Source organism: Aeromonas sp. s4, from assembly GCF_040907855.1.
In the GTDB taxonomy this organism is placed as follows: domain Bacteria; phylum Pseudomonadota; class Gammaproteobacteria; order Enterobacterales; family Aeromonadaceae; genus Aeromonas; species Aeromonas caviae.
The window spans coordinates 56,950-112,483 of sequence record NZ_JBFOCP010000026.1; the positions used below are offsets into that span (position 1 = coordinate 56,950).

Below are 55,534 nucleotides of genomic sequence, written 5' to 3' on the forward strand. Positions count from 1 at the left end.
CGCCACAACCCAGGCCGTCGGTGTCCACCTGCTTCGGCGTGAAGATACCGATGCGATCCACACCCCACACCTGACCGGTGCTCATCACCTTGATCTTGTCGTTCTTCTTCAGGGAACCGTTCTTGATCCGCACGAGCGACACGACCCCGAGGTAGGAGTCGAACCAGGAGTCGATGATCAGCGCCTGCAGCGGCGCCTCCGGATCCCCTTCCGGGGACGGGATCTTGGCGACGATCTCTTCCAGCACCAGATCGACACCGAGGCCGGTCTTGGCGGAGCAGCGCACCGCGTCCACCGCGTCGATGCCGACGATGTCCTCGATCTCCTCGGCAACCCGCTCGGGCTCTGCGGCCGGCAGGTCAATCTTGTTCAGCACCGGCACCACTTCCAGCTCCATTTCCATGGCGGTGTAGCAGTTGGCCAGAGTCTGTGCCTCAACCCCCTGACCGGCATCCACCACCAGCAGTGCCCCTTCACAGGCAGCCAGGGAGCGAGAAACCTCGTAGGAGAAATCCACGTGGCCCGGGGTGTCGATAAAGTTCAGCTGATAGGTGTTACCGTCTTGTGCCTGGTAGTTCAGGGTCACACTCTGTGCCTTGATGGTAATGCCGCGCTCGCGCTCCAGATCCATGGAGTCCAGCACCTGGGCCTGCATCTCGCGATCGGACAGGCCGCCGCAAGTCTGGATCAGACGGTCCGACAGGGTCGACTTACCGTGGTCGATGTGCGCAATAATCGAAAAGTTACGAATGTGTTTCATCGAGCAAGAATCACTCAAAATTAAGTTAGGGTCGGATATGAGGGCAGGATTTTACTGGATAACCCGGTCGACGGCCAATCTTTAGTCGGCGGGCCCCACAAATAGCGCCTTGTCTGGCGGGCGTTGGGCACCTGGATGCCCTCCGCCAGACCAGGCCCCTCAAGAGAGATGACGGGTATTGAGCACCACCCCGAGCATGCGGGGACCGTATTCCCCCTGTTCGAGCCGGTCAGAAAAGTAACGAACCAGTAAAAATCCGATGGCGCCGCCCAGCAGACAGCAGAGGATGGTCACCCCCTCTCCCGCCGACAAGAGCGGCACCAGCCAGAGCTGGCCGAGCAGGGCGCCCAGCAGCAGACAGAAGAGCGGCAGCACGTACACCAGAGCCGCACCGCGCAGGATGCTGGCCTGAGGGATGCCCAGGCGGATCTGCTGGCCCACCGCCACATCGCAGGTGAGGGCGACCCGCAGCCGCTGCGCCTTCATGGGAAAGGCCTTGGCGACGGTGCCGGTCCCGCAGCTGGATTGTTGGTGGCAACCGCTGCAGGCGGATCGCCGCTCGCACTCCACCCAGGCGTGATTGCCGTCGATGGCCACTACTGTGGCCAGCTCTTCACTCATGTTACTCACCTGATGACTCCTCACAGGGGGCGGTGGATGCTCCGGATCTCAACACGGCGGCACCCTCAGGGCAAGTCTCACGGCAAAGACTCACTGCACCGCCTCGTTGCGGGCCAGGGGCTGCACTGCCTCGGCGATGCGCTTGGCGGTTTCGGCGGGCACCTCGCCCACCACGGTGATCTCCACCCCGACCTCGTTGACGAAACTCACCAGCGAGGTAGCCCCCTGGCGAATCAACTGCTGGCGCACCGCCTGCTTGGGATCGACCCGGGAGACGTAGACGGAGAGATCCACCAGCCCGTCGGAGAGCATCATGTAATCCACCGGCAGACTGGTGCTGACCAGCTGATGCCGATCCTGAGAGAGCACCTTGAAGCCATCGGGCAACCAGGTCAGGTGCCAGTTGAGGGTCTGCTGGGGAGCGGGATAGGCATCTTCCAGCGCCAGCGCATCCGGCAGCTTGCTGCGTGCCAGGGTCACCAGCCAGGGGGCCGGCGCAGATTGCCTGTCCAGATCCACCCCCAGCACCTGCTCCACCAGATTGCCCTCTCGATCCACCATGTCCACCCGCAGCAGCAGATGGCTCTGTTCGTCAATCCAGAGCACGAAGCCGTACTTGTCCGCCTCCTTGGGCACCAGCCGTACCACTTGTGCCACCAGGCCGGCCACCCGACTGCGGCCCGCCAGCACGGGGTCATAGCTCTCCATCACCCGGGGCAGCGGCATCCTCACCAGGCTCGACCAGACCCCGGGGAAACGCGCCCCCTTGAGGGTGTAGGGTTCATGGGTGTTTTCGAAGAAGGTGTATTCGTTCTGGCGTTGCAGGAACTCCACGGCCTTGCCGTCGAGATAGCTCAAGTGAGCCACCTCCTTGCCATCGATGATCCCGTGGCTGAAACGGATAGGCTCGAGGCGCCCCTGGCGGGCCTTGACCATGGACAATTCGAAGTTTTGTTGCGAAACGGCACTCTGCATCTGCTGCAACAAGGCCTCGGCCGACAGATCGTCGGCCGAGGCCTTGGCACAAATCAACAGGAGAGAGGCCAGCAGGATACGGCTGGACTGGCGCACGATCTGATCCCTAAAAATGCGTTATTCCTGAATCTGCTTGTCTTGCAGCAGACGCTGTTGCAGTTGATGGTCGCGCAGGAAGGCATTGATGCGCTCGCGCTGCTCCTGCATCTGCTGCTCGCTCAGACCTTGCTGACGCACACCGGTCCGGCTGCCATCCTGGGGATAGTGCACGCTCACCGGCGCAGCACTGCCACCCACGGGTATGGTATTGAGCACCGGACTGGTCGGAACACCATCCTTGCCCTGGTACTGCTGCACGCCGAAGATGACGGCGGCAGCCACGGAGGCGGCAATGGCATACTGCCCCACTTGCTGGCCAAAGCGGCGAACGAAGGGGATCACCTTGCCGGCGGGCTGCACCTGGGGCGCAGCAGGCTGTGCCGGCTTGGGCGCCAGTATGGCGGGTTCATCCTCCAGCGCCAGCATGATGCTGTCGCTGAGATCCAGTTGCAGATTGACCGGCAGGTCACCCCGCATGGCATCACCGATCAGATGGTAACGCGACCAGGTATCCTGCAGAGCGGGATCCGTTCCCAGCTCGTTCAGTACCTCGATTTCGCTAAGGTCGCCATCCATCAGGGCTGAAAGTTGCTCTTTATTTGCCATAAGTTTGCCTGTCTTTCCCCAGTTAATGCTCGATCAGAGGTTGCAGCTTTTTATCGATTGCTTCCCTCGCCCGGAAGATGCGGGATCTCACCGTACCCACCGGACAATCCATGATCTCCGCAATCTCCTCGTAGCTCAGCCCTTCCATTTCACGAAGGGTGATCGCCGTTCTCAAATCTTCTGGCAAGGCTTCTATGGCGGTAAACACGGTACGCTTGATCTCGTCGGTCAGCGCCAGGTTTTCCGGGGTGGCCACCTCTTGCAGGGCTTCACCACCACCATAATATTCAGCCTCGTCCGCTTCGACATCACTGCTGGGCGGTCTACGCCCCTGTGACGTCAGGTAGTTTTTGGCCGTGTTGACGGCGATCCGGTACAACCAGGTGTAAAACGCGCTCTCGCCACGGAATGTCGGCAACGCACGGTAGGCCTTGATGAATGCCTCCTGCGCCACATCCGGTACATCGCCCGGATTGTTGACATACCTGGCCACCAGGTTGACCACCTTGTGCTGGTACTTGCGTACCAACAGGTTGAATGCATTTTTATCGCCACGCTGGACCCGTTCAACCAGCTGTTCGTCCAGTAGATTCTGGTCGCTCATCAGAGCCGTAAAACCCCCATCAGGTTATCGTTTTTCTTTTCCGGCCCCTTCTAAGCGCACAAGTTCAGACAGGAGGAATCAGGGAAAGTTCGCTTGCATTGAAAAAAATGTGATGCGGGCTGCATCACAACCCCCCTTGGGCTACCATGGGGCCAGTTCTTAATCCAGGCCAATGATACTTATGAAAGCAAGTGTTGAATACCTTTGCGACGTACTCATCATTGGCAGCGGTGCCGCCGGTCTGTCCCTCGCGTTGCGATTGGCAGACCAGGCCAAAGTCCTGGTTCTGAGCAAGGGGCCCATCAGTGAGGGGGCCACTCTCTATGCGCAAGGAGGCATCGCTGCCGTGTTCGACGAGACCGACAGCATCGAATCCCACGTGAGCGACACGCTCAACGCCGGCGCCGGGTTGTGCGACCCGGCGGTGGTGGAGTTCACCGCCCGCAACGCCCGCGACTCCATCCAGTGGCTCATTCAGCAAGGGGTCCCCTTCGATCAGGAAGAGGATGCCGAGGGGGAATCGCACTATCACCTGACCCGGGAAGGGGGCCACAGCCATCGCCGCATCTTCCACGCGGCCGACGCCACCGGCAAGGCGGTGCAGCTCACCCTGATCGACCAGGTGCGCGCCCACCCCAACATCCAGCTGATGGAGCGCTTCAACGCGGTCGATCTCATCACCACCCGCAAGCTGGGTCTGCCGGGCAACAAGGTACTGGGAGCCTATGTCTGGAATCGCAACGCCGAGCAGGTCGAGGTGATCCGCGCCCGCTTCGTGGCGCTGGCCACCGGCGGGGCCTCCAAGGTATACCAGTACACCTCCAACCCCGATGTGAGCTCTGGCGACGGCATCGCCATGGCATGGCGCGCCGGCTGCCGGGTGGCGAACCTGGAGTTCAACCAGTTCCACCCCACCAGCCTGTTCCACCCGGACGACCCCAACTTCCTGCTGACCGAAGCGCTGCGTGGCGAGGGGGCCTACCTGCGCCGTCCCGACGGCAGCCGCTTCATGCCGGAGTTTGACGAGCGGGCCGAGCTGGCCCCGCGGGACATCGTCGCCCGCGCCATCGACCATGAGATGAAGCGCCTCGGGGCGGATTGCATGTATCTGGATATCAGCCACAAGCCGGCGGATTTCATCATCAAGCACTTCCCGACCATTTATGAGCGCTGCCTCGCGGTCGGTATCGACATCACCAGGGAGGCGATGCCCATCGTCCCGGCAGCCCACTACACCTGTGGCGGCGTGATGATCGACAACAACGGCCAGACCGACATCCCCGGCCTCTATGCCATCGGCGAGGTGACCTATACCGGGTTGCACGGCGCCAATCGCATGGCCTCCAACTCCCTGCTCGAATGCGTGGTCTATGCCCACCAGGCGGGAGCCGACATCCTGGCCAAGCTGCCCACCAGCGTGGCGCCCCCCAGCCTGCCGGCCTGGGACGAGAGCCAGGTGGATGACTCGGACGAGCAGGTGGTGATCCAGCACAACTGGCACGAGCTGCGGCTGATGATGTGGGACTACGTGGGCATAGTGCGCACCAACAAGCGCCTGGCCCGGGCCAAGCGTCGCATCGATCTGCTCAAGCAGGAGGTGCAGGAGTACTACGCCAACTTCCGGGTCTCCAACAACCTGCTGGAGCTGCGCAACCTGTTGCAGGTGGCCGAGCTCATCGTCAACTGCGCCCTGGAGCGCAAGGAGTCTCGCGGTTTGCACTACAACCTGGATTATCCGGACATGCAGCCGGACTCCAAGCCAACCGTGCTGACCCCGGATCGGGAATGACGCCGGATCTGGAATAAGGCCGTTGCGTTCGATTCGGGCGTATGCCCTCCCCCAGATGACCCCGCCCAGGCGGGGTCATCTGCTATGAGCGGCAGATGTAGCAGGTAGAGAGACGCTCCTAGCGGACAGCGAGGTGAATGGCGCGGGCCAGGGCGCGGTAGTGTGCAGGGGCCAGGGCATCGGAGAAGAGCCAGAGCTGCCCCTCGGAGCCCTCCACCGTCTTCAGCCGCAACCAGAGCACCCCGGGCAGGATGCGGCTGCGGGGATCCAGCCGATGGCGCGCCCCTTGCCACTCGAGCCACTCCCCATCCCAGACGAGCACGCCGCTCGCCGCCGGATGGCGGCGCAACGCGCGCCACAGACTCAGCCCCCAGACAGGGAGGAGCAGCCCCCATTGCCAGCCCTGGATCAGGCTGGCGACGGGCAAGAGCAGCAACAGAAACAGGATGCACAGCAGCAGACGCTGCTGGCGGGAGGCGATCACGGGCATCACTACCCGCTGGGAAGACGCGAGGCTGGCCATGAGGGGTGGCGGTCGCGAGTCGGGCTCAGCGCAGGCTGTCGTGGCGGGCCTGGTTGCGCTCGAGGATCAGGGGGATCATGGCGGCAAAAGCGGGATCCTCGGGCACGCCGTGACCCATGCACCAGCGGAACAGCTCGGGATCCTCGCACTCCAGCAGGCGGATGAAGGTGCGCTGTTCGGCCTCGCCGAGGCCATCGAACTCGTGCTCAAAGAAGGGCATAAAGATCACATCCAGCTCGAGCATGCCGCGACGGCAGGCCCACTTCAGGCGGGACTTCTCACTTGGGTTCAACATGGAACTCTCCTTACAAAGACCGGGGAATGGTAGCAGCAGGATTTTCCGGCTGACAAACATTCCTTACGTCTTTACCATGCAGGTCACATACTTTCTGTCTCTGGAATCCCATCGTGAGCCTGCCGACCCCTCTTCTTCCTGCCGAGCCGACCCTGTTTTCCCTGACCAATCTAGCCATCACCCGCCTCGGCGGCCCGGATCGCGCCAAGTATCTGCAAGGTCAGGTCACCTGCGACGTCAACGCCCTGCAACCGGGCCAGAGCACCCTCGGCGGCCACTGCGATCCCAAGGGCAAGCTGTGGAGCGATTTTCGCCTGCTCTGCCTGGAAGACAGCCTGCTGATGCTGACCAAGCCCTCGGTGCTGGCCCGCCAGCTGCCGGAGCTCAAGAAGTTTGCGATCTTTGCCAAGGTCGAGATCGGCGAGTTTCAGGGCAGCCTGACCGGACTGGCCGGTCAGGGGACGGACGACTGGATGGCACAGCACTTCGCGCTGACCGGCACCGGCCTGGTGGAGGGCGGCATGGCAGTCAGGGTGGAGGCGGACCGCTGGCTGCTGGCGAGCACATCCCCGCTGGCCCTGAACCTGCCGGTGGGCGACGAAGGACTCTGGTGGGGGCTGGAAATCAAAGCCGGTCTCCCTCATCTGGAAGCGGTCCATCAGGGGGAATACATCCCCCAGATGCTGAACCTGCAAGCCCTTGATGGCATCAGCTTCAACAAGGGCTGCTACATGGGGCAGGAGACGGTGGCGCGCGCCAAGTATCGCGGCGCCAACAACCGCGCCCTCTTCGTGCTGAGCGGCACTGCCGCAACGCAGGTAGCCAGCGGTGACACCCTGGAGATCCAGCTCGGTGACAACTGGCGCCGCAGCGGTCTGGTGCTCAACGCCTGGCAGCAGCAGGGTCAGGTGTGGATCACCGCCGTGCTGCCCAAGGACACCGAGGCCGACGCCCGCTTCCGCCTCAAGCTGGAAGAAGGCTCCAGCCTCGGTCTGCAACCCCTGCCCTATGCGTTGATCGACTGAATCCCCCTAGCGAGGCACCCGCGCCAGCAGTGCCTCCTGCAACCAGCGCCCCGCCTGCCCGAGCGGGCGGGCGCGATACCACTGCAACTCCAGCGCCAGTTCCGCCTCGGCGATGAAGTCCGGCTTGAGCACCACCAGCTCCCCCCGCGCCAGGGGCCGGTGCAGCAGAAACTCGGGCACCGCCGCCCATCCCAGCCCCAGTTTCACCAGCTCCAGGATCCCGAGATCCCCCTCCACCCACCACACTTGCGCCGAGAGGCGGAAGCGATGGCGCTCCGTCCCCTCCCGCCGTCCGGTCACCATCAACTGGCGAGCCCCTTGCAGGTCGCTCTCCTTCAACGGCGTCTTGTGAGCCAGGGGGTGATCCGGAGAGACCACCAGGGGCATGGTGACCGCCCCCAGGGAGCGGGAGACCAGCTCCCGCTCGGGGTGCGCCTTTTGATAGCTGATGCCGAGCTGGGCACGGCCGCTCTTGAGCAGCTCGGTCACGTCCTCCATCAGCGGGAACAGCAGCTCCAGCTCCACCGCCGGGTAACGGCTGGCGAACTCCTCCAGCAGGGAGCCAAGCCAGGGCAGGTGGGAGTCATCGTCGATGGCCAGGGTGAGGCGCGACTCGACGCCGTTGGCCAGCTCGCCGGCGATGGCCTGCAGTCGCTCGCTCTGGGCCAGCAGCACCCCTGCCTCCTGACAGATGCGGGCACCCGCCTCGGTCAGCACGGGATAGCGGCCGCTGCGATCGAACAACGCAAGGCCGAGATCGATCTCCAGGTTGGCGATGGCGGCACTCACCACCGACTGGGCCTTGCCCAGCCTGCGCGCAGCCGCCGAGAACGACCCGGTCTCGGCCGTCGCCAGCAATGCCTTGAAGTGTTCCAGTGAAGGGGTCATGAGCCTGCTCCGCCGTGCTGTTGTGTCGTCACATCTATCTATTTTAGCGATAGATACCAACGTGAATCTATCTGGTTTTGGCGATACATTGCCGCCATTCCCTGACCAAAGAGAGAGACAGACCATGCGTACGACCCGTGACCGCCTGCGCCACGCCATCGGCTTCGAATTGATTGGCCTGCTGATCGCCGCCCCGCTGGCCAGCTGGGTGACCGGCGCCGGGCTCAACCACATGGGCCCCCTGGCCCTGTTCTTCTCGGTGGTCGCCACCGTCTGGAACTATGTCTACAACATCGGGGTGGACAAGCTGCTGCTGCGCTATCAGGGCCACACCCACAAGGCGCTGTGGCAGCGGGTGCTGCACACCCTGGGGTTCGAGGGGGGCCTGCTGATCGTGGCTCTGCCGGTGATGTCCTGGTGGCTCGACATCGGCCTGCTGGAGGCGCTGGTACTGGATATGGGCTTCGTGCTCTTCTACCTGGTCTATGCCTTCGTCTACAACTGGAGTTACGACAAGGTGTTCCCCATTCCCATGGGACAGGTGCAGAAGGCACTGGGATAAGCGATTCGAGGGGTAAGGGCGAGGCACCATCATGCGATGGCATGATGGTGCTGAAGAGGGCCTCGTGGGGTCAGGCCTGGGCCTTGACCTCTTCCGGCGGGGTATCGTCCTGCCTGGTTTCCTGGCGCATCATGGCTTCGAGGTCGCTCTGGTACTGGTTCAGCATGCGCTGGGCCGCCACCATGTCCCCCTTGTGCAGGCGCTCGAACAGATGATGCTGCACCACGCCGTTGAGGTACTCCACCGTGATGGGTTGCTCCAACGCCGACAACAGCTCCTCTTTTTCCAGCTCCGCATTGATCTCGTCGACACTGGTACGCAGCAGACCGGCCAGTTGCACCAGCATGCGGCGCTCCCCTTCACGCAACAGGCTCAACATGCGGTTTCTCTGCTGCTCATTCTGTTGGGTCATACATTTCCTTACGTAGAATTGGAACAAGCCCGCTCATTCTGCCCTGTCCTTTTCACAGCGTCCATCTCGGGCGCATGACTTATTCCGGGTGCGGGGGGCCGGGTGCTATTTGCCCCCCGGCCCGGTATAGTAACGGCTGATCCAGGGGGCCCGTGCGCCCCGTTGCCGAGACCGTCCATCCCTATGACCGATGCCATTCTGGTGCTCTGCACCTGCCCCGACGAGACCAGTGCAGACCGCCTCTGCGAGCAGCTGCTCGACCAGCGCCTCGCCGCCTGCATCAACCAGCTGCCCGGGGTCACCTCCGTCTATCGCTGGCAGGGCAAGACGGAGCGAACCCGGGAGATCCAGCTCGTCATCAAGAGTCGGGCCGCTCTGTTCGAACCCCTGCGCCAGTGCATTCTCGCCCACCATCCCTACGAGGTACCGGAGATCCTGGCGCTTCCGGCAAGCCAGGGCCACCCTGCCTATCTCGACTGGTTGACACAGGAGACCTCATGACCGCCTCTCGCCCCCTCTCCTTCCTGCTGATGCTGCTGGGCCTGCTCTGCGTCCTGACGACGGCCCCCGCCCGGGCCAGCAGCCAGGATCTGCTCGGCAGCCTCGGCATCGAGACCCAGCCCAGATTCCTCAAGGTGGATCAGGCCTTCGCCCTCGAGAGCGAACAACAGGGTGATCGGCTGCTGCTCCGGATACGCATCGCCGACGGCTACTACCTCTATCGCCACAGCATCCGTGTGAAGGGAGAGAACCTCGCCTTTGACGAGCCCGTCCTGCCCCCCGGTACCGAGCACGAGGATGACTTCTTCGGCAAGAGCCGAATCTATTACCAGGAGGTGCAGATCCCCGTGGCGCTGACCCGGGTCGGGGACGCGGCCAGCCTCACCCTGAGTTACCAGGGCTGCACCGAGGGACTCTGCTACCCACCGACCGACAAGCGGATCGCCGTCGAGCCCCTCGCCGCCCCCGCCCGGGCGGAAGCGGCGGCCAGCCTTCAGGGCACAGACGTGCCGGGCAGCCAGCAGGACAGGCTGGCGGCCGCCCTCGGCAGACAGGGGTTCTGGATCAGCGTCGCCGCCTTCTTCGCCCTGGGTCTCGGCCTCGCCTTCACCCCCTGCGTCTTCCCCATGTATCCCATCCTGACCGGGATCATCGCCGGGGCCGGGCATCGCCTCTCCACCCGTCGCGCCTTCCTGCTCTCCTTCGTCTATGTGCAGGGGATGGCGGTCACCTATACCCTGCTCGGGCTCGTCGTCGCCTCGGCGGGCCTGCAATTCCAGGCGGCCCTTCAGCACCCCTATGTGCTCATCGGCCTCTCGGTGATGTTCGTGCTGCTCGCCCTCTCCATGTTCGGGCTCTACACCCTGCAACTCCCGAGCAGCCTGCAAACCCGTCTCTCGGGCTTCTCCAACCGCCAGCAGGGCGGATCCGTGGCCGGCGTCACCATCATGGGCATGATCTCGGGACTGGTCTGCTCCCCCTGCACCACGGCGCCGCTCTCGGGGGCGCTTATCTACGTGGCCCAGAGTGGCGATCTCTGGCTCGGCGGTGCGGCCCTCTATGCCCTCTCCCTGGGCATGGGGCTGCCGCTGCTCTTGCTCGGCACCTCTGGCGGCAAGCTGCTGCCCAGGGCCGGCGCCTGGATGGATGTGATCAAGCAACTCTTTGGCTTTGCGCTGCTGGCGGTACCCATCCTGCTGCTCTCAAGGCTCCTGAGCGACCAGATGTCCACCCTGCTCTGGCTCGGCTGGGGGCTGGTGCTGTGCGGTTATCTCTATCACCACAACCAGCATCGCGCCCATTCGGTGGGCAAGAGCCTCGGCGGCTTCGTCCTGCTGCTGGGGATGATGGGCCTTGTGGTGGTGGGCAAGGATCTGCTGCTGCCACCCGAGAGGGCCAATGCCGCCTCCCAGACCCAGGCCCCCCGCTTCATCCGCATCAAGACCCTGGACGATCTCAAGGTGCAGCTTGCCGCCGCCCGCGGGAAGCCGGTGCTGCTGGATCTCTACGCCGACTGGTGCGTGGCCTGCAAGGAGTTCGAGCACAAGACCTTCAGCGACCCCGATGTGCAGGCGCGCTTCAGCGAGATGGTGCTGCTGCAGGCGGACGTCACCGCCAACGACGACGCCGACGTGGATCTGCTCAACGGCCTCAACGTGCTGGGATTGCCGACCCTCATCTTCTTCGATCGCGATGGCAACGAGGTGCACGGCCAGCGGGTGACCGGCTTCATGGGGCCTGTCGAATTTCTCGGCCAGCTGGACAAGCTGCGCTGATACCGGGTGGCCCGTGCAACCGTGTGGGCCCCCGGTTTGACCGCCATTTTTCAGGCAATCCCTTGTATATGACCGACGCCGTGGCAGAATTTGCCCTTTCCCGTCTCGTTCGTCCGGAGTTTTGATGAAAAAGTGGTTCATCCCCCTGCTGGCCCTCTGGCTTTATGGCTGCAACGCAGGTCCCGGTGAAGAGACCATCCAGAGCCAGGTCACCGCCAGGTTGCAGGCGGGCACAGATGCTGACCTGTTCGACATCCGCGACTTCGCCGTGCTCGGCAAGGAGGAGCGGATGGAGGGGGTCTATCTGGTCAAGGTGAGCTACCAGCTCCACTTCAAGCAGGGACTGGATCAGTTGCAGGTGCTGCACGACGAGGATCTTGTCTATGACAGGGTCGGCCCCTTCCAGCAGGAGATGGGGCTGATGGAGCTCGAGCGCAAATATGGCGACTTCGAGGCAGGCCAGGCCCTGGCGCAGGAGACCCAGGTCTGGATGATGAAGACGGAGCAGGGCTGGCGCCTGGCCGAGCCAGACGCGACGCAGCAGGGATAATCCCGAGCCCCCCTCCCCCTAGAGCAGATCCTTCAGCCGATACCAGAGCATCCCGAGCGCCAGCAACGGAGAGCGCAGCGCCGGGCCACCCGGGAAGGTCATGTGGGGGACGCGGCTGAAGAGATCGAAGCCCCGGCTCTCCCCCTTGATCGCCTCCGCCACCAGCTTGCCCGCCATGTGGGTGGCATTGAGGCCATGGCCCGAATAGGCCTGGGCATAGAAGACGTTGGGATGCTGCTCGAGGCGGCCTATCTGGGGCAGCCGGTTGGCGCCTATGCCTATCATGCCCCCCCACTGGAACTCGATGGCGGTACCCGCGAGCTCGGGGAAGACCCGCAGCAGCTTGGGCAGCATGAAGGCCTTGATGTCGCGGGGGTCACGGCCCGAGTAGTTGCAGGCCCCGCCAAACAGCAGGCGACCGTCCGCCGACAACCGATAGTAGTCGAGCGCCACGTTCTGATCGCACACCGCCATGTTCTGTGGCAGCAAGCGCTGGCGCAGGCGCTTCTCCAGCACCTGGGTGGCGAGAATGTAGGAGCCCGCCGGCAGCACCTTGCCCCCGAGATCGGGCTGGAGGTCGCCCAGGTAAGCGTTGCAGCCGATTACCAGGTAGTCCGCGCTGACCCGGCCGTGAGCCGTGGTCACCTCGACACGCTCGCCGTAATCGATGTGGGTCACCCTTGAGTGTTCGAACAGGGAGACCCCGAGACTGGCTGCCGCACGCGCTTCGCCGAGGGCAAGGTTGAGAGGATGCAGGTGACCGGAGCCCATGTCGATCATCCCGCCGATATAGCGATCCGACCCGACCACGGTGTGCATCTCCTCCCGCGCCACCATTTTCAGTGCGTGCCGATAACCCAGGCTCGCCAGGTGCTCGGCATCCTCCTCGAACCCCTTCAGGTGACGCGCCTTGGTGGCGAGATCGCAATAGCCCCAGGTCAGATCGCACTCGATATTGAAACGCTCGACCCGCTCGCGCACCAGCTGCACCGCTTCGATCCCCATCAGATCCAGCTCCCGCACGCCCGCCTCGCCAATCCAGCGGGCGAACTGGCTGGTATCGTGACCGATGCCGCGGATCAGCTGGCCGCCGTTGCGCCCCGACGCCCCCCAGCCGATGCGGTTGGCCTCCAGCAGCACCACCTTGTAACCGGCATCGGCCAGATTGATGGCGGTGTTGAGGCCGGTGAAACCGCCACCGATGACGCAGACGTCCGCATCCAGCTCACCACTGAGCTCGGGCCACTGCCGATGGTCGTTGCGAGTGGCCGCGTAATAGGAGGCCGTGTGTTCCTGATGTCCCTGTCTTCCTGTCTGCATGCTCAGCATCCTGCCTGGTTGCATTCGTTTACTAAATTAAACGGGTGTCATCGATAATACCCAGCCCCCCATCCCCAATCCAGCCCGTCAGGATCACAGAAATGCAAAAAGCGCCCCGAAGGGCGCCTTTTCATGCAATCAAGGTGCTGCGAATTACAGTACGTCGATGGCGTTCAGGTCGGAGAAGGCCTTCTCCAGACGCGCGATCATGGAAGTCTGACCGGCACGCAGCCATACGCGCGGATCGTAGAACTTCTTGTTCGGCTTGTCGGCACCTTCCGGGTTGCCCAGCTGGCCTTGCAGGTAGGCTTCGTTGGATTTGTAGAAGTTCAGCACGCCTTCCCAGGTCGCCCACTGGGTGTCGGTGTCGATGTTCATCTTCACCACGCCGTAGGAGATGGATTCGCGGATCTCTTCCAGGGTAGAGCCGGAACCACCGTGGAACACGAAGTCCAGGGACTTGGCAGGCAGACCGAACTTCTCGGAGACGTACTTCTGGGAGTTGTCCAGGATCTTCGGAGTCAGCTTGACGTTACCCGGCTTGTACACACCGTGCACGTTGCCGAAGGAGGCAGCGATGGTGAAGCGCGGGCTGATCTTGGACAGACGCTCGTAGGCGTAGGCCACGTCTTCCGGCTGGGTGTACAGGGAGGATTGGTCCAGGTGGCTGTTGTCCACGCCGTCTTCTTCACCGCCGGTGCAGCCCAGTTCCAGCTCCAGAGTCATGTTCATCTTGGCCATGCGGGTCAGGTACTCGCAGCAGATGTCGATGTTCTCTTCCAGAGACTCTTCGGACAGATCCAGCATGTGGGAGGAGAACAGCGGCTTGCCGGTTTCGGCAAAGTGCTTCTCACCGGCATCCAGCAGACCGTCGATCCACGGCAGCAGCTTCTTGGCGGCGTGGTCGGTGTGCAGGATCACAGGAACACCGTAGGCTTCGGCAACGGCGTGCACGTGCTTGGCACCGGAGATGGCACCCAGGATGGCAGCTTGCTGGCCTTCCAGCTTCAGACCCTTGCCGGCGGTGAACACGGCACCACCGTTGGAGAACTGTACGATAACCGGGGCTTTGACTTTGGCAGCAGCTTCCAGCACGGCGTTCACGGAGTCGGTACCGACGCAGTTGACGGCCGGCAGAGCGAAGCCGTTTTCCTTGGCGATGGCGAACACTTTCTGAACGTCATCACCAGTGATCACGCCGGGTTTTACGAAGTCGAAAATTTTCTTAGACATGTTTAATCGTCCTGTCTCGTATGCCGTTAATAAAAAGTGGGGGGTTCATCATGAACCGGCACAGCGGCCACATGATAAACGAAACGGGAGGCTTTTGCCCCCCGTCCCGGGTCAATTAGGCTTTGGCGCGCTCTTCGAGAATCGCGACAGCCGGCAGTACCTTGCCTTCTACGAACTCCAGGAAGGCGCCGCCGCCGGTGGAGATGTAGGAGACCTTGTCGGCGATGCCGAACTTGTCGATGGCAGCCAGGGTGTCACCACCGCCAGCGATGGAGAAGGCCGGGGATTCAGCGATGGCGCGAGCGATCACTTCGGTACCCTTGGCGAACTGGTCGAACTCGAACACGCCGACCGGGCCGTTCCACAGGATGGTCTTGGCGTTCATGATGATGTCGGCCAGGGCCTTGGCGGAATCCGGACCGATGTCGAAGATCATGTCGCCGTCAGTCACGTCGGACACGGACTTGATGGTGGCCGGGGTGGATTCGGAGAATTCGCTACCCACAACCACGTCGGTGGTCACCGGAATGTTGGTTTCGGCAGCCAGTTTCTTGGCGGTGTCGATCAGATCGTGCTCGCACAGGGACTTGCCGACGTTGTGACCGGCAGCAGCGATGAAGGTGTTGGCGATGCCACCACCGACCACCAGCTGGTCAGCGATCTTGGAGAGGGATTCGAGTACGGTCAGCTTGGTGGAGACCTTGGAGCCGCCCACGATGGCAACCATGGGGCGCTCGGGCTTCAACATGGCTTTGCCCAGGGCTTCCAGTTCACCGGCCAGCAGGGGGCCTGCACAGGCAACCGGCGCGAACTGGGCCACACCGTAGGTAGAACCTTCGGCGCGGTGAGCAGTACCGAACGCATCCATTACAAAGACGTCACACAGGGCGGCGTATTTTTTGGCCAGCTCTTCGGTGTTCTTCTTCTCGCCTTTGTTGAAGCGGCAGTTTTCCAGCACAACCAGCTCACCGGCGGCGACGTCTACGCCATCCAGGTAGTCTTTGGCCAGACGAACCGGGCAGGACAGTGCGTCTTTCAGATAGTTGACAACCGGAGCCAGGGAGAATTCTTCGTTGTATTCACCCTCGGTCGGACGACCCAGGTGGGAGGTGATCATCAGCTTGGCGCCCTTTTCCAGAGCCAGCTTGATGGTCGGCAGAGTCGCAACGATACGTGCATCGGAAGTGACCTTGCCGTCTTTTACCGGCACGTTCAGGTCAGCACGGATCAGAACGCGTTTGCCCGCCAGATCCAGGTCGGTCATCTTGATAACAGACATATTCAGTCCTCTATATATTTTCAGGTAATGTTAAAAAAACAGTAACCTTGCGCCCGGTGCAGACTTTCAGCCTGCGGCCATCATGGCCCGGGTGGTATCCAGCATGCGGTTGGCGAAGCCCCATTCGTTATCGCACCACATCAACATCTTGACGAGGTTGGCATCGCTGACCCGGGTCTGGGTACCATCAATGATGCAGGAGTGTGCATCATGATTAAAGTCTACGGAGACCAGTGGCTCTTCCGTGTAGTCCAGAATACCGTGTAATGTACCTCTGGATGCCCGTTGCAGGGCTTGATTTACGTCACTAACTGTCACTTTTTTACGAACAGTAATACTCAGATCCATGGCGGTTACATTGATGGTGGGTACCCGCACCGCGATCGCCTCGAACTTGCCGGCAAAGTGGGGAAGGATACGTTCCAACCCCTTTGCCAGCTTGGTATCCACCGGGATGATGGACTGGCTGGCCGCCCGGGTTCTGCGCAAGTCGCCGTGATAGGCATCGATGACTTGCTGATCGTGCATGGCCGAATGAATTGTCGTAATAGTACCACAATTTATCTCGAATTCTCGATGCAATGTTTCGATGACGGGGACCACGCAGTTGGTGGTGCAGGAGGCGTTGGAGACGATCCGCTCCCGCCCGGTCAGCACCTGGTGGTTGACCCCGTAGACGATGGTGGCGTCCACGTCCGCGTCCGCCGGATGGGAGAAGAGCACCTTGCCCGCTCCCGCCCCCAGATGCAGCTCGGCATCGGCCCGGGAGCCGAACACCCCGGTGCAGTCCAGCACCACGTCCACCCCCAGCGCCCGCCAGGGCAAGTTCGACGGATCCCGCTCGGCAAACAGGGCAATGAGATCCTCCCCCACCTGCATGCTGTTGCCCGCCAGTTGCACCGGATAGCGGAACCGGCCGTGGCTGGTGTCGAAGCGGGTCAGGTGCACCATGGCCTCGGGGGCCGCCAGCTCGTTGATGGCCACTATCTTGATGGTCTTGTCGCGGCCGCTCTCGTAGAGGGCCCGCAGCACGTTGCGGCCGATGCGGCCATAGCCGTTGATGGCAATCTTGATCATGGAAACGTTGTGTCCTTAGCTGCGACAAAGGGATGAGAGGAAGGGGCGACTCACGAGAGCAGTGCCTCGCGAAAGACGCCGCGGGCCAGCAGTGCGGCACCGAATACCCCGGCGCTGTCCCCCAGAGCCGGCGCTACCATGGGGGTGGCGAAGCGGGGGTTGAACAGGAAGGGCAATACCGTTTCGCGCCCGGCGCGATAGAGGCTCTGCACATTGCCCACGCCGCCACCGATGACGATGACGTCCGGATCGAGAATATTGATCACGTTGGCGAGGGCCTGGCCGAACAGCAGGTGCAACCTGTCCATGGTGAGCCTGGCGACATGATCATGGGCACTGGCCGCAGCAATCTGGGCGAGCGAGAGACGGCGTTTGGTCCTGGCCTCGTACCAGGCCTCCAGCGCCGGGCCGCTGATGAGGGTTTCGACGCAGCCGCGCTTGCCGCAGTAGCACTCTGGCCCCTCCGGCAACAGGACGTTGTGCCCCCACTCCCCGGCGATGCCGTGGTGACCGTTGAGGATCTGGCCGTTGATGACGATGCCGGCCCCGACCCCGGTGCCCATGATGATGCCGAACACCACTTTTGCATCGGGATGATGCTGGCGCACCGCCCCCAGATGGGTTTCCGCCAGGGCGAAACAGTTGGCGTCGTTGGCGATGAGCACGGGGACGCCCAGCCTGCGCTCCAGATCTTCCTTGAGCGGCTTGCCGTTGAACTCGGTGGTGTTGCTGTTTTTCAGCAGCCCGGTCTGGGGGTCCCGGGCCCCCGGCGTCCCCATGCCGATGAGTGCAGGACGCTGACCGAGTTTGGCGGCACACTCGTCCACCAGTTTGGCGATCTGGCCCAGCATGTGCTGGTAGCCGCCGTGCCGTTCAGTGGGAATGCGGTGGCGCAGCAACACCTCGTCGCCATCGAGCACCACGCACTCGCACTTGGTCCCGCCAAGGTCGATCCCCCAATCCCACGCCTGCTTCTCCATCCAGCCTCCTGCCCCTCAACGACCCCATCCCGGCCACGACTGCCAACATGGGGGTGCAGTGTAACCCGAGCCGCAACCAGGATGCAGCCCCCTGTGTCACGGACAGCAAAACGGGGCCCGCAGGCCCCGTTCATCACGCTGTTTGCCGCGCTCAGCGACCGTGGTACCGGGCGGAGAGCTCATGCACCGCGTTGACGAATACGCCGGCATGTTCCGGGTCCACATCCTGATGGATGCCGTGCCCCAGGTTGAAGACATGACCGTTGCCATGACCGAAACCGGCCAGAATGGTGGCGACCTCTTCGCGGATCCGCTCCGGGGTGGCGTAGAGCATGGAGGGGTCCATGTTGCCTTGCAGCGCCACCTTGTCGCCGACCCGGCGTTTGGCGTCCGCGATGTCGGTGGTCCAGTCCAGCCCCAGGGCATCACAGCCGGTGGCGGCGATCTGCTCCAGCCACTGGCCGCCGTTCTTGGTGAACAGGGTGACCGGCACACGGCGGCCCTCATGTTCACGGATCAGGCCATCGACGATCTTGTGCATGTACTGCAGGGAGAAGTCGCGGTAATCGCGCGGGGTGAGCACGCCGCCCCAGGTGTCGAATACCATGACCGCCTGGGCACCCGCCCTGATCTGGGCGTTGAGATAGCTGATCACGCTGTCCGCCAGCTTGTCGAGCAGCAGATGCAGGGTCTGCGGCTCTGCATACATCATCTTCTTGATCTTGGTGAAGGCCTTGGAGCTGCCCCCCTCCACCATGTAGGTGGCCAGGGTCCAGGGGCTGCCGGAGAAGCCGATGAGCGGCACGTCGCCCTTGAGCTCGCGGCGGATGGTGCGTACCGCATTCATCACGTAGCCGAGCTCGTCTTCCGGATCCGGGATGGGCAGGGCCTGCACGTCGGCCATGGAGGTGATCGGGCGCTCGAAGCGCGGGCCTTCCCCCTGTTCGAAGTAGAGGCCCAGCCCCATGGCATCGGGCACGGTCAGGATGTCGGAGAAGAGAATGGCGGCATCGAGTGGATAGCGGCGCAGGGGCTGCAAGGTGACTTCACAGGCCAGCTCGGCGTTGCGACACAGGGACATGAAATCCCCCGCAACGGCGCGGGTCGCCTTGTATTCCGGCAGATAACGGCCAGCCTGACGCATCATCCATACCGGGGTCATGTCCACTTCCTGGCGCAGCAGGGCACGCAGGTATCGATCGTTTTTCAGCTCTTTCATCCCAGTTCCTGAGTCATGTCACGCATAAAATGGCGGACATGATACCACTTTGTGCAAGGCTGAGGGCGGCCCTGACGCCGCACATCGCCGCAGGAGTGCAAAGATGTGAGGGGGCGCATACAAGCGCCCCCGTTTTCCCTCAACGCGCCTCGGCGAGACACTGTTCGATGAGCCGGCGCGCTATGGTGCCATGAGGGGGCAAGCGCGGCAGCCGGTCAGCCTCAAAGAAGCCTGCCGCCACCAGTTCGTCATCCTGCACCCGGATCTCGCCGTTCTCGTAGTCGGCGGTGAAGCCCATCATCAGGCTGTGGGGGAAGGGCCAGGGCTGGCTCGCCACGTAACGCACATTGGTCACCCGGATGCCGCTCTCCTCGAACACCTCCCGCGCCACGCACTGCTCCAGATTCTCCCCTGCCTCCACGAAGCCGGCCAGCACGGTATACATGGGATCATCCGCCTGATAGTGACGGCGGTGGGCTGCCAGCAAGATGGCCGGGCCCTTGCGCACCGCGACGATGATGCAGGGGGAGATGCGCGGATAGACGACATGGCCGTGATGACACCCCTGGGCCCACTCCCCTTCCCTCGGGGTCATGGGGGCGCCGCACTCACCGCAGAAACGATGGGTACGGCGAAAGGTGGCGAGCTGCCAGGCCCGCCCTGCGAGGCGAAAGCCCTCTTCGTCCCCCGCCACCATAAGCTGGCGCAGCGGGGCCATGGCCTCGGTCTCCGCCTCGCCCCCCAGATCCAGCAGATGGCAAGGCAGGCCGTCCCACTCGTCGAAGCGCTCGAAGGAGGCGGTGTGCAGATGGGTGGGCAAAACGGCGCGGGGCCCTTGTGGAATGCGCCCCTGTTCATCCAGCAGGACAAGGTGATCGCCCCCCAGCACGAACCAGAAGGCCTGTTCAGTTGATGACATATGATGAAGGCTCTTGTTGAGAATGCGCGCGGCACAGGATCGTTTGCCTCATATTACGAGCGGGAAGGGCCGATGGCGACCCCCGACATGGCCCTCTTCTCGCCAGGCACACCATGAAAAAAGGCCGCCTCTGGCGACCTTTCATCCTGTTGACCGCCCGGGCGATCAGTTCATCCAGCGCTCGCTGCTCTTACGACGGCGCGGGAGCATGGGCAGGAGGATCCCGAGCAGGATGCCGCCCCCCACCATGGCACCACCGCGGATGAACCAGTCCATCTGCATGTCGTGCTCACGGTTGTCATAGCTCTGGGTCAGGGCGTCGTTCTGTTCCTTGAGGCTGCTCATCTCGGCGCTCTGGCTGTCCAGACGGGCTTTGAGGCTGGCGATCTCCTTGCTCTGCTCGGCGATCTTGCCATCCTTCTCGGCGAAGCGTTTCTCGTTGTCGCCATTGAGGTTCAGCAGACGGGCCTTGGCTTCGTCCAGCTCTTTCTGAACCTGGGGAAGGCGTTCACGCAGGCTGATCTCCCCCTGCAGCTCGCTGTTCTTGATCCAGCCCTCGCGGCCACGACCGTCCACCACCTGGGTGAATCCGGCCTCCTGGTTCACCGCCTTGACCTCCAGCGGCTCACCGGCCTTGACGCTGCCGAGGATCCGGTACTGGGTACCCGGACCGTTGTGGATATAGGTAAAGATGTTGTCTGAAACATAGCGGGTATCGGCCAGTGCCTGTTGGGCACACAAGCAGATCAGGATCCCGAGAAGGGCGCGCATGGTCGATCGATTCTCTTCGTTGGATTAGGTTGCAGGCCGAATGTTAAGCCGCCTGCGGGTCAAAGGACAAGCAAAGAAAAGCGCCATCTCCCCGAGTGAGAGCTGTCTCGCAGCGCCGCCGGTTTGCCACGCGACCATTCCAGACGTCGCACCTACTTCTGTTTCAGCGCCTGCACCTCGGCGCGCAGGGCCTTGAGCTCTTTGAGCAGTTGCGCCTGCTGCTCGCTCTGTTGGCGTCGCCACACCGCGGTGTCGTCGTTGGTCTTGCCGGGATGGACGAACAGGCTGGCCATGAAGCCGCTGAGGGCGCCAAACAACCCCACTCCAAAGAGGATCAGCAGGCTGGCGACGAAGCGCCCCTCCTCCGTCTTGGGCACCAGATCCCCGTACCCCACGGTAGAGAGGGTCACCAGCGTCCACCAGAAGGCATCGTAAGGAGTCTGGATCTGGCTGCCGGGTTGCCCCGTTTCCAGCCAGTACATGACGCCGGAGCCGACCCCCAGCAACAGGAAGAAGAGGAAGAGAATGCCGGAGAGGGTGGTTTCGTTGCGTTCACGACGGAACATGGCCAGCAGATCCGGTCTGTCCCGGAGCAACTGGTAGACCCGCCACAGCTGGATGAGCCGCGCCCAACGTAGTTGTTCCACCATGGGCAGGCTGCCGGGCAGATAGAACCAGTTGCTCTTGAAGAAGGCCATCCTGTCGGAGGCGCGCGCCCAGCCATAGGCGAAGTGAGCGAGGAAGAAGTAGCAGATCAGGCTGTCGACATCATAAAAGAGCTGCAAAGTCTGGGAGCTCAGTTCACCGTGCCCCAGCCAGCGAGCAGCCACCAGGCAAACCGAAATCACGGAGAGAAACCCCATCAGCAGATCCATGGTACGCAAATGAGTTAAGTGATGTCGCATACATTTTCCAACTTTAAGCACGGTGCAAATTAATAAAAAGGAAGATAATGCCGATAGCTATGACGGCAAAGGAATAATGGACGTTGAAAGGAGAAAAATTATGCAGTTGAACCCGCTGGAGAGGCGCATGAGCAACATCCGACTGGTGCCCAAGGTGGTGCTGCTCATGGTGTTCAGCACCCTGCTGCTGCTGGCCAAACTCTGGTTCGATGCCAGCAACCTGGAAGCGACCCTGCTCAGCGAGGGCATTGATGCCGCCATGGCCAACACCATCGCCGATCGCCTGCTCTGGACCGGGCTGGTGGAGACGGCGCTCATGGGGGTCGTCTTCGTGGTGCTGCTGCTCACCGGCTCCCGCCTCATGGTCAAGCAGGTCCACTACCTGGTGGGGCTGCTGGAGCGTTTCGCCAACAAGGATCTCAGCCACAGCGTGCTGCTCAAGTCCCGGGACGAGTTCGGCGACATCGCCAAGGCGGTGGCCCACTCCCAGGAGAACCTCAAGGAGGTGTTCGGGACCCAGCGTGCAGCCTGCAAGGAGCTCAACGAGATCGCCTCCCAGGTGACTCTCTGCATGGATGAGGCGAACGAGGCCATCAACGAGGAGTTCACCCAGATTGAGCAGCTTGCCAGCGCCATGAGCCAGATGGTAGGTGCCATTCGAGAAGTGGCCAACCACGCGGAGCAGGCGTCCCACGCCACCGCCGAAACCAGCCAGCTGGCCGAGGAGGGCAGCCGCTGCGTGGCGGCTACCGTCAACACCATCGACACTCTCTCCGGCAACATCCAGCGCTCCTCCACCGTGGTCAACGAAGTGGAGCACGGGGTCGATCGCATCGGCTCCGTGGTGGACACCATCCGCAGCATCTCCGAGCAGACCAACCTGCTGGCCCTGAACGCCGCCATCGAAGCCGCACGCGCCGGTGAGGCGGGTCGCGGTTTTGCCGTGGTCGCCTCCGAGGTGCGCGAACTCGCGAACCGTGCCCAGGCCGCCACCGTCGAGATCCAGAAGATGATCGAGCAGCTTCAGGGCAACGCCCGCCAGGCTGTCGGCCTGATGGCCGAGAGCGTGCAGCAGGCGGACAAGGGGGTGGAGCAGGTGACCCAGGCTGGTACCCAGCTCGACACCATAGTGCAGCGGGTGCAGGGAGTGGCCGACATGAACCGCCAGATCGCCGCCGCCTCCGAGCAGCAGAGCTCGGTCGCCGAGGAGATGAATGCCAACCTGGAGCAGGTCAAACAGGTGGTGGAAGGCTCCGTCGTGGTGCTGCGGGAGCTGAAAGATGCCTCCGAACTGGTGGAACACCACAGCCAGACGCTGGACAGCCATATCCAGGCTTTCAAGCTAGCCTGATGCTGGCCTGATGCTGGCGCCCATCGTCAAACCTTCAGGCTGGCCTGAGGTCGTGATTTGAGTACACTGGAAGGCCCCCTTAGGGGCCTTTCTTTTTTCATCACGGCAAGGAGCCAGGATGCAGACCACAGAACGTGCGCTTGAGATAAGCGACGACAAGGGGCGCCTCGACGTCCCGCTCATTCACCGTTTCCTCAGTGAAGAGGCCTACTGGTGCCTCGGCATTCCCCTCGCTACCCTGCAGCGGGCCATCAACCACTCCCTGTGCTTCGGAGCCTATCTCGACGGCCAGCAGGTCGCCTTCGCCCGGGTCATCACCGACAAGGCAACCTTCGGTTATCTCGCCGACGTCTTCGTGCTGCCCGAACATCGCGGGTGCGGTCACAGCAAGGCCCTGGTGGCAGCCATCCTCGCCCACCCGGAGCTGCAAGGGCTGCGCCGTCTCTCCCTCGCCACCTCCGATGCCCACGGCCTCTACGCCGGTTTCGGTTTTGTGCCGCCGAGAAGCCCCGGCAGCCTGATGGAAATCTACGACCCCGAGATCTACCGGCGTCCCTGAGCCCGGCCGATCGCCAGATCCGTCGCCGGATCACCTTCCGGGCAGCGGCGCTGTGACGCCAGCGCCCGGGAGTGCTAGATTGGCAGCCGGCATTTCACTCTCCCTGCAGACTCGTCAACCACAAGGATGGCAACCGTGGCCCAGCACTCTCCCTCTTTCTCCGCCTTCTCTCCCTTGTTGCAGGAGCAGGCCCTGCGCCACTGGCAGCGGCTGCTCGCCCTGGCGCCCCAGTATGACGCACTGCCCGAGTCCACCCGCCAGACCCTGCTGACCCTGCTCGGCCTCTCCGACTTTGTCGCCGACTCCCTTATCAAGCAGCCGGGGCTGCTGGCCGAGACCCTGGCATCGGACGCACTGACCCGGGCCGAGCGCTGGCCCGCCTATGAACCTGAGCTCGCAGCCCTGCTCGCCGAGGTCGCGGACGAGGAGGCGCTCAAGCGCATCCTGCGCCAGTTCCGCCGCAGCCGCATGCTGGTGATCGCCTGGCGCGAGCTGCTCGGGGAGTCAGAGGTCGAAGAGAGCTTCATCCATCTCACCAAGCTGGCGGATGCCCTCATCTGTGGTGCCCGCGACTGGCTCTACGCCAAACAGTGCAGCGAGCTGGGCACCCCCATGGACGGCGATGGCAACCCCCAGCCGCTGCTCATCCTCGGGATGGGCAAGCTCGGCGGCGGCGAGCTCAACTTCTCCTCGGACATCGACCTTATCTTCACCTTCCCCGAGAACGGCTACACCGTTGGCGGTCGGCGGGAGCTCGCCAACCAGCAGTTCTTCATCAAGCTGGGGCAGCGTCTCATCAACGCCCTCCACCAGCCCACCCAGGATGGTCAGGTGTTCCGGGTCGACATGCGGCTGCGCCCTTTTGGCGATGCGGGGCCGCTCGCCATCTCCTTCGCCGCCATGGAGGACTACTACCAACATCACGGCCGCAACTGGGAGCGCTACGCCATGGTCAAGGCGCGGGTGCTGGGCCCCCAGTGCGAACACGCCATGGCCCTGACCGAACTGCTGCGCCCCTTCGTGTTCCGCCGCTACATCGACTTCGGCGTCATCGACGGCCTGCGCCAGATGAAGGCGATGATCGCCGCCGAGGTGCGCCGCAAGGGACTGGAGGGCAACATCAAGCTGGGGGCCGGGGGCATTCGCGAGGTGGAGTTCATCGCCCAGGCGCTGCAACTCATCCGTGGCGGGCGCGAGCCCGCCCTGCGGGTACGCCACCTGCCCGAGGCGCTGGCCGCCATCGCCCAGGGGGGTGCCCTGGAGGGGAGCCAGTGCGAACGCCTGCTCACCGCCTATCGCTTCCTGCGCCGGGTGGAAAACATCTTGCAGGAGATCGGCGATCAGCAGACCCAGACTCTGCCCACCGAGGATCGGGATCGCCAGCGGCTCATCGCCACCCTCGGCTTTACCGACTGGGACGCCTTCATGGCCCACCTCGATGAGGAGATGGCCGCCGTCCATCAGGAGTTCGTCGCCGTGGTGGGGGAAGAGAAGGAGGCCCCCGCCCACCTGGAACAGCTCTGGCTCGATCTCTGGCGCACCGAGCTTGATGCCGCCGAGCTGGAAAAACTGCTGACCACGCAGGGAGTGGTGGAGCCCGCCCCCCTCTGCGCCGCCCTGCTGCGTTTCAAGGAGGAGTACAAGCGCCGTCAGGTAGGGCCCCAGGGGCGCATCGCCCTGGACTGGCTGATGCCGGAGCTGCTGCGCCTGGTGGTGGCGAGCCGCGAGCCTGCCCGCCTGTTCGAGCGGGTCTGCACCCTGCTGACCCGCATCTTCACCCGCAGCGCCTATCTGCAACTGCTGGCGGAAAACCCCGCCGCCCTGCGCCAGCTGGTACGCCTGTGTGACGAGAGCAACCTGGTGAGCGAGCAGCTGGCCCGCTACCCCATCCTGCTGGACGAGCTGCTGGATCCCCAGCACCTCTACCACCCCACCCCGCTGGATCAGTACAAGCCCCAGTTGCGCCAGTTCCTGCTGCGCATCCCCGAGGAGGATGTGGAGCAGCAGATGGAAGCGCTGCGCCAGTTCAAGCAGGTGCAGCTCCTGCGCATCGTCGCCGCCGACATCGCCGGCGCCCTGCCGCTGATGAAGGTGAGCGACCACCTCACCTGGCTGGCGGAGGCGATCACCGAGGAGGTGGTCAATCAGGCGTGGGCCCAGATGAGCGAACGCTACGGGGTGCCGCCCGAGGTGGCGGTGAGCGGCCAGCGCGGCTTTGCGGTGGTGGCCTACGGCAAGCTGGGGGGCATCGAACTCGGCTACGGCTCGGATCTCGATCTGGTGTTCCTGCACGGCGGCGACCCCAACCGTTACACCGATGGCCGCAAGCCCATCGACAGCCGCCAGTTCTACCTGCGCCTGGCCCAGCGGATCCTGCATCTGTTCAGTACCCGCACTCCGTCCGGCATCCTCTACGAGATCGACATGCGGCTGCGCCCCTCCGGCGACTCAGGCCTGCTGGTCTCATCGCTGTCGGCCTATGAGCAGTACCAGCAGCAGGAAGCCTGGACCTGGGAGCATCAGGCCCTGGTGCGAGCCCGTCCCATCTATGGCGATGATGCTGTGGTCGCCGAATTTGCCCGCATCCGCCGCGACGTGCTGGCCAAGGAGCGGGATCTGCCCACCCTGGCCCGCGAAGTGCGGGAGATGCGCCAGAAGATGCGGGATCACCTGCTCAAGGCGGGAGAGGGAGAGTTCGATCTCAAGCAGTCCCCCGGCGGCATGGTGGACATCGAGTTCATCGCCCAGTACCTGGTGCTGGCCCACGCCTGCGGTGAGCCGGACGCCCTCACCCGCTGGTCAGACAATGTGCGCATCTTCGATGAGTGCGTGATGGCGGGGGTACTCACACTGGAGCAGGCAGAGGGGCTCAAGCAGGCCTATCTGGAGATCCGCAACCTCGGCCATCGCCTCAATCTCTCGGAGATCTCCCGCAAGGTGGGGGACGATCAGTTGCCGCGAGAGCGTGGCCATGTGCTGGCGGTCTGGCAACAGCTGCTGGGAGAATAAGCAGAAGGGGCGCCATGGCGCCCCTTCTCGTTGACGAAAGGCTTGTTGAAGATGACCTAGCGTCCGCCCGCCACATCGATAAAGGTGCCGGTGGCATAGGAGGCCTCGTCCGACAGCAGCCAGGCGATGGCGGTGGCCACTTCGGCCGGCTGACCGCCCCGTTGCAGGGGAATATTGCCCTTGATCCTGTCCACCCGGCCGGGCTCGCCGCCGTCGGCATGCATGTCGGTGTAGATGAAACCAGGACGCACCCCGTTGACCCGGATCCCCTGAGCCGCCAGCTCCAGCGACAAGCCTCTGGTCAGCACGTCGACGGCCCCCTTGGCGGCGGCATAATCCACGTATTCCCCGGGGGAGCCCAGGCGCGCGGCGGCGGAAGAGACGTTGACGATGGCGCCCCCCGCCGTCATGCGGCGCACCGCCTCGCGGCAGCAGAGAAAGCAGCTGGTGACATTGGTGGTCAGGGTCTGGTTGATGCGCTCGGCGCTCATCTCCAGCACCCGCATCTGGGGCTGCAACCTGCCGGCGTTGTTCACCAGGTGGGTAACGGGGCCGAGCCTCGCGTCCATCTCCTCGAACAGGCGCACCACCTCGGCCTCCACGCTGACATCGGCCTGCACCGCGATGCACTCGACCGGATATCCCGCCCGGATCTCGGCCACCACCGCCTCGGCGGACGCCCTGTCCTGACGATAATTGAGACAGAGATGGTAACCCTGCGCCGCCAGATAGCGGGCTGTCGCGGCCCCGATACCTCTGCCGCCGCCGGTGATCAGCACCCGTTTGTTCATGAACCCTCCTGTTCCCGGTTTCGATGACTGTTTCGCATAGTACCCCAGGTTGCCGACCACACCTCGTCCCGTGACGCCCGGCACCACAACAAAGAGCCCGCACGGGGCGGGCTCTTGATGGCAACAACGGGAGGCTGGCTATTTGAACAAGCCCTTGAGCAGCTGGTCGGCCACCCCCTTCACCCCTTCGTTGTCGGCCTTGTCACCCAGCAGCTTCTTGAGACCGCGCTCGGCCTCCTTGCGGGCCTTCTCCTCCAGCACCTTGTTGTTGCTGAGCAAGGCCTTCACGTCAAGCTTGTAGCTCGGCGCCTGCCAGTGGCCGCCGATGCGCACCGGTATGGTGATGTCCTTGAGCTCGTCCACCGTCTTGCCCCCCTGCCCCTTGCTGCTCTCCACCACGGAGGTGAGGAACAGGAAGTCGAGGGTCTCCGGCACCAGAGCAGTCTGGCCCTGCCCCTTCACTCGCAGGGCGGGGGCAAAGAGCTGGATGTCGTCGCTCCTGGCAATCCCGTTGGCAATCTGGAAGCTGGCGGTGAGGGCGCTGAAATCGGTCTTGCGCACCTCCTTCACCTGATCCGCCCCCTTGCCGGTCAGGGTGGCCCGCGCCTCGCGGATCATCTCCGCCAAGTTGATGCCGTGCAGGGCGCCATCGCTCAACTTGAGCTTCACCTGGCCCTGCATCCGGCTGCGCAGCGCCTGCTCGGAGAGTCCTGAGCCCTGCACCTCGACCTCCAGGTCCCCCTTGCCTTCCAGCAGGTCGGTCTGGGCCAGGGTCTGCAGCAGGGGCCGCACATCGACTCCCTGCACCCGCTTGTGCACCTGATAGCGGGCGGGTTGCTGACGGGCATCGAGCAGACCGCTCGCCGTCACCTGGCCGCCGGCCACCCCGGCACTGAACTGCTTGAGGGTGAGCTGACCACCCGCCAGGGCCAGTTGCAGATCCACGGCGCTGAGATCCAGCCCCTTGAGGCGCAGGCTGCCCAGTTGCAGGCGGCCAGCCAGGTCCACCGACTTGAGGGCGGTCAGATCAGGCTCTACCGTGGAGAGCGCCCTGTTGGCGGGCGCCGCAGCCTGCTCCTTTGCTCCGGCCGGTGCAGCCGCCCCCGACGTGGCCGCAGCGGGCGCGGCCTTGGCCGATTGACCGAGCCAGCCGTCGAGATCGAGCTTCTCCCCCTTGAGGTCAAAGTCCACTTTGGGCACGGCCCCCAGACGAACGGCGCCGCTGCCGCTCAGCAGGGCATCGTCCGCTCCCAGCACCAGGTTGCTGAGGGTGACGGCCTGCTTGTCGAGCTCCGCGCGGGCAAAACCCGCCAGCTTCACCTGCATCTGCGGGCGCGGCAGGGCATCGCCGCTCAGCTTGGCGGCCAGCACGGCATCCGATATCTCCAGCAGTTGCCGGTTTTCATCGAGCCGCGCCTTGAGGGTCCCCTCCAGCGTACCGGCCAGGGTCGGCTTGTCCGCCGCCCCCTGTGCCCCGCTGAGGCTAAGGCTCAGACTGCTCCACTCCCCCAATGCCAGCCGATCGACCTTGAGGGTGAAGGCATCCAGCCGCTGGGCCGGCTGGTTCAGGCTGCCGCTGAGATTGAGATCCTTGAGCTCGCTCTTCATGGCCTCCCGGGCCAGCTTGAGCTGGGCCGACCCCTTGAGATCAAACGCCAGATCCCCCTGTGCCCCCTTGGCCGCCAGGGTCACCGGTACCCACTCCCCCGGGGTCAACTGCCCCAGATCGAGATCCAACCTGTCGAGCCGGGAGACGGTACCGTTGCGATCGTCCCGCACCAGGGCGCTGGCATCCACCAGCGCGATGCCTTGCAGGCTGATCTGCCAGGGCTGCTTGTCACTGGCGGCTGGGGGCGTCGTTGCGGCAGGCTCGGAGGCCGCCTCCTCCTTGGGGTCGGCGGAGGCCTGGAGTAGATCCCTCAGGTTGGAGCTGCCGTCAGCCCTGGTCTGGATAAACAGATGAGCGCCGCTCAGGGTCACCTTGCCGATCTCAAGCTTGTGGGAGAGCAGCGGCAGCAAGCCTACCGAGGCCTCACCCCGCTCGAATCGCACCAGGTCGGGCTCGGCAAAGCCGGCGGGGTTGCGTAGCGCCACCTGCTCGAGGGAGAGGCCGAGGCTCGGCCAGAAACGCCAGCCGATATCCCCTTGTATCACCAGCTCGCGGCCGGTGCTCTTGCGCACCTGTTCCACCAGCTGGGGCTTGAACTGGTTGGGATCGATGAGGGACACCAGGGCGGCGATGGCCACCACGGCCGCCAGCGCCAACCCCAGCAGGATGTAGATGATCTTCTTCACGATGGACTCCTTGAATGCGGATCTTGTGGCTGACTATACCACCGGGGGGATGACAGATGGGGCCCGTCTGCCAAAACGGACCAGCGGCGAGACAGGGATGGTCGCAGGCCCACGTTCAAACACGCGGCAATAAAAAGGGCCCCGCAGGGCCCTAATGATAGTGGATGGCTGACGCCCGCCTCGCCCGGATCAAGGCTGACGCGGCAACTGCTGATAGCCCATCTCGTACAGGGTGAAGGCATAGATGTCCGCACTCTGCTCGATAAGCTTGGCCACCGGCGTGCCCGCCCCGTGCCCGGCATTGGTCTCGATGCGGATGAGCTGGGGATGGGGGCCGGCATTGTCGGCCTGCAGGGTGGCGGCAAACTTGAAGGAGTGGGCCGGCACCACCCGATCGTCGTGATCCGCCGTGGTCACCAGGGTCGAGGGGTAGCTGACACCGGGTCGGACGTTGTGCAGGGGCGAGTAGCCCTTCAGGTAGTCGAACATCGCCTCGCTGTCGGCGCTGGTGCCGTAGTCATAAGCCCAGCCCGCCCCGGCGGTGAAGGTGTGGTAGCGCAGCATGTCGAGCACCCCCACCGCCGGCAGGGCGACCCGCATCAGATCCGGCCGCTGGGTCATGACCGCCCCCACCAGCAGACCGCCGTTGGAGCCACCACGGATCGCCAGCCGATCGGTGCGGGTGTAGCCCTCGGCCTTGAGGTACTCGGCCGCCGCGATGAAGTCGTCGAACACGTTCTGCTTGTTCTGCTGGGTGCCCGCCAGATGCCAGGCCTGGCCGTACTCGCCGCCCCCGCGCAGGTTGGCCACCGCATAGACGCCCCCCAGATCCAGCCAGTTGGCCACCGATACGCTGAAGCTCGGGGTCAGGCTCACGTCGAAACCGCCGTAGCCGTAGAGGATGGTCGGGTTGCTGCCATCGAGTTTCAGCCCCTTGCGGTAGCTGATGATGAGCGGCACCCGGGTGCCGTCCTTGCTCTGGTAGAAGCGCTGCTCGGAAACGTAATCCTCCGGCTTGAACGGCGCCGCCGAGGCGCGATAGAGGCTGATGGCGCCGCTTTTTGGCTCGAACTTGTAGAGAGTCGGCGGCTGGGCATAGTTCTCGAAGCCAAAGTAGAGGGCGGGATCATCGTGCTTGCCGTTGAAGCCGCTGACGCTGCCAAGGCCGGGCAGCGCCACCTCGCGCACCCGCTTGCCCTCATAGTCGAACTGTTCGACCCGGGCGGTGGCATCCACCATGTATTCGGCGAACAGATAGCCGCTGCCGCTGTGCACCGTCAGCACCTGCTGACGCTCGGGGATGAGATCCCGCCAGCGGGCCGGGCCCGGGTTGGCGGCATCCACCGTCACCAGCCGGCGGTTGGGGGCGTCCCGGTTGGTCAGCAGGTAAAGGGTGCCGCCCTTGTTGTCCACCAGGCTCACGTCCGCCTCCAGATCCCCCTGCACCGTTAGCAGCGGCGCGTTCTCCTGGCTCAGATCCTTCACATAGAGGCGGTTGCCGGAGGTGGAGTTCGCCGCCGAGATGAGCAGGAAGCGGTCATCCTCGGTGACGGTCGCCCCCACGTAGCGGTGGTGCTGGGCCGGGATGGCGCCGAACACCAGCCGGTCATCCTGCTGCGCCGTGCCGAGCCGGTGGAAATAGACCTTGTGCTGATCGGTCCTGGCCGACAGCTCGCTGCCATCCGGCTTGTCGTAGCTCGAGTAGAAGAAGCCCTCGTTGCCGAGCCAGCTGATGCCGCTGAACTTCACGTCCTTGAGGGGCGCCTCCAGCGGCTGCTTGCTCTCCACGTCCATCAGGTGGATCTCGCGCCAGTCACTGCCCGCCAGCGACAAGGAGTAGGCCAGGATGCGGCCATCACGGGAGAAGCTCAGCTGATCCAGCGCCGTGGTGCCGTCGGGGCTGAGGGTATTGGGATCGAGGAACACCTCGGCCGGCTTGCCCTCCAGCTGGCGCCACAGCACGTTCTGGTTCTGCAGGCCGTCGTTCTTGAAGAAGTAGTGGTAGCGCCCCTCGCGAAACGGCGCCCCCTCCTTGGCGTAGTTCCAGGAGGCGGCCAGCTTCTCCTTGATGGCGGCGCGATACGGGATCTGCGCCAGGTAACCCTGAGTCACCCGGTTCTGGGCCTTGACCCAGGCCTCCGTCTCGGGGCTGCGATCATCCTCCAGCCAGCGATAGGGGTCGGCCACGGCCTGGCCGAAATAGTGATCCACCTGCTCACCCTGGCGGGTGACGGGGTAGTGAAGGCGCGTATTCCCTGACATGGCATCCTCTCTGGTTGGCTGGCCGCTGCACGCACAGAGCAGTGACAGGGCCAGCAGGCTGACAATGGCTCGCATCGAGGCGGCTCCCTGCGGTTTGAGTGAGCGGGCAGGTTAACAAAGCGCGCCGGATGGCCCAACCCCCCGACCGGTGGCAGAGGATGGCCCGCCGACACGGGGGAGCCATATGAATTTTTTCGCTTAAGTTTGCCGCTTTATTTTGTTTGTTATCCGGCCCTTGGGTCACAGGATGGAATAAGACACCAGCCAACGTGAGCCATTCAGGATAAAGCATGCCGTACAGCTACCTATCACATCTGCGTTGCAGCAAGACCGGCGAGATAGTGGATGCCGATCAGCCCCAGCAGTTGAGCCCGGTCGGTGCCCCCTTGCTGGCCAGTTACGACCTCGAGGCCCTGAAACAGGCCTGGCACCCGGCCGCGCTGCTGGGGCGCCCCGCCAGCCTGTGGCGCTACCACGAGCTGCTGCCGGTGCGCGACCCCGCCCAGGTGATCACCCTGGGGGAAGGCTTCACCCCTCTGCTGCCCCTGCCCGCTTTCGGCAAACAGATCGGCATTCCGGATCTCTGGATGAAGGATGAGAGCATCATCCCCACCGGTTCTTTCAAGGCCCGCGGCGCCGCGGTCGGCGTCTCCCGCGCCCGGGAGCTCGGCATCACCCACTTCGCCATGCCCACCAACGGCAACGCCGGTGCGGCCTGGGCGCTTTACGGCGCCCGCGCCGGCTTGCGCAGCACCATAGTCATGCCCCAGGCGGCACCCGCCATCACAAGACTGGAGACCTCGCTGGCCGGTGCCCGCCTCTATCTGGTGGATGGCCTCATCAGCGACGCCGGTCGCCAGGTGGCCGAGGCGGTGGCCGAGCAGGGGCTGTTCGATGCCTCCACCCTCAAGGAGCCCTATCGCATCGAGGGCAAGAAGACCATGGGGCTGGAGATCGCCGAGCAGCTCGGCTGGACTCTGCCGGACGTCATCCTCTACCCCACCGGCGGCGGGGTTGGTCTCATCGGCATCTACAAAGCGCTGCGGGAGTTGCAGGAGCTGGGCTGGGTCAAGGGGCCGCTGCCGCGACTGGTGGCGGTGCAGGCGAGCGGCTGCGCCCCCATCGTCCAGGCCTGGCAGCAGGGGGAGCGCGAATCGCGCTTCTGGCCCGATTCCCAGACCCTCGCCTTTGGCATCAACGTGCCCAAGGCGCTGGGGGACTTTCTGGTGCTGGACGCCCTCTATCGCACCGAGGGGTGCGCCGTCGCGGTGGACGATAGCGCCATCCAGCGCGAGATCCGACAGCTCGCCGCGCGCGAAGGCAGCTTCGTCTGCCCGGAAGGGGCGGCCGCCTTCGCCGCTGCCCGCCAGCTGCGGGAAGCGGGCTGGATACAGGGGGGCGAGCGGGTGGTGGTGCTCAACACCGGCGCCGGCATCAAGTACCCTGACGCCATCACGGTCGTGCCCCAGCGGCTGCGCCGCGACGGGAGGATCCCGGCATGAGCTTCGACTGGTCCTTTGTTCTCACTACCCTGCCGGCGTTCGGCCAATCGGTCTGGGTCACCCTGCAGCTCGGCGCCATCGTGATCCTCACCTCGCTCGCCGTGGCGATGCTCAATGTGACGCTGCAAAGCCTGCACAAGCCCTGGCTGAACGGGGTGATCCGCGCCTATGTGGAGCTGGCCCGCAACACGCCGCTCTTGATCCAGCTGTTCTTTCTCTACTTCGGGCTGCCGGCACTCGGCATCTCGCTCTCCGGCTTTGCCACGGCGGTGATCGCCATGACCTTCCTCGGCGGCGGTTACCTGACCGAGGCGCTGCGGGCAGGCATTCAGGCAATCCCCCCCAGCCAGCTGGAGGCGGGCCGGGCCATCGGCCTCTCCCGCTGGCAGCTGCTGCGCCACGTCCAGCTGCCCCAGGCCTGGCTCGCCAGCCTGCCGGCGCTGTTTGCCAACTTCATCTTTCTGCTCAAAGAGACCACGGTGGCCTCGGCAGTGGCGGTGCCCGAGCTCCTCTACACCACCAAGAACTACATCGCCCTCTACTACAAGACCTACGAGATGCTGGCGGTGCTGACCTTGATGTGCGTGCTGATCTTTCTGCCGCTCTCCCTTGCACTGCGGGTCGTTGAAAGGAGACTGCAACATGGCCAGTTCGGTCACTGAATCGCTGATGCAGGCGAGGATCCCGATGTGGGCACTTATCTTCCTGCAGCCGCCGTCACTCGCCACCCATGCACAAAGAAGGAGGGCTCGCTATGGCCATTCCAGTCACTGAACAGCTGACGCAGGCGCTGCCGCTGCTGGCGGTGGGCGCGGGCCAGACCCTCGCCATCTCCCTGCTCGCCATCCTGTTCGCGACCCTGGGCGGGGTCGGTTATGGCGTGCTGGCCCAGCAGGGGGGAAGGCTGACTCGGGGAGTGTTGCGAGTCTATCTGGAGCTGTTTCGGGTGGTACCCGTGCTGGTCTGGCTCTACCTCTTCTTCTTCGGGCTGCCGATCTTCTTTGGCCTGGACATCCCGGCCTTCTGGTGCGCCGTGCTGGTGCTGGCCCTCTGGGGCGCCAGCGAGGTGGGCGAAGTGGTGCGCGGCGGCCTCAAATCCCTCGCCCGCGGCCAGCAGGAGGCCGGCCTGGCGCTCGGGCTCTCCCGCTGGCAGCTCTATCGCCACGTGCTGCTGCCCCAGGCGCTGCAACGGCTGACGCCGCCGACCATCAACATCTACACCCGCATCATCAAGACCAGCTCCCTGGCGGTGCTGATCGGGGTGGTGGAGGTGATCAAGGTGGGCCAGCAGATCATCGAGCGCACCTATGGCTCGCTGCTCATCTACGGTCTGCTGTTCCTGTTTTTCTTTCTGGTCTGCTATCCGCTCTCGCTCGCCTCGCGCCGGCTGGAGCAACAATGGGGTAATGCGGTATGACACCTCTGCTTGAGCTCAATGCTGTCAGCAAACAATTCGGCCAACACCGGGTACTGGACGAGGTCAGCCTCACGGTGAACGCCGGGGAAGTGATCGTCATCCTGGGGCCGAGCGGCTGCGGCAAAAGCACCTTGCTGCGCACCCTCAACGGGCTCGAACCCATTCAGGGGGGCGATATTCGCTTCGACGGAGAGTTGCTGGATGCCAGCACCGACTGGCAGCGGCTTCGCCAGCGCATCGGCATGGTGTTCCAGAGCTATCACCTCTTCCCCAACCTGACGGTGCTGGAGAACGTGCTGCTCGGCCCTGTGCAGGTGCAGAAGCGGGAGCGAGCCGAGGCCCTGCTGCAGGCGGAACAGCTGCTGACCCGCATCGGCCTGTGGGAGCGGCGCCATGACTATCCGCGCCAGCTCTCCGGCGGCCAGCAGCAGCGCATCGCCATCGTGCGGGCCCTGTGCATGAACCCCCAGGTGATGCTGTTTGACGAGGTGACCGCAGCGCTGGATCCCGAGATGGTGCAGGAGGTGCTGGAGGTGATCCGGGATCTCGCCGGCAGCGGCATGACCCTGCTCATCGTCACCCACGAGCTGGCCTTCGCCCAGGCGGTGGCGGATCGCATCGTCTTCATGGACGGCGGCCACATCCTGGAGCAGGCCGCCCCCCATCAATTTTTCGACAATCCCAGGAGCCAGCGTGCCCGCCAGTTCCTCGCCAAGTTTTCTTATACAACTGTCAGCAAACGAAAGGAGTCAGCATGAAGATAATTACCTCGGTCCTGTTTAGCGCCCTCATCGGCCTGGGCCTCGCCAGCGGCGCCGCCCAGGCAGAAGACGGTTCCCTCGCCAAGATCAAGGCGCGGGACAAGCTCATCGTCGGCGTCTTCACCGACAAGCCGCCGTTTGGCTATGTGGACGAGAAGGGCAACTACGTCGGCTTTGACACCGATCTCGGCCGCCGCTTCGCCAAGGATCTGCTGGGGGACGAAAACAAGATCGAGTTCGTGGCGGTGGAGCCCGCCAGCCGCATCCCCTTCCTGCAGAGCGACAAGGTGGATCTCATCCTCGCCAACATGACGGTGACCCCGGAGCGGCGGCAGGTGGTGGACTTCACCAACCCGAACCTCAAGGTCGCGGTGCAGGTGCTGGTGCCGGAAGGCAGCGACGCCAAGAAGCTCGACGATCTGGCCGGCAAGCGGCTTATCGTCACTACCGGCACCACGGCCGACATCTGGCTGACCCGCAACCACCCGGACTGGAAGGTGCTCAAGTTCGAGAAGAACACCGAATCCCTGCAGGCCCTGGCCCAGGGCCGTGGCGACGCCTACGCCCAGGACAACCTGGTGCTGTTCAGCTGGGCCAAGGAGAACCCGGGCTATCGGGTGCTGCCAGAGAAGCTGGGCTCGGAAGACCCCATCGCGCCGGCGGTGAAGAAGGGCAATATCGAGCTGCGTGACTGGGTCAACGACCGTCTCGCCAAGCTGGGGGAAGAGAAGTACCTGCTCAAACTCTACGACCAGTATGTGCGCGACAAGCTTAGCGCCGATACCGATCCCAACGACGTGATAGTGGAAGGAGGCAAGTGGCAGGGTTGAGCCCTGCCCCCACAGCAGTGCTGAGTGTGAAGTGTGTGATCTTTGGTTCCGTTGGTCTGCAAACCGCAAGGTTTGACCTTTCCAGGCGCCCCCTCCAGGTGGCGCCTTTTTTTTGTTTGCAAGACCCCGGCAGGCGGGACACCCGCTCTGTGAGCCAGCTCCCCCTGCCCCGGGATGTCCTGTGCCATCCTCACTGAAACGGCAGCGGGAGGAGAAACCCATGTGGATAGAGGCCGAGCCCGTCTACGGCGCCCTGGTGTCCCTGGCCATCGGGCTCATCATCGGGCTGGAGCGGGGCTGGCAGGTGCGCCAGCTCGGAGACAACCAGCGCATCGCCGGGATGCGCACCTATGGCCTCATCGGTCTGCTCGGCGGGGTCTGCGCCCTGCTGCTGCCCACCCTGGGGCCCTGGCTGGCCCTGCTCGGTCTGCTGACCGTGGTGACGGGGTGCGGCCTCTCGGTCTGGCTGGCCCAGCGCTGGCAGGGGGAGTTCGGCCTCACCAGCTCGGTAGCCATGGTGCTCACCTACCTGCTGGGGCTGATGTCGGTGCTGCAGAGCCCGAGCGAGGCGGTGGCCTGCGCCGTGCTGGCGGCCCTCCTGATGGGGCTCAAGGGCAAGATCCAGCAGGGGATGCTGTTCTTGAGCGAACTGGAATTTCACGCCACCCTGCGCTTTCTGCTCATCTCCCTGGTGCTGCTGCCGGTGCTCCCCGATACCGAGATGGGTCCCCTCAATGCCTTCAATCCCTTCAAGATCTGGCTGATGGTGGTGGTGATCGCCGGCATCTCGTTCTGTGGTCACTTCGCGGTGCGCCTGCTCGGCACCCGCTCCGGGCTGGTGCTCACCAGCATGCTGGCGGGGCTCGCCTCCTCCACCGCCCTCACCCTGCAATTTGCCCGCCTCAACAAGGAGCAAGGAGGGCTGGAGCGGCTGCTGGCCACCGGCATCCTGCTGGCGGGGGCCACCATGTGGCTCAGGCTGCTGGCACTGGTGCTGATCATCCACGGGGAGCTGGCGCTGCGTCTGGCCGCCCCCCTGCTGCTGCTGGCGGCCATCGTCTACGGCTTTGCCTTCTGGTTCTGGCGCCAGCGGGAAGAGATGCCGGACGGCCCGGTACAGCCCGAAACCCGCAACCCGCTGGATCTCGCCACCGCCATCAAGTTCGGTCTGCTGCTCGCCCTCATCGGCTTCATGGCCACCCTGCTGCAAAGCAAGGTGGGCAACTCCGGGGTCTATCTGCTGTCGCTGGTCTCCGGCATCACGGACGTGGACGCCATCACCCTCTCCCTCTCCCAGCTCGCCCAGAAGGAGCTGGCCCTGGAGGTAGCCGCCAGGGGCATACTGCTCGCCGGGCTGGTCAACTCCCTGGTGAAAGGGGTGCTGGCACTGGTGATTGGCGGACGCAGCCTGGGGCGGCGGGTCTTGCTCCCCTACCTCGTCTCCATCCTGCTCATCCTGCCCCTTGTCCTGATGACATGATGACGGGGATCACCTGACGGGCCCGGCACTCTGACACCCCCTCCCCTTGTCGCGTATACTGCCCCCTCTTGCAGCAGGAGGAGATGACCATGGCAAGCGACTGGGACAAGGTACTGGCGGGGGGCGCCCTGGACAGCCAGAGCGAGGAGATAGCGAACGACCGCATTCGCGGCCAGGCGCTGCTGAGCCGACTCAACGCCTCACCGGCGGGGGATCACGTCCTGCGCCAGCAGATCTGCCGCGACCTCTTCGCCCACTGTCCCGACTCCTGCTGGATCAGCACCCCCTTCACCTGCGAATTCGGCCGCAACATCCACATCGGCGAGAAGACCTTCTTCAACTTCAACGTCACCATACTCGACGTGGGCGAGGTGCACATCGGCAACCATGTGCTGCTGGCCCCCAACGTGCAGATCTACACCGCCACCCACACCATGGACTATCTGGAGCGACGCAACTGGACCGCCTACAACAAGCCGGTGCGGATCGGCGATGACTGCTGGATTGGCGGCGGGGCCATCATCTGCCCAGGCGTCACCATAGGGCCCCGCTCCATCATAGGGGCTGGCGCCGTGGTCACCCGGGACATCCCGGCGGACTCCCTGGCGGTGGGCAATCCGGCCCGGGTGATCCGCACGTTACAACCGGGCGAGACTCGGGATCAGGCGTGCCTGTCATGATGGCCCTTGCCCTGCTGCCTTTGGGTTGGGCAGGCTGGCTCGGCGCGCACGATGCCAACTGGTGGCCGCTGTCCCTGATCCTGCTGATGAGCCTGCTGACCCTGGTCGTCTACGCCTGGGACAAACGCCAGGCCATTCGTGGCGGCTGGCGCGTGCCCGAGGCCCGCCTGCATCTGCTTGAGCTGTGCGGCGGCTGGCCCGGCGCCCTGGTCGCCCGCCAGTGGCTGCGCCACAAGACCCAGAAGGGGAGCTACCGCCTGCGGTTCTGGGCCATCGTCTGGGGGCAGTTGCTGCTGCTCGGGATCTGGCTCGGCTGGCCGCTCTGGCAGGGGATCTGAGCAAGCAGAGAGCAGGAGAGTCACAGGTTAAGGTTCTAAACCATCCTTTGGTATAGCGGCAGATCGGGCGCCGGCTAAGCCGCTCGCTCTGGTTGCAGACATCTCGCAGAGCGGGCTGCACTGCACGCCGCGTGGATGTCAGTGCAAACCGGTGACCCGTAAAGGGCCTTGGCCATCAATAACGTAGGCTCCCCGTTGATCGCCTGCATGACATTGTTCTTGCCGTTTTGCTTGACCTGATAAAGCAACTTGTCCGCAGCATTGACCGTGTTGGAAATATCGTCGCCCATTCTGACCAAACCACCGGAAAAGGTGACATTCAACTCAACACTCGGGATAGTAACGGGGGAAGACCATAATCGTCTGACAATATCCAGCATGTCATTTTCTGCAACACCGGTCCGATACAGCAACACGAACTCCTCCCCTCCCCATCGACATATGATGTCATCCTTTCTACTGTGCTTTTTAAGATGAGTTACAAATGCCACCAATACTTGGTCACCCATATCATGGCCATGGTTATCATTGATTGACTTAAAATTGTCTATATCCATCATCAGCACATATGAATATTTCTGATGAACGTTTTTACTGTGAATGGCTTTTCTGCTATAGACCCCCGTCAATCCATCTCTGGACTCCCTATCACCCCAAAATATGATCAAAATGTAAATAACCAACATCAGAATGAATACAATTTGAAACGTAAAGATAAATCTATGGGTTGATACAATTGCCTGAATAAAATCAAAACCATCATATTCCCAAAACAGATTGAAACGTCTCGAGTCGAACAGCGACAGCTCTTTTCCGAAACAAAGCATGGTATTTTCACAGCTACCATTCGTATCGTTTATCCTGAATTTTGTTGGTTTTAGAACATCTTCGCTGTCATAGAAGCTTTCGAAAAGTATCTTTGTCCTCAGATCAAAACCAATTATCCCAAAACTCTCTTTACTTAATTGATAGGGAAACAGCAATGTGATGACATCATCGTTTGAAAACGTATCTGTATACTGGTTAGTCACATAAGGATTGATATCACAGACGGAGCCTGGATCTGAATCAAAGCATGAACTAAAATGCCTCCAATATTCAGATTCCTTGAAGTCTTTATCCAGTTGATGCAGCTGGGCTGGAATGAATAATTGTTGCTCTGTCATTCCAATCAGCTTGTAGTCATTCGTAATCAAGTAAATACTGCTGACATGTTTGCTATTCAATAATATAGCGTATGGCGCAATCCATTTCGCCTCATTTATATGCAAACTCTGCTTCGACTTTAGCACTCCAGTATAATTATCATAGACAAAATACTGATAGTTCCCTTTGATTTTCGCCAATTCTTTATACAAGGAGTTTTGGCTTTTATATGCATCAACATCATTAGCTTTACCGTCATATAAGATAGCATTGATATCAAGTGACGAAATATCAAAGTAAAGCTCATCGAGCACATCAATATTGAACTTGGCATGAGAGGTGAAAATTGTCTTTATATATAAAAAGGATAACCAGGTAGATATCACTGTCGCGATAATAAAACTGACAAAAACATAGCTCACTTTGAAATTTAAATTCATGAACGCTGCCTCGACAAAGATATTATGTCAGATATTGGCATGGCCTTGCTCCACAGCCAGCCTTGCTGAAAGTGCACGCCATGAAAAGCAAGAAAGCTAGCTTGCTCGGCGGTCTCAACACCCTCTGCAATTGTCCTTGCATTGATACTTTCCGCCAAAGAGATTATATTCCTCAATATATTAAAGCTCCTCTTTTCGGTGACAACGAGATCAATGAATTTCTTATCTATCTTTATGTAATCAAAAGGGATATTTAGAATGCTTAGCAACGTTGAATTGCCAGTGCCATAATCATCTATCGCCAGTTTGATACCAGCCTGACGCAACGCGAGAATATTTTCATATAGCCTATCACTATAGACGAGCGCCTCTCGCTCTGTTATTTCCAGTACCATGACTATGCTCCCCGGCTTGAACGAGCCAATGAACTCGACACAGTCCTGAACTAGACGCGGATCTCCCAGATGGCCGGGACTAATATTAAAACCAATCTTGAAGCCTGCTGGTAAATGGGAGGCGATTTCAAGCAGTTCCTCTTTCACTCGTACAAACAATTGCCGGGTAATCGTGACGATGAGGTCTGATCGCTCTGCAATGCCTATAAAATCAACAGGATAAACAATACCTTTCTTGGGATGAAGCCAGCGCAGCAGAATCTCCCCACCGATAACTCGACCATCTATTGATGAAACGACCGGCTGCATATACGGCTTCAATTCATGATTAACAATAGCTTTCTTCAACAAATGTTTCTTGAAGAGATCAGTAATATGATGCTGACCATCACGCATGAAAAAGCATATGCTGACCATCATTGCAAAAATTAAAAACCCTATTCTTGAACCTACAGATAAGGTCTTATGGGAGGAGTCCTCGCCGAGCTGAATGGAAATATATGGACTAACTAAATCTGTGTGGCCATTGTGCTGATTGACATTGATATGATGATGGAGGTTTTCATTTCCATCATGCTGCATGACCATGAATGCCAACAAATATTGATGCATCAAAGCCTGGTGAGCGAGGGACTTCATCTCAACTTGAATTGTGAATTCTTCATCAATATTGATATAGTTCCGCACCATGTCAACATTATTATCAGACATACGGACGGAGGAGTTCAAAGAATGTGAGTCATCATGATGATATGATGAACAATACGGTTGATTGAGCTTGAGAAATGTCAAGCTATACAACAGAGGATGATCCATCACTGTAGATAACAGTTCTGACTTCACCAATGGATCACAGTTACCATTCACTTTACTACTAAACGTATTAAATATCTCTGTCATCAACAGCATCTGTTCACTCAACATAGCCTTGTCATAACTTTCCGTAAGAACTGTTGTTGAGTGAGGATTATCCGAGGGATAAACATACATGATCAACATCAGCAACAATGTTATAAGCAGTATAATTTTTCTATTTTCAATAGAGAGTGTCATAGCTTATGCTCTTTTGTTTGCTGTATGTTGCTTGGCGACCATCAGCATGTTTTGATAGTTCTTATGTTGTTGCTGTGAGAATGGCATTATGGACGAGATGGTGTTGTCACAGGATTCTATGAGACTTAATACCTCCATCTTGTTCAGCATTCTTGGCCATATCATCCCAAGCAGCTCAATAATTCTGAGCGAAACCTGATGCAAATATGGATTTATCTGATGAAGCTGAATCAATATCATTAGCTCTTTTTGGGGGTGATTCATGCGATATAATAGAGAGGCATCGTATTTCCTCTGATAAAGCTGTTTCTCGCTGGCATGCCTTGCATCCAGTGAGTGCAGCATTATCATGCAACTTTTAGATACCAACAGATCATCTTTATTTAAAGATATCTCGCAAGCAATCTGAAAACTTTCCTTGTAAAGAGAGTCAAACATCAACAAACTACATATTCTGCATAAGTGATAGCGAGTATAAAAATCGATGTTCACATCGGCTTTCATCACTTTAGAGAATAGCAACATAGCTTTTCCCAACTCACCACGCAGGATGCAAGAGTGAACATATAATAGTTCTACACTTATCTTTTCATCTGGTTCGGAAACAGAGCCATATAGTGTAGAAATGAAAGATTCTATTTTTCTTAAACTGTCTAGCCGAGCAGAGTCATAGCCTTCTTTCTCTAGTGAGAAAAGCATGACTCTGACAATATTTAAAGAGGGTGTCAGATTGTCTCTGAAAGTACCTTTGCAGCATGCTTGATAGAGCGAATATCTCCGCTCAGCATTGGGGTAGTCATATTCGGAAAGACAGAGATTTGCTATTACCAGCTCTCGATCAGGATTTCCAGGGGCAAGACTGGAGGCCAGCGAGAGATGAGAAATAGCCTCTGGAATATTATTTTTATATATTTCAAGCTTACTCATCACACTCAGCTCAGGGAGTGCCGACATGGTATTTTCATTACTTATGTGCGCCATGATGGATTCAACTTCATCATAATCACCCAACTCGACAAGCACATTGCAAAGCTCAATTTTGATCCAAGCGTCAGTGTGCTTATTATAGAGGTCCAGATATAGACTTTTCGCCTCATTATATTGCTGTAATGATTGTAAAAACTGGCCTTTGAATTGACTCATCAGCAGTTGATCAACATTGTCATTACCGAGCAGATCATCACATAGTGCAATACCAGCCGCGGCATCATTATGATGGTCCAGCTCATAAAGGGCGCGATACTGACGCCTTTTAAGCAACGCATACTTCAATCTGCTTTGTAATTGCTGCTGACTGAATGGCTTCAGAATATAATCGTCCGGCCTCAACTCTATTATTGAGCGGACAATAGTCTTGGATGATTCCCCGGTTATCATGATGAAGACATTATCAGGCCCCAATAATCTACCATGCCTCATCTCTTCCAGAAGTTGTCTACCATTGAGACCATCACCCAGATTATAATCACATATGATGACATCATACTTTTTCGTTTTTATACAATTGAGAGCAGACTTCCCCTCTTTTACATAATCAATACAGTTATCAGAGAAACCCATGGACCTCAGCATAGTTCTCACTACAGAGATAACAGCTTGTGCATCATCAATAATAAGCACATTATGCTGAGATAGTGTGTATGCGCCCATGTCATCACTCCGAGTATTAAATCATGTTTATTTCATTTATATGAAATGGTTATATAAAGTCTTTTTAAATATAAAATATGCATGATGGATAAATTTTTCTCGCACCATGGATTGTCATCAGAGGCGATGCTAACATCAGGCCTCACCTGTTCTGTAGGCAAATAGGAATAAATAGGAATTACTAGCAACTTGGTATTTCCCTGTAACTATTTGTTACTAATTATCACTCCTACCTCCTGCAGGTAAGGTGGAATCTATATATACTTAACCATACATATTGATGATTGTTCGACTGACGATAGTTAATTGTCGGTAATCATGATGTTAAATATGAGCGTCTATAGATAACGCAATGTATCTATATTTGGTGTAATGACATGAATTCATCCACTGAACTTGAATTGAGAGCCAACGGCAACAGCGTCATGGTTGTCGACCACGCTGGAGACTTGCTTTTTGATGTAACGCTATCTATTGCAGAAGTAAGAATCGTTTCTGCACTCTTCGCCCAAAATGGCAACGTTATAGAGAAAGAACAACTCATATCAATAGGCTGGTCTGGCAAACCAGTCAGCTCAAGTGCACTGACTGTTGCAATCAGCAATATAAGGAGTGCATTGAAAAAAGCCGGTATTGAAATAAAAAATATCCCGAGACTAGGCTATGTAATGAATCTTGCTTCTGCTCATCCTGCACAAGTAGACACAACTCAGGTTATAAATGATGAAGACAATAATGAAGTAAGTATCATGCTGGTACATGATGACGAGCGCCATGATGAACGTCAGGTAACTACTGTAGACATAAAAACTGGTGCTCTATCTTATTTTATGAGATGGCAAGTCAAGCCATCAATCAGAAGCATCATGCGTGTTTTTCTGTTATCGACGGCAGTCGCATTCATCATATCGATGCTGGCGGCTTATTTGTATGAGGCGTCACCCACCGTCTGTGTGCCCGAGCAAGACAGAATAGTTTGTACAAGCGACGATCCCGACTTCCACTTTTCCAACATGTCTATAGAGTTCGACATCGAATCATTCATACATCATGCATTTGAGGAGTCCTAAATTGAGAATCAAGCTAACTAAAGTCTTTTCCGCTATGGCTATGATTTCCATTTCATTACTTCTGCTCGGCATTGCAAATGGATGTGGCTGTAATTATAAGGTGGAAGGTGTAGATGAACAAAATGGGCGGGCATACAAAGGGACATGCCAGCATGGCATATTGACTTATTATGCGTTGGATAAACATGAACGCCGTCTGACGAAAGGACTTCAGATCAGTTTCCTCAACAACATCGTCATATTTAAATTCTATCAGGATACAACACCTCTGATAGACAAGCATCGTTACCTGTCAATGCCGAGCACCAGTATATTGCAAAAATTTCACGTATCTGATCTGCAAGTGATGCTTAATGGGAAGCGGATTATGGTATTTACCTCATCCTTCCCTGAAAGAAAACTTCTTAAGGTCAAAATCAATGGCTACCTCAGCTTCTCAGACCGGCTCCATATAGCCTGACCAGGCTGTGAACAGGATCACTGATCTACCGTTGGCAACTGCCTCTCTCTTTGGTGCATATTCGCCATCTTGATGACTCTCAAATACTGCTCTCGGTGGGCGGTATTTTCATATCCCGGGTATTTCATTGATAAGGCAGCTTAGGGTGTCGATAATGACCATGGAACATAGGAGTTGGGACAAAAAGGAGTCTTTCATGACCATGTGGACAGGTATCGTCCTGATCGTCTTTATCAGCGTGTCGTTCAGCTATCTCACCAAGCGCGCCCGCTACCAGATGGGGGATGCCCGCATTACCGACCGTCTTGGCAAGCAGGACATGATCATCAAGGAGTTGCAGGAGCGCATCGCCAATCTGGAGGCCATCGTCATCGAGGAGGAGAAACGCCGCCCGTTCAAGGATCTCTGATCCGGCAAGCCGGGGGCAAACCAACCAGCCCCCGGGCTGCAAGGGTTTGCCGCCGCCCCCGTTCGCACCCGCTCGCCCTCTGCCTGGCAAAAACGAAATTCACAGCAGGATCAATCCCCTGCCATTTTTCGGCTGAATGCTCGCCAAGCTGGCCCGTTCCCTGCTCCGTCATGACATCAGTCGTACGGAGAGTGACATCATGATCGCCATCGGCACCCTGCTTCCCCTCGCCTCCCTTGCCATCAAGCTCGGCAGCAAGCTGCTGGGCGACGGCACGCCGCCCGCCCAGACCGAGCCTGCCGTGCAGGAAGAGCACCTTTCCCCCACGGTGCAGAGCCTGTTCCAGCGCCTTGGCATCCAGGAGGCTGACAGCGAGCAGAACCGCCCTGCCATCAACCACTTCATGGGGGCGCTGATGCAGACCCTGGGCCAGGAATCCTCGGGCCAGTCGCTGCCCCAGGCCATCGATGCCGCCCGCACCCAGTTGGCAGACGGCACCCAGAGCACCCGCCTCGACGCGCTGCAGAGCGAGCTCGACACCCTCAAGGGCTCCCTCGGCAACAGCGGCCTCAACCTCGATCAGCTGCTTTATGCCTTCAAACAGACACTGCCCCAGGGCCCGGGGGAAGGCGTCGGCAAGCTGCTCAATGCCAGCGCGTGAACGGGAGTGGAACCATGAAAAACGGCAACCTGGAGGTTGCCGTTTTTGTCGGGCCGGATCCCATGATGCCACGCTAGGGTAGTGAGGAAGGTGGACTCAGCATCGCCTCTGCCAGCGTGCTCTGCCCGCGATCCTGCAAGGTATTGGCCGCACCCAGGCGATCCGCTGTCTCCTTGTTCTGACCCAGCTTGAACTTGCCGACCAGCCGCTCAACCTCGATCTCTATGCCCACCACAGCCTGCACCATGGTCTCGAGATAGTCTCTCGGTGCATCCGCCATCTTCCAGGGAATGGACTCTCCCGCCTCGTGGGTACGGGTCAGGGTCGCGAGCAAGCGACGCACGAAGCGGGCATCGTCCCTCACCCGGATACGGCCATGGGCGTGCACCACGGCATAGTTCCAGGTGGGCACCTGCTGGTGATGCACCTGCTTGCCCGGATACCAGCTGGGGGAGATATAACCCTCGGCGGCGCGGAAGATCACCAGCACTTCATCGCCGTCTTTCACCTCCTGCCAGAGCGGGTTGTTGCGGGCCACATGGGCCCGCAGCACACCGTGGGCCCCCTGCTCCCCATCGAACTCGAACGGCAGATGGTTGGCATCCAGCCCCCCTTCACCACAGGTGATCAGGGCCCCCAGAGGGTGCGCCTGCATCAGCTGGTGCAGCGCCTCGGGGTCGGTAACGGCGAAATGGGGTGGCAGGTACATGGGAACTCCTTGATCCGGTTGACGCGTCCATACGCATTGCAGCGGGATCATGCCCTGCCCGGCGCGGGCCGTCACCCCGAATGTGCCCACTGAGCCAGTTCATTGCAGCAGATGACCGCAATTCCACATCATCATCCACAAGCGAGATATAACACCCTATGTTCACGATGTGAATATCACTTTCACAGCCAAAGTGAATGGAAAAATAACATCAATGACAAAGATAATTCCGCTTTACACCCCGCCCCCCTTCGCCAGATAGCCGATACGGTAGATCTCGCCCCCGGCAGGCAAGGGCGATGAGAGGGACGGGAGAAAATCCGCCTCCAGCCATTCCCATCGGGTGAGATCCCAGCCGCTCACCATGGCCTCGCCGTGCAGGTCGGCCAGCTGGTCGTGGGAAGCGACCTTGGTGCGCCGCAGCCTGGCCATGCAAGCCCCGTCGAGGGAGGCCGGATCCGGCGCCCGCAGCAGATGCCAGGTCTCGATGCGGGGCCAGCCGAAATGCCGGGTGAGCGCCGCGAATCCCTCGCTTGCCAGGAATCGGTGCATCGCCTCGGCGCTGTGCCACACATAGAAGGGGGCATAGCGGTTCTCCTGCCCCGGCAGGGCCCCATCGTCCTGACGGCTGTAGAGATAGGCCTTGAACAACAGACCGGGAAAGCCGTCCAGTCTGGCGCCATTGCTGGCGATCCGCTGCTCGATCAGCGCCATGTCGTAGTCTGCGGGCAGGGTGAATCGGTAGTGCATGGCGATCATGAGGCCACCTCCTGTCTGAACATCCGGCCCTGGCCGAAACTCCACGCCTCGGCATCGTTCTGCTGGATCACCACCATGAGGTTGTCGGGGTGGATCCCAAGCTCGGCCTCAAGGCGCTCGGCGAGACGTGCATAAAGCCGCTCCCTGGTCGCGGTGCTGCGCACCTTGCCCGCCAGGATCTGGAAGAGGATGAAACCCTGGTCCCGGCGGCCGGTCTGGTAGTGGGGGTCATAGATGAGCGCACTGGCAGGCAAGATCTCGAGGATCTGGAATTTATCCTCCGGCGGCACCTCGAACACCTCCACCAGGGTCTGGTGGTAGAGGGCGCTGAGTTGCTGCAGGTGTGCGTCGCTCATCCCCTCGCACAAGGTGATACGGGTCAGCGGCATGGGGTCACCTCCTCGCGGGGGGGCAGATAGCCCACGGCCGTCACTGCGGCGGGCAAACCGGCGTAGAAGGCAAGATGGGTGAACAGCTCTTCCAGCTCATCCCGGGACAGGCCGTTTTGCCGGGCGAATACAATATGCCAAGGCAGTTGTTGCACCCGGCCCAGGGACGCCAGGATGGCCAGGGTGATCAGGCTGCGCTCGCGGGCCGAGAGGGTGGGGCGCTGCCAGATATCGCCAAACAGCGTCTCTTCCGCCAGTCGGGCGAGTCGGGGGGCAAGCTGCGCCAGGGCGGCGCGATCGGGAACATCGGGTGTCATGGCAATCTCCTTGGTGGATGAAGCCACTCTCCCTCACTGCTACAATTTAAAAAATCGAAATATTCAAGACCAATCATCCCGATTATAAGGATAGTTATGTCACCCCTTCCCCCCAGCCTGGATCTCGATGCCCTGCGCAGCTACGTGCTGGGGCTGGAGTGCGGCAGCTTTGCGCTGGCGGCGCAGCGGCTGTGCCGCTCCACCTCGGCGGTCAGCGCCCAGTTGAAAAAACTCGAACAGCAGTGCGGCACCGATCTGGTCATGAAGCAGGGACGTCACCTGGTGCCGACAGCCAGCGGTGAGCGCCTGCTGGGCTACGCCAAGCGGCTGCTGGCGCTCAATGACGAAGCCGTGCTCGCCCTCAAAGGGGAACTGCTGCAAGGGGAGATCCGGCTCGGGGTGCAGGAGGACTTCGGTGAATCTTTGCTCCCCGCCGTGCTGGGGCCCCTCTGTCGCCAGCACCCGGCCCTGCGCATGACGACCCGCATCGATCGCAACGGGGCTCTGGTGCAGGGGATCAGGGAGGACACCCTCGACATGGCTCTCGCCTGGCAGCCACAGGGAGAGCGGGAGGATCTTCCCCTCATCAAGGTGGTGCAACTGGCCTGGATTGCCCACCCCGAGTGGGACCCCGTCCCTTTGCTCGCGCGCGGGGAGCCCCTGCCCCTGGTGCTCTTCGATGCCCCCTGCCTGATGCGGGCACGGGCCATCCGCGCCCTCGACGATACCGGGATCCCCTGGCGGATCGCCTTCACCAGCCAGAGCCTGGGCGGGATCTGGGCCGCCGTGCAGGCAGGGCTAGGGATCACGGTGCGTTCCCCCATCGGCATGCCGGCCAGTCTCGCCACCCTCGGCGGCGTGCTGCCCTCACCGGGCACCCTGGGGGTGGTGCTGCTCGCCGCCAGCCATGAAACCGACGAGGCCAGGAGCCAGTTGCAACGACTGCTCACGGACGCCGTACATCAGGCCAGCGCCGGACACAGGGGCTGAACAGCGCCTGGTCAACGCGCCCCACGGCGCCTAGGCGTACCCATAAAAAAAACGGCAACCCTGGGGTTGCCGTTCTGCCTTCTAATTCCCATGGCAAGCCGGTTGGCTTAACCCGCCCGCTTGCTCAGCCAGGCTTCGACTGCGGTGAGGGCCGATTCGATCTGCTCGCGAGCGACGCCTCCCTTGGCAACCCGCTTGGCCAGAGTCGCTTCCAGCTCCAGGTTCGGGTAAACATCCTCCCCCACCACGGGGCTGAAGCGCTGGAACTCGGGGAGGGAGAGTTCTTCCAGGGGCTTTTTCACCTGGATCGCATAAACCACGGTCTCGCCGACGATATGGTGAGCCTCGCGGAACGGAATGCCCTTGGCCACCAGATAGTCCGCAAGCTCGGTGGCGTTGGCGTAACCGCCCTGGGCCGCCGCCTTGGTGCGCTCGCCATTGACCTTCAGATCGATCAGCACCAGCGCCGCCATATCGAGGCAGTCGTGCCAGGTGTCGAGGGCATCGAACAGCCCCTCTTTGTCTTCCTGCATGTCCTTGTTGTAGGCCAGCGGCAACGCCTTGAGGCTCATCAACATACCCATCTGGGCGCCGACCACCCGGCCGGTCTTGCCACGAATGAGCTCCAGCGCGTCCGGGTTCTTCTTCTGGGGCATCAGGGACGAGCCGGAGGTGACGGCGTCAGACAGCTCGACAAAGCCCGCCTCGCCGGTGTTGTAGAAGATGAGGTCTTCGGCAAAGCGCGACAGGTGGGTCATGGACAGCGACGCCACGTGCATCAGCTCCACCACGTGATCCCGGTCGGAGACCGAATCCAGGCTGTTGCGGGTGGCGCCGCTAAAGCCCATGTCGAGCGCCAAGGCTTCGCGGTCGATGGCATAGGCGGTGCCCGCCAGGGCGCCGCAGCCGAGGGGGCTGGTATCGAGGCGCTTGAGGGCATCCTGCAGACGGGAATGGTCCCGCTCCAGCATCTCCACATAGGCCAGGGCCCAGTGGGCGTAAGTGACCGGCTGGGCACGCTGCAGGTGGGTGTAACCCGGCAGTACCGCGGCCTGGTTGGCACGGGCGGAGGCCACCAGCCCCTGTTGCAGGGCAGTGATGGAGCCGAGCAGCAGCTCGCCCTGTGCCTTGCACCAGAGTTTGAGGTCAGTGGCGACCTGATCGTTGCGCGAGCGACCGGTGTGCAGCTTCTTGCCAAGGGCGCCGACGGCGTCGATGAGCTGGCTCTCGACCCAGGAGTGGATGTCTTCGGCGTCCGAGTTCAGGATCTGCTGGGGATCCTGCTGCACGGAGGCGAGCAGTACCTCCATCGCCTGCTGCAACTTGGCCTGCTCACCCTCGGTCAACACCCCCACCTTGACCAGCGCTTTGGCCCAGGCCATGGAGCCTTGAATATCCTGCTCCGCCAGACGGTAGTCGAACCGCAGCGAATCGTTGAACTGCTTGAACCGGCTATCGGCTCCCTGACTGAAGCGTCCACCCCAAAGTGCCATACTGCTCTCCTTGAATGCGTTGTCGACGGCGCCTTGCGCCGTCGAACTTGAAATCTTGCCCTGTTTTTCTGCGAGCCTGTTATCTCACAGAAGCGACCAGGGCGCAGCCGCTCTTGTCACACCCGATGAGGATGGCAAAGGGCCTCTCTGCCTGTAAAAGAGGGGGCCATGCCCCCTCGTATCAACGGGTGATAGCGCTTGCTTAGCCGTGGGTATGGTCGCCACCGATGGCTTGATGCTGCTCTTTCATGGCGCGGATCCGGCTCGCCAGGGTGTAGAGACGGATGAAGCCTTCGGCATGGCTCTGGTCGTACACTTCGTCGGCACCGAAGGTGGCGAAGTCTTCGGAGTAGAGGCTGTTCGGCGACTTCTTCTGCACCGCGGTGACCTGACCCTTGTACATCTTCAGCACCACTTCACCGTCGAGCTCCTCGGCGATGGCGTTGGCGGAGGCGACAATGGCCTTGCACAGTGGGGTGAACCAGCGACCGTCATACACCAGGTGGGAGAACTCGGCACCCAGCTTTTCCCGCCAGGCGCGGGTCGGTCTGTCCAGTACCAGCTCTTCCACGGCGCGCAGTGCGGCAACCATCACGGTACCACCCGGGGTCTCGTAGCAGCCACGGGACTTCATGCCCACCATCCGGTTCTCGGTGATGTCGATCCGGCCCACGCCGTGCTTGCCGGCACGCTCGTTCAGGGTGGTCAGGATCTGGTGCGGGCTGAGCGGCTGATCGTCAACGGCGACCACTTCGCCCTTGGCCACGGTCAGCTTGACGTATTCCGGCTCGTTCGGGGCATCCTCTGCAGAGACGGTCCACTGCCAGACGGCTTCGGACGGCTCGTTCCAGGTGCTCTCCAGCTCGCCACCCTCGGTGGAGATGTGCCAGGCGTTGGCGTCGCGGCTGTAGATCTTCTTCAGGGTCGCCTTGCAGGGGATGTTGCGGGCTTCCAGATAGGCCAGCAGATCTTCCCGGGAACGCATGTCCCACAACCGCCAGGGGGCGATCACTTTCAGTTGGGGAGCCAGGGCTGCTACCGCCCCTTCGAACCGCACCTGGTCGTTGCCCTTGCCGGTGCAACCGTGGGAGATGGCATCAGCCCCTTCCGCCAGGGCAGCCTCGACCATCGCCTTGGCGATCACCGGACGGGCCATGGAGGTACCCAGCAGGTAGGTGCCTTCATAGACGGCGCCGGTCTTCAGGGTCGGGTAGACGTACTCTTTGACAAACTCTTCCCGCAGATCCTTGACGATGCACTTGACCGCGCCGGAGGCGATGGCCTTCTGCTCGATCCCTTCCAGATCGTCACGCTCCTGGCCCACGTCGGCGACGAAGGCGATGATTTCAGCGTCATAGTGCTCCTTCAGCCAGGGAATGATGGCCGAGGTATCCAGTCCGCCCGAGTAAGCCAGTACGATCTTGTTGATTCCGCTCATTTACTTCTCTCCGTGATGATTCGATAAAAAGGGGTGATTCCGGGTCGGTTGCCGGATTACTTCTGGCCCTGTCCGAACAGGGTCAGCAGCACGGCGTTCTGGATATGCATCCGGTTTTCTGCCTCATCCATGATGAGGGAGGCTGGGCCGTCCATGACCTCCGAGGTGATCTCCAGCTCCCGGTGGGCCGGCTGGCAGTGCAGCACGTGCTGGATGCCGGTCCGATCGAGCAGGGCCTGGTTGATCTGATAAGGCATGAAGATATCTTTTACCTGCTCCATTGGTGTGTTGTCACCCATGGAAACCCAGGTATCGGTATAAACCACGTCAAAGCCTTCGATATCCGCGACATCATCGCTGATATGTATGGTCGCGCCAGATTGAGCTGCCAGCGCCTGGGCCTGCAGGAAGATCTGGGTATCCGGGCCATGGCCTTTCGGGCAGACCAGGGTCACGTCGGTACCGAGGGTAGCCCCCAGCAGCAGCAGGGAGTGGCTCACGTTGTTGCCATCGCCGAGATAGGCCAGCTTCACCTTGGACAGGTCGCTGTAGTGCTCGCTGATGGTCATGAAATCCGCCAGCCCCTGGCAGGGGTGGTAGAGGTTGCACAGGCTGTTGACCACAGGCACCGAGCCGAACTCGGCCAGCTCGACCAGGGTCTGGTGATCGAACACCCGGGCGACGATGGCGTCACACCAGCGGGACAGGTTGCTGGCGAAATCCTTCACCGACTCCCGCTTGCCGAGCGCGCCGTTCTGCTGATCCAGATAGACGCTGTGACCACCCAGTTTGGCGATGCCGATGTCGAAGGTGACCCGGGTACGCAGGGAGGGCTTCTCGAACAGGGTGACCACGCTCTTGCCCGCCAGGGCCTGGCTGTATTTCTTCGGATCGGCCTTGATCGCCTTGCCAAGCGCCAGCAGTGCCTCGATCTGGGCCTTGCTTAAATCACTGTCTTTCAGAAGATGTTGCATCGGATTGTCCTTTTCCCGGTGGAGATCAGAGGGTGACCTGGGTGCCAACAGCGCCGCCAGCCAGCAGCTTGAGCAGCTGATCCGGGTAGCGCCAGCTGGCGACACAGACCGGCTTGCCCAGGGTTTCGGCGGCGTGCAGGGCGGCTTTCACCTTGACGGCCATGCCGTCCGTGATAACTCCCTTCTCCATCAGGTCCAGCGCGCTCTGCTTGTCCAGTTGCGGCACCAGCTTGCCCTTGCCATCCAGAATGCCGCTCACATCCGACAGCATCACCAGATCGGCGCCCAGCGCTTCGGCGATGGCGGTGGCCGCCTGATCCGCATTGACGTTCATCATCTGTCCGTCGGCGGTAATGCCGATGGAGCTCACCACCGGCAGGAAGCCCTGCCCCAGGATGCCGGCCACCAGCGCCGGGTTGCCCGGTTTGCAGTCACCGACCGCACCGAGATCCGGATCGAGCTGGGTCACCTGGCACAGACCGCCGTCGGCGAGGCACAGACCCACAGCAGGAATGCCGGTGGAGATGGCCTTGGCCATCATCATCTTGTTGGCGGTCCCGGCCAGCGCGCCAGCGATGAAGGGGATCTGCTCGAACGGGGTCACCCGCAGGCCGTTCTTCTTGGTGGAGGTCATGCCCAGCCCCTTGAGCAGGTCGTCCACCAGGCAGCCACCACCGTGCACCAGCACCAGAGGACGGTGCTGATCATCCAGGAAGGTCTTCAGGGTGGCGAACAGGGCGGTCAGGGCCTCGTCGTTCTCGATCAGGGCACCACCCAACTTGATTACCAGCGTCTGCTTGTCCATCTTCTCGATCCTTTCTTAAAGCGTTAAATCAGGCCGGTGGCCGGTTCAAAACCAAACTTGATATTTATGCACTGCATGGCTTGCGAGGCGGCCCCCTTGAGCAGGTTGTCGATGGCAGAAACCACCACCAGCATGTTGCCCTGCTGCTGCCAGGCGATGTCGCAGTAGGGCGTGCTCGCCACGCCGCGGATGGAGGGCATCTGGCCGGTGAGGCGTACCAGGGGCTTGCCTTCGTAGGCCTTGAGGTAGGCCTGATCCACCTGGGTCGGCGTCACCCCTTCTGCCAGTTGCACATAGATGGTGGCCAGGATGCCCCGCACATAATTGCCGAGGTGGGGCTGGAACAGCACCTCCTTGCCGAGGTGGTGGCTGATCTCCGGCTGGTGCCTGTGATTGAAGGTGCCGTAGGGATTGAGGCTCACTTCGCAGAAACTGGTGTTGATGGCGGCCTTGCGACCGGCCCCGGAGACGCCGGAAACCGCATTGATGATGGGCTGCCATCCCTGGGCAATCAGCCCGGCCTGTTGCAGCGGCTTGAGAGCGCACAGGGAGGCGGTCGGGTAGCATCCCGGCACGGCAATCAGCTGGGCGGCCTTGACGGCATCGGCATTCCACTCGGCCAGACCGTAGGCGGCCTGCTCCAGCCACTGCTCATTCTCGTGGGTGAAGCCGTAGAAGGAGGAGTAGAACTGCTGATCGTTGACCCGGAAGGCACCGGAGAGATCGAACACCGGCAACCCCTTGGCCAGGAACTTGGGCGCGAGTTCTGCACTCACCTCGTGAGCAGTGGCCAGCACCACCAGATCGGCCTGGGTCAGGATCCGGGTCATGCCGTCTTCGTCCAGGGGCAGCAGCGGCTGATCCAGCTTGCCCACCCACTGGGGATGCAGGGAAGAGAAGCGCTTGTGGGCGTCCTGGCTGCCGGCGGAAACATAGAGGCCGAACAGCTCGAGTTGTGGATGGTTCTGGACCAGAGCGGCCAGTTCGGCCCCCGCGTAGCCACTGGCACCGACGATAACGGTCTTAAGCATGTTTGAGTATTCCAAGTCTGGGTTCGAAATTCACAGCATGGTGCTGCGGTGCAAGGGGTCGGCTATCGCCCCTTTGATGCAACGAGTGCGGAGGGGCAATTCAGGCGGATATGCGTCGTCGGTTACAGATCAGGTGACAGAACATTAACTTTCCCTTACAACTAGAAGCCTTGTCGATGAGCACTCGAACAGAATATTCATGCACTCACTTTGCATTTGTATTTTCTAACAGAAACACTCCGGGGACGCAAGGAGGAGCTGATGGCCAAACTGGATTTTTTTTCACTTTATAAGAATATTATTGCGATTCCCTCTATCAGCAGCACGGATACTCGCTGGGATCAGAGCAACGAGGCGGTGATCCGGCTGCTGGCCGACTGGT

The 55,534-nt window shown here is 61.0% G+C and carries 56 protein-coding genes (2 of these 56 running past the window's edge); 23 read left to right on the top strand and 33 right to left on the bottom strand.

Going from position 1 to position 55,534, the window contains the following annotated elements; translation table 11 throughout:
• From lepA to rpoE, 5 genes are all read right to left on the bottom strand, one after another.
• Window positions 1-760, bottom strand: partial view of a translation elongation factor 4 gene (gene lepA / locus AB5Y89_RS07235; protein WP_042016225.1) — the 5' portion only. It extends 1,034 nt beyond the left edge of the window; the window shows 760 of its 1,794 coding nt (coding positions 1-760); its start codon is at window positions 758-760; its stop codon lies off the left edge, out of view.
• A 159-nt stretch (window positions 761-919) separates the two neighbouring features.
• Window positions 920-1,381 (bottom strand): SoxR reducing system RseC family protein, encoded by a 462-nt coding sequence (locus AB5Y89_RS07240; RefSeq protein WP_213320166.1) that lies wholly within the window; start codon window positions 1,379-1,381, stop codon window positions 920-922.
• 90 nt (window positions 1,382-1,471) lie between these two features.
• Entirely contained in the window at window positions 1,472-2,452 is a 981-nt protein-coding gene (locus tag AB5Y89_RS07245; RefSeq protein WP_010675643.1) for a MucB/RseB C-terminal domain-containing protein, read from the bottom strand.
• A 21-nt stretch (window positions 2,453-2,473) separates the two neighbouring features.
• Window positions 2,474-3,061, bottom strand: a complete 588-nt coding sequence (locus AB5Y89_RS07250) for a sigma-E factor negative regulatory protein (protein ID WP_041211670.1) — start codon at window positions 3,059-3,061, stop codon at window positions 2,474-2,476.
• Between the two features lie 22 nt (window positions 3,062-3,083).
• A complete protein-coding gene (gene rpoE, locus AB5Y89_RS07255; protein ID WP_010675645.1) occupies window positions 3,084-3,665 on the bottom strand; it encodes an RNA polymerase sigma factor RpoE in 582 nt (193 codons plus the stop codon).
• 181 nt (window positions 3,666-3,846) lie between these two features.
• Between rpoE and nadB the strand changes: the two genes are divergently transcribed.
• A complete protein-coding gene (gene nadB, locus AB5Y89_RS07260; RefSeq protein ID WP_010675646.1) occupies window positions 3,847-5,454 on the top strand; it encodes an L-aspartate oxidase in 1,608 nt (535 codons plus the stop codon).
• A 118-nt stretch (window positions 5,455-5,572) separates the two neighbouring features.
• Here nadB and AB5Y89_RS07265 read toward each other — a convergent pair whose 3' ends face one another.
• Both AB5Y89_RS07265 and AB5Y89_RS07270 read right to left on the bottom strand, forming a co-directional pair.
• Window positions 5,573-5,944: a protein YgfX gene (locus AB5Y89_RS07265; protein ID WP_368223383.1), complete on the bottom strand. Its 372-nt coding sequence runs from the start codon at window positions 5,942-5,944 to the stop codon at window positions 5,573-5,575.
• Window positions 5,945-6,002: 58 nt separating this feature from the next.
• The gene (locus tag AB5Y89_RS07270) at window positions 6,003-6,272 is read right to left on the bottom strand and encodes a succinate dehydrogenase assembly factor 2 (RefSeq protein WP_010675648.1); all 270 of its coding nucleotides are present in this window, start codon (window positions 6,270-6,272) and stop codon (window positions 6,003-6,005) included.
• 113 nt (window positions 6,273-6,385) lie between these two features.
• On the opposite strand from AB5Y89_RS07270, the gene ygfZ reads away from it, so the two are divergent.
• A complete protein-coding gene (gene ygfZ / locus AB5Y89_RS07275) occupies window positions 6,386-7,297 on the top strand; it encodes a tRNA-modifying protein YgfZ (RefSeq protein ID WP_214002952.1) in 912 nt (303 codons plus the stop codon).
• 6 nt (window positions 7,298-7,303) lie between these two features.
• Here the strand turns inward: ygfZ and AB5Y89_RS07280 are convergent, their stop codons facing one another.
• A complete protein-coding gene (locus AB5Y89_RS07280; protein ID WP_368223299.1) occupies window positions 7,304-8,185 on the bottom strand; it encodes a LysR family transcriptional regulator in 882 nt (293 codons plus the stop codon).
• Between the two features lie 124 nt (window positions 8,186-8,309).
• Between AB5Y89_RS07280 and AB5Y89_RS07285 the strand changes: the two genes are divergently transcribed.
• Window positions 8,310-8,747, top strand: coding sequence for a PACE efflux transporter (locus tag AB5Y89_RS07285; RefSeq protein ID WP_368223301.1), 438 nt, complete (start codon window positions 8,310-8,312; stop codon window positions 8,745-8,747).
• Between the two features lie 70 nt (window positions 8,748-8,817).
• Here the strand turns inward: AB5Y89_RS07285 and AB5Y89_RS07290 are convergent, their stop codons facing one another.
• On the bottom strand, window positions 8,818-9,159 hold the full coding sequence (locus tag AB5Y89_RS07290; RefSeq protein ID WP_010675652.1) for a hypothetical protein: 342 nt from the start codon (window positions 9,157-9,159) through the stop codon (window positions 8,818-8,820).
• A 183-nt stretch (window positions 9,160-9,342) separates the two neighbouring features.
• Here AB5Y89_RS07290 and cutA point away from each other — a divergent pair, with 183 nt between their 5' ends.
• The 3 genes from cutA (at window position 9,343) to AB5Y89_RS07305 (ending at window position 11,985) form a co-directional block, all read left to right on the top strand.
• Window positions 9,343-9,660, top strand: coding sequence for a divalent-cation tolerance protein CutA (gene cutA, locus AB5Y89_RS07295; protein ID WP_010675653.1), 318 nt, complete (start codon window positions 9,343-9,345; stop codon window positions 9,658-9,660).
• On the top strand, window positions 9,657-11,435 hold the full coding sequence (locus tag AB5Y89_RS07300; protein ID WP_368223303.1) for a protein-disulfide reductase DsbD: 1,779 nt from the start codon (window positions 9,657-9,659) through the stop codon (window positions 11,433-11,435). The genes cutA and AB5Y89_RS07300 overlap by 4 nt, the downstream gene beginning before the upstream one ends.
• Before the next feature lie 124 nt (window positions 11,436-11,559).
• The gene (locus tag AB5Y89_RS07305; RefSeq protein ID WP_039040544.1) at window positions 11,560-11,985 is read left to right on the top strand and encodes a hypothetical protein; all 426 of its coding nucleotides are present in this window, start codon (window positions 11,560-11,562) and stop codon (window positions 11,983-11,985) included.
• Window positions 11,986-12,003: 18 nt separating this feature from the next.
• Here AB5Y89_RS07305 and AB5Y89_RS07310 read toward each other — a convergent pair whose 3' ends face one another.
• From AB5Y89_RS07310 to AB5Y89_RS07350, 9 genes are all read right to left on the bottom strand, one after another.
• Complete coding sequence (locus AB5Y89_RS07310) at window positions 12,004-13,305, bottom strand: FAD-binding oxidoreductase (protein ID WP_041213912.1); 1,302 nt, start codon at window positions 13,303-13,305, stop codon at window positions 12,004-12,006.
• 153 nt (window positions 13,306-13,458) lie between these two features.
• On the bottom strand, window positions 13,459-14,538 hold the full coding sequence (gene fbaA / locus AB5Y89_RS07315; RefSeq protein WP_010675658.1) for a class II fructose-bisphosphate aldolase: 1,080 nt from the start codon (window positions 14,536-14,538) through the stop codon (window positions 13,459-13,461).
• A 115-nt stretch (window positions 14,539-14,653) separates the two neighbouring features.
• Window positions 14,654-15,817, bottom strand: coding sequence for a phosphoglycerate kinase (locus tag AB5Y89_RS07320; protein ID WP_216945047.1), 1,164 nt, complete (start codon window positions 15,815-15,817; stop codon window positions 14,654-14,656).
• Window positions 15,818-15,883: 66 nt separating this feature from the next.
• Window positions 15,884-16,894 (bottom strand): erythrose-4-phosphate dehydrogenase, encoded by a 1,011-nt coding sequence (gene epd / locus AB5Y89_RS07325; protein WP_041211676.1) that lies wholly within the window; start codon window positions 16,892-16,894, stop codon window positions 15,884-15,886.
• Between the two features lie 50 nt (window positions 16,895-16,944).
• Window positions 16,945-17,874, bottom strand: coding sequence for an ROK family protein (locus AB5Y89_RS07330; RefSeq protein ID WP_045522010.1), 930 nt, complete (start codon window positions 17,872-17,874; stop codon window positions 16,945-16,947).
• Window positions 17,875-18,025: 151 nt separating this feature from the next.
• Window positions 18,026-19,093, bottom strand: a complete 1,068-nt coding sequence (gene hemE / locus AB5Y89_RS07335) for a uroporphyrinogen decarboxylase (protein WP_043154833.1) — start codon at window positions 19,091-19,093, stop codon at window positions 18,026-18,028.
• A 139-nt stretch (window positions 19,094-19,232) separates the two neighbouring features.
• Window positions 19,233-20,012, bottom strand: coding sequence for an NAD(+) diphosphatase (gene nudC / locus AB5Y89_RS07340; RefSeq protein ID WP_261998955.1), 780 nt, complete (start codon window positions 20,010-20,012; stop codon window positions 19,233-19,235).
• Window positions 20,013-20,177: 165 nt separating this feature from the next.
• A complete protein-coding gene (locus tag AB5Y89_RS07345) occupies window positions 20,178-20,783 on the bottom strand; it encodes a TIGR04211 family SH3 domain-containing protein (protein ID WP_010675664.1) in 606 nt (201 codons plus the stop codon).
• A gap of 152 nt (window positions 20,784-20,935) precedes the next feature.
• On the bottom strand, window positions 20,936-21,688 hold the full coding sequence (locus tag AB5Y89_RS07350) for a potassium channel family protein (RefSeq protein WP_104452269.1): 753 nt from the start codon (window positions 21,686-21,688) through the stop codon (window positions 20,936-20,938).
• Window positions 21,689-21,788: 100 nt separating this feature from the next.
• Here AB5Y89_RS07350 and AB5Y89_RS07355 point away from each other — a divergent pair, with 100 nt between their 5' ends.
• The 3 genes from AB5Y89_RS07355 to glnE all read left to right on the top strand — a co-directional run bounded on the left by AB5Y89_RS07355 (window position 21,789) and on the right by glnE (window position 26,607).
• Window positions 21,789-23,039, top strand: coding sequence for a methyl-accepting chemotaxis protein (locus AB5Y89_RS07355; RefSeq protein ID WP_010675666.1), 1,251 nt, complete (start codon window positions 21,789-21,791; stop codon window positions 23,037-23,039).
• Window positions 23,040-23,157: 118 nt separating this feature from the next.
• Window positions 23,158-23,598 carry a GNAT family N-acetyltransferase gene (locus tag AB5Y89_RS07360; RefSeq protein WP_368223305.1) on the top strand — a complete coding sequence of 147 codons (441 nt, stop codon included), beginning with the start codon at window positions 23,158-23,160 and terminating at the stop codon, window positions 23,596-23,598.
• Between the two features lie 135 nt (window positions 23,599-23,733).
• A complete protein-coding gene (glnE, locus tag AB5Y89_RS07365; protein WP_368223307.1) occupies window positions 23,734-26,607 on the top strand; it encodes a bifunctional [glutamate--ammonia ligase]-adenylyl-L-tyrosine phosphorylase/[glutamate--ammonia-ligase] adenylyltransferase in 2,874 nt (957 codons plus the stop codon).
• A gap of 56 nt (window positions 26,608-26,663) precedes the next feature.
• Here the strand turns inward: glnE and AB5Y89_RS07370 are convergent, their stop codons facing one another.
• The 3 genes from AB5Y89_RS07370 to AB5Y89_RS07380 all read right to left on the bottom strand — a co-directional run bounded on the left by AB5Y89_RS07370 (window position 26,664) and on the right by AB5Y89_RS07380 (window position 32,030).
• On the bottom strand, window positions 26,664-27,398 hold the full coding sequence (locus AB5Y89_RS07370) for an SDR family oxidoreductase (RefSeq protein WP_042879638.1): 735 nt from the start codon (window positions 27,396-27,398) through the stop codon (window positions 26,664-26,666).
• A 138-nt stretch (window positions 27,399-27,536) separates the two neighbouring features.
• A complete protein-coding gene (locus AB5Y89_RS07375) occupies window positions 27,537-29,693 on the bottom strand; it encodes an AsmA family protein (RefSeq protein ID WP_368223310.1) in 2,157 nt (718 codons plus the stop codon).
• A gap of 189 nt (window positions 29,694-29,882) precedes the next feature.
• Entirely contained in the window at window positions 29,883-32,030 is a 2,148-nt protein-coding gene (locus AB5Y89_RS07380; RefSeq protein WP_368223312.1) for a prolyl oligopeptidase family protein, read from the bottom strand.
• Window positions 32,031-32,245: 215 nt separating this feature from the next.
• Between AB5Y89_RS07380 and AB5Y89_RS07385 the strand changes: the two genes are divergently transcribed.
• From AB5Y89_RS07385 to AB5Y89_RS07420, 8 genes are all read left to right on the top strand, one after another.
• Window positions 32,246-33,457, top strand: a complete 1,212-nt coding sequence (locus tag AB5Y89_RS07385; RefSeq protein ID WP_052815505.1) for a threonine synthase — start codon at window positions 32,246-32,248, stop codon at window positions 33,455-33,457.
• Window positions 33,454-34,119 carry an amino acid ABC transporter permease gene (locus tag AB5Y89_RS07390; RefSeq protein WP_368223315.1) on the top strand — a complete coding sequence of 222 codons (666 nt, stop codon included), beginning with the start codon at window positions 33,454-33,456 and terminating at the stop codon, window positions 34,117-34,119. The genes AB5Y89_RS07385 and AB5Y89_RS07390 overlap by 4 nt, the downstream gene beginning before the upstream one ends.
• Before the next feature lie 92 nt (window positions 34,120-34,211).
• Complete coding sequence (locus AB5Y89_RS07395; RefSeq protein ID WP_368223317.1) at window positions 34,212-34,874, top strand: amino acid ABC transporter permease; 663 nt, start codon at window positions 34,212-34,214, stop codon at window positions 34,872-34,874.
• Entirely contained in the window at window positions 34,871-35,632 is a 762-nt protein-coding gene (locus AB5Y89_RS07400) for an amino acid ABC transporter ATP-binding protein (protein WP_102983667.1), read from the top strand. Before AB5Y89_RS07395 ends, AB5Y89_RS07400 begins: the two co-directional genes overlap by 4 nt.
• Complete coding sequence (locus AB5Y89_RS07405; protein WP_288212710.1) at window positions 35,629-36,465, top strand: transporter substrate-binding domain-containing protein; 837 nt, start codon at window positions 35,629-35,631, stop codon at window positions 36,463-36,465. Before AB5Y89_RS07400 ends, AB5Y89_RS07405 begins: the two co-directional genes overlap by 4 nt.
• Window positions 36,466-36,685: 220 nt before the next feature.
• On the top strand, window positions 36,686-37,945 hold the full coding sequence (locus tag AB5Y89_RS07410) for an MgtC/SapB family protein (protein WP_183148934.1): 1,260 nt from the start codon (window positions 36,686-36,688) through the stop codon (window positions 37,943-37,945).
• Window positions 37,946-38,034: 89 nt separating this feature from the next.
• Window positions 38,035-38,625, top strand: coding sequence for a sugar O-acetyltransferase (locus tag AB5Y89_RS07415; protein ID WP_041215770.1), 591 nt, complete (start codon window positions 38,035-38,037; stop codon window positions 38,623-38,625).
• A complete protein-coding gene (locus AB5Y89_RS07420) occupies window positions 38,622-38,963 on the top strand; it encodes a DUF1294 domain-containing protein (protein WP_368223320.1) in 342 nt (113 codons plus the stop codon). The genes AB5Y89_RS07415 and AB5Y89_RS07420 overlap by 4 nt, the downstream gene beginning before the upstream one ends.
• A gap of 74 nt (window positions 38,964-39,037) precedes the next feature.
• Here the strand turns inward: AB5Y89_RS07420 and AB5Y89_RS07425 are convergent, their stop codons facing one another.
• The 3 genes from AB5Y89_RS07425 to AB5Y89_RS07435 are packed head-to-tail and all read right to left on the bottom strand — an operon-like array spanning window position 39,038 to window position 43,647.
• Window positions 39,038-40,549: a GGDEF domain-containing protein gene (locus AB5Y89_RS07425; protein ID WP_368223322.1), complete on the bottom strand. Its 1,512-nt coding sequence runs from the start codon at window positions 40,547-40,549 to the stop codon at window positions 39,038-39,040.
• The gene (locus tag AB5Y89_RS07430; RefSeq protein ID WP_368223324.1) at window positions 40,546-41,997 is read right to left on the bottom strand and encodes an EAL domain-containing protein; all 1,452 of its coding nucleotides are present in this window, start codon (window positions 41,995-41,997) and stop codon (window positions 40,546-40,548) included. The genes AB5Y89_RS07425 and AB5Y89_RS07430 overlap by 4 nt, the downstream gene beginning before the upstream one ends.
• Window positions 41,998-42,000: 3 nt before the next feature.
• A complete protein-coding gene (locus AB5Y89_RS07435; RefSeq protein ID WP_368223327.1) occupies window positions 42,001-43,647 on the bottom strand; it encodes a response regulator in 1,647 nt (548 codons plus the stop codon).
• 377 nt (window positions 43,648-44,024) lie between these two features.
• Here AB5Y89_RS07435 and AB5Y89_RS07440 point away from each other — a divergent pair, with 377 nt between their 5' ends.
• The 4 genes from AB5Y89_RS07440 to AB5Y89_RS07455 all read left to right on the top strand — a co-directional run bounded on the left by AB5Y89_RS07440 (window position 44,025) and on the right by AB5Y89_RS07455 (window position 46,247).
• Complete coding sequence (locus AB5Y89_RS07440; protein ID WP_368223330.1) at window positions 44,025-44,717, top strand: transcriptional regulator; 693 nt, start codon at window positions 44,025-44,027, stop codon at window positions 44,715-44,717.
• A 1-nt stretch (window position 44,718) separates the two neighbouring features.
• Entirely contained in the window at window positions 44,719-45,177 is a 459-nt protein-coding gene (locus AB5Y89_RS07445; protein WP_368223333.1) for a hypothetical protein, read from the top strand.
• Window positions 45,178-45,373: 196 nt separating this feature from the next.
• The gene (locus AB5Y89_RS07450; protein ID WP_043154852.1) at window positions 45,374-45,586 is read left to right on the top strand and encodes a hypothetical protein; all 213 of its coding nucleotides are present in this window, start codon (window positions 45,374-45,376) and stop codon (window positions 45,584-45,586) included.
• A 199-nt stretch (window positions 45,587-45,785) separates the two neighbouring features.
• Entirely contained in the window at window positions 45,786-46,247 is a 462-nt protein-coding gene (locus AB5Y89_RS07455) for a hypothetical protein (RefSeq protein ID WP_202016162.1), read from the top strand.
• Window positions 46,248-46,320: 73 nt separating this feature from the next.
• On the opposite strand, the gene AB5Y89_RS07460 is transcribed toward AB5Y89_RS07455, so the two are convergent.
• The 4 genes from AB5Y89_RS07460 to AB5Y89_RS07475 form a co-directional block, all read right to left on the bottom strand.
• Window positions 46,321-46,956: an FMN-binding negative transcriptional regulator gene (locus AB5Y89_RS07460; protein WP_052815511.1), complete on the bottom strand. Its 636-nt coding sequence runs from the start codon at window positions 46,954-46,956 to the stop codon at window positions 46,321-46,323.
• 234 nt (window positions 46,957-47,190) lie between these two features.
• Complete coding sequence (locus AB5Y89_RS07465; protein ID WP_052815512.1) at window positions 47,191-47,715, bottom strand: DUF4865 family protein; 525 nt, start codon at window positions 47,713-47,715, stop codon at window positions 47,191-47,193.
• Window positions 47,712-48,104, bottom strand: a complete 393-nt coding sequence (locus AB5Y89_RS07470; RefSeq protein ID WP_368223336.1) for a tautomerase family protein — start codon at window positions 48,102-48,104, stop codon at window positions 47,712-47,714. The genes AB5Y89_RS07465 and AB5Y89_RS07470 overlap by 4 nt, the downstream gene beginning before the upstream one ends.
• The gene (locus tag AB5Y89_RS07475) at window positions 48,095-48,421 is read right to left on the bottom strand and encodes a carboxymuconolactone decarboxylase family protein (protein WP_151027961.1); all 327 of its coding nucleotides are present in this window, start codon (window positions 48,419-48,421) and stop codon (window positions 48,095-48,097) included. The genes AB5Y89_RS07470 and AB5Y89_RS07475 overlap by 10 nt, the downstream gene beginning before the upstream one ends.
• Window positions 48,422-48,517: 96 nt before the next feature.
• On the opposite strand from AB5Y89_RS07475, the gene AB5Y89_RS07480 reads away from it, so the two are divergent.
• Window positions 48,518-49,411, top strand: coding sequence for a LysR substrate-binding domain-containing protein (locus AB5Y89_RS07480; RefSeq protein ID WP_368223338.1), 894 nt, complete (start codon window positions 48,518-48,520; stop codon window positions 49,409-49,411).
• A 107-nt stretch (window positions 49,412-49,518) separates the two neighbouring features.
• Here AB5Y89_RS07480 and argH read toward each other — a convergent pair whose 3' ends face one another.
• The 5 genes from argH to argC form a co-directional block, all read right to left on the bottom strand.
• Window positions 49,519-50,904, bottom strand: a complete 1,386-nt coding sequence (argH, locus tag AB5Y89_RS07485; protein ID WP_368223340.1) for an argininosuccinate lyase — start codon at window positions 50,902-50,904, stop codon at window positions 49,519-49,521.
• A 202-nt stretch (window positions 50,905-51,106) separates the two neighbouring features.
• Window positions 51,107-52,342, bottom strand: a complete 1,236-nt coding sequence (locus AB5Y89_RS07490; RefSeq protein ID WP_010675687.1) for an argininosuccinate synthase — start codon at window positions 52,340-52,342, stop codon at window positions 51,107-51,109.
• Between the two features lie 56 nt (window positions 52,343-52,398).
• Complete coding sequence (locus AB5Y89_RS07495) at window positions 52,399-53,316, bottom strand: ornithine carbamoyltransferase (RefSeq protein ID WP_279988713.1); 918 nt, start codon at window positions 53,314-53,316, stop codon at window positions 52,399-52,401.
• Window positions 53,317-53,341: 25 nt separating this feature from the next.
• A complete protein-coding gene (argB, locus tag AB5Y89_RS07500; RefSeq protein WP_368223342.1) occupies window positions 53,342-54,121 on the bottom strand; it encodes an acetylglutamate kinase in 780 nt (259 codons plus the stop codon).
• 23 nt (window positions 54,122-54,144) lie between these two features.
• Entirely contained in the window at window positions 54,145-55,152 is a 1,008-nt protein-coding gene (gene argC / locus AB5Y89_RS07505; protein WP_010675690.1) for an N-acetyl-gamma-glutamyl-phosphate reductase, read from the bottom strand.
• Window positions 55,153-55,413: 261 nt separating this feature from the next.
• Here argC and argE point away from each other — a divergent pair, with 261 nt between their 5' ends.
• On the top strand, window positions 55,414-55,534 hold the beginning of the coding sequence (gene argE / locus AB5Y89_RS07510) for an acetylornithine deacetylase (RefSeq protein WP_368223343.1). Its footprint extends 1,025 nt past the window's final position; only the first 121 of its 1,146 coding nucleotides appear in the window; the start codon lies at window positions 55,414-55,416; its stop codon lies off the right edge, out of view.

What these genes read in the sequence shown, in the direction of transcription:
- AB5Y89_RS07420 (WP_368223320.1), top strand. Translation starts at nt 38,622, where the DNA reads ATGATGGCCCTTGCCCTGCTGCCTTTGGGTTGGGCAGGCTGGCTCGGC.
- AB5Y89_RS07320 (WP_216945047.1), bottom strand. Translation starts at nt 15,817, where the DNA reads ATGTCTGTTATCAAGATGACCGACCTGGATCTGGCGGGCAAACGCGTT.
- nudC (WP_261998955.1), bottom strand. Translation starts at nt 20,012, where the DNA reads ATGTCATCAACTGAACAGGCCTTCTGGTTCGTGCTGGGGGGCGATCAC.
- AB5Y89_RS07410 (WP_183148934.1), top strand. Translation starts at nt 36,686, where the DNA reads ATGTGGATAGAGGCCGAGCCCGTCTACGGCGCCCTGGTGTCCCTGGCC.
- AB5Y89_RS07285 (WP_368223301.1), top strand. Translation starts at nt 8,310, where the DNA reads ATGCGTACGACCCGTGACCGCCTGCGCCACGCCATCGGCTTCGAATTG.
- AB5Y89_RS07495 (WP_279988713.1), bottom strand. Translation starts at nt 53,316, where the DNA reads ATGCAACATCTTCTGAAAGACAGTGATTTAAGCAAGGCCCAGATCGAG.
- AB5Y89_RS07300 (WP_368223303.1), top strand. Translation starts at nt 9,657, where the DNA reads ATGACCGCCTCTCGCCCCCTCTCCTTCCTGCTGATGCTGCTGGGCCTG.
- AB5Y89_RS07425 (WP_368223322.1), bottom strand. Translation starts at nt 40,549, where the DNA reads ATGAATTTAAATTTCAAAGTGAGCTATGTTTTTGTCAGTTTTATTATC.
- hemE (WP_043154833.1), bottom strand. Translation starts at nt 19,093, where the DNA reads ATGAAAGAGCTGAAAAACGATCGATACCTGCGTGCCCTGCTGCGCCAG.
- cutA (WP_010675653.1), top strand. Translation starts at nt 9,343, where the DNA reads ATGACCGATGCCATTCTGGTGCTCTGCACCTGCCCCGACGAGACCAGT.
- AB5Y89_RS07240 (WP_213320166.1), bottom strand. Translation starts at nt 1,381, where the DNA reads ATGAGTGAAGAGCTGGCCACAGTAGTGGCCATCGACGGCAATCACGCC.
- AB5Y89_RS07360 (WP_368223305.1), top strand. Translation starts at nt 23,158, where the DNA reads ATGCAGACCACAGAACGTGCGCTTGAGATAAGCGACGACAAGGGGCGC.
- AB5Y89_RS07465 (WP_052815512.1), bottom strand. Translation starts at nt 47,715, where the DNA reads ATGATCGCCATGCACTACCGATTCACCCTGCCCGCAGACTACGACATG.
- argH (WP_368223340.1), bottom strand. Translation starts at nt 50,904, where the DNA reads ATGGCACTTTGGGGTGGACGCTTCAGTCAGGGAGCCGATAGCCGGTTC.
- AB5Y89_RS07345 (WP_010675664.1), bottom strand. Translation starts at nt 20,783, where the DNA reads ATGCGCGCCCTTCTCGGGATCCTGATCTGCTTGTGTGCCCAACAGGCA.
- AB5Y89_RS07330 (WP_045522010.1), bottom strand. Translation starts at nt 17,874, where the DNA reads ATGGAGAAGCAGGCGTGGGATTGGGGGATCGACCTTGGCGGGACCAAG.
- AB5Y89_RS07270 (WP_010675648.1), bottom strand. Translation starts at nt 6,272, where the DNA reads ATGTTGAACCCAAGTGAGAAGTCCCGCCTGAAGTGGGCCTGCCGTCGC.
- rpoE (WP_010675645.1), bottom strand. Translation starts at nt 3,665, where the DNA reads ATGAGCGACCAGAATCTACTGGACGAACAGCTGGTTGAACGGGTCCAG.
- fbaA (WP_010675658.1), bottom strand. Translation starts at nt 14,538, where the DNA reads ATGTCTAAGAAAATTTTCGACTTCGTAAAACCCGGCGTGATCACTGGT.
- AB5Y89_RS07440 (WP_368223330.1), top strand. Translation starts at nt 44,025, where the DNA reads ATGAATTCATCCACTGAACTTGAATTGAGAGCCAACGGCAACAGCGTC.
- AB5Y89_RS07280 (WP_368223299.1), bottom strand. Translation starts at nt 8,185, where the DNA reads ATGACCCCTTCACTGGAACACTTCAAGGCATTGCTGGCGACGGCCGAG.
- argB (WP_368223342.1), bottom strand. Translation starts at nt 54,121, where the DNA reads ATGGACAAGCAGACGCTGGTAATCAAGTTGGGTGGTGCCCTGATCGAG.
- AB5Y89_RS07475 (WP_151027961.1), bottom strand. Translation starts at nt 48,421, where the DNA reads ATGACACCCGATGTTCCCGATCGCGCCGCCCTGGCGCAGCTTGCCCCC.
- epd (WP_041211676.1), bottom strand. Translation starts at nt 16,894, where the DNA reads ATGATCAAGATTGCCATCAACGGCTATGGCCGCATCGGCCGCAACGTG.
- AB5Y89_RS07350 (WP_104452269.1), bottom strand. Translation starts at nt 21,688, where the DNA reads ATGCGACATCACTTAACTCATTTGCGTACCATGGATCTGCTGATGGGG.
- AB5Y89_RS07380 (WP_368223312.1), bottom strand. Translation starts at nt 32,030, where the DNA reads ATGCGAGCCATTGTCAGCCTGCTGGCCCTGTCACTGCTCTGTGCGTGC.
- AB5Y89_RS07250 (WP_041211670.1), bottom strand. Translation starts at nt 3,061, where the DNA reads ATGGCAAATAAAGAGCAACTTTCAGCCCTGATGGATGGCGACCTTAGC.
- AB5Y89_RS07435 (WP_368223327.1), bottom strand. Translation starts at nt 43,647, where the DNA reads ATGGGCGCATACACACTATCTCAGCATAATGTGCTTATTATTGATGAT.
- AB5Y89_RS07400 (WP_102983667.1), top strand. Translation starts at nt 34,871, where the DNA reads ATGACACCTCTGCTTGAGCTCAATGCTGTCAGCAAACAATTCGGCCAA.
- AB5Y89_RS07460 (WP_052815511.1), bottom strand. Translation starts at nt 46,956, where the DNA reads ATGTACCTGCCACCCCATTTCGCCGTTACCGACCCCGAGGCGCTGCAC.
- AB5Y89_RS07415 (WP_041215770.1), top strand. Translation starts at nt 38,035, where the DNA reads ATGGCAAGCGACTGGGACAAGGTACTGGCGGGGGGCGCCCTGGACAGC.
- AB5Y89_RS07490 (WP_010675687.1), bottom strand. Translation starts at nt 52,342, where the DNA reads ATGAGCGGAATCAACAAGATCGTACTGGCTTACTCGGGCGGACTGGAT.
- AB5Y89_RS07290 (WP_010675652.1), bottom strand. Translation starts at nt 9,159, where the DNA reads ATGACCCAACAGAATGAGCAGCAGAGAAACCGCATGTTGAGCCTGTTG.
- AB5Y89_RS07430 (WP_368223324.1), bottom strand. Translation starts at nt 41,997, where the DNA reads ATGACACTCTCTATTGAAAATAGAAAAATTATACTGCTTATAACATTG.
- AB5Y89_RS07395 (WP_368223317.1), top strand. Translation starts at nt 34,212, where the DNA reads ATGGCCATTCCAGTCACTGAACAGCTGACGCAGGCGCTGCCGCTGCTG.
- AB5Y89_RS07385 (WP_052815505.1), top strand. Translation starts at nt 32,246, where the DNA reads ATGCCGTACAGCTACCTATCACATCTGCGTTGCAGCAAGACCGGCGAG.
- AB5Y89_RS07265 (WP_368223383.1), bottom strand. Translation starts at nt 5,944, where the DNA reads ATGCCCGTGATCGCCTCCCGCCAGCAGCGTCTGCTGCTGTGCATCCTG.
- AB5Y89_RS07480 (WP_368223338.1), top strand. Translation starts at nt 48,518, where the DNA reads ATGTCACCCCTTCCCCCCAGCCTGGATCTCGATGCCCTGCGCAGCTAC.
- AB5Y89_RS07455 (WP_202016162.1), top strand. Translation starts at nt 45,786, where the DNA reads ATGATCGCCATCGGCACCCTGCTTCCCCTCGCCTCCCTTGCCATCAAG.
- argC (WP_010675690.1), bottom strand. Translation starts at nt 55,152, where the DNA reads ATGCTTAAGACCGTTATCGTCGGTGCCAGTGGCTACGCGGGGGCCGAA.
- AB5Y89_RS07310 (WP_041213912.1), bottom strand. Translation starts at nt 13,305, where the DNA reads ATGCAGACAGGAAGACAGGGACATCAGGAACACACGGCCTCCTATTAC.
- AB5Y89_RS07370 (WP_042879638.1), bottom strand. Translation starts at nt 27,398, where the DNA reads ATGAACAAACGGGTGCTGATCACCGGCGGCGGCAGAGGTATCGGGGCC.
- AB5Y89_RS07470 (WP_368223336.1), bottom strand. Translation starts at nt 48,104, where the DNA reads ATGCCGCTGACCCGTATCACCTTGTGCGAGGGGATGAGCGACGCACAC.
- nadB (WP_010675646.1), top strand. Translation starts at nt 3,847, where the DNA reads ATGAAAGCAAGTGTTGAATACCTTTGCGACGTACTCATCATTGGCAGC.
- AB5Y89_RS07405 (WP_288212710.1), top strand. Translation starts at nt 35,629, where the DNA reads ATGAAGATAATTACCTCGGTCCTGTTTAGCGCCCTCATCGGCCTGGGC.
- AB5Y89_RS07390 (WP_368223315.1), top strand. Translation starts at nt 33,454, where the DNA reads ATGAGCTTCGACTGGTCCTTTGTTCTCACTACCCTGCCGGCGTTCGGC.
- AB5Y89_RS07355 (WP_010675666.1), top strand. Translation starts at nt 21,789, where the DNA reads ATGCAGTTGAACCCGCTGGAGAGGCGCATGAGCAACATCCGACTGGTG.
- AB5Y89_RS07450 (WP_043154852.1), top strand. Translation starts at nt 45,374, where the DNA reads ATGACCATGTGGACAGGTATCGTCCTGATCGTCTTTATCAGCGTGTCG.
- AB5Y89_RS07305 (WP_039040544.1), top strand. Translation starts at nt 11,560, where the DNA reads ATGAAAAAGTGGTTCATCCCCCTGCTGGCCCTCTGGCTTTATGGCTGC.